Raw genomic sequence first — 53,629 nt, 5'->3', positions numbered from 1 at the left:
CGGCCCGCTCAGGCAGCGGGCCACGAATGGGTCCTTGCCGGGCCGGTTGCCGACAACGAGCACCTCGTTGAGGTAACCTGATTTCGCGTTGAAACCGTAAATCGTCGTGCCGCCCGGACCTGCCGTGCCGGGCTGCACGATCAGCGCGCTGTAGATCGGCCCGAAACGTCCGCTCATGTCGCGAGACATCATTTGCGGTTCGAAGGACAGGAAGACGATGCTTTTGGCTGGCCCCGTGTGGTTGAAATCGCCGCGGGCGGCCTCGCTGTAGCCATCCATCTGGGGATAGCGCAGGTAGAGGTCGAGCCGCGAAGCGATGCCGTCGCGCCGCGCCTGTTCGAAACGGATAAAATTGGCAGGCACGGCGATGACATTGTTGCCGACCACCACCTTGCGCATCGTCGCATCATCCGTGTAGCCGGCCATGGCGATCGAATGGCCGAACCATTTGCCGCCCAGGCTGATTGCGACCGACAGCAGGGCGAGTGCTGCGAAGGCGTAGAATACCCGCTTCATCAACGTGGAATCGACCACGGTGAATTCGGGGTCGTCGGCGATCGCTGCCTGCTTCATCTCTGTCCCCGGATTCCTGTCCCGTGACGGCACGCATCGCACGGCACGGCTCTTGCAGTCCTTCCAGCGACTGTGCGATTTCATGGTAAACGGAAGGTAAAGATGGGCCCGGTTGAGCTAACTGCGTTCGCTTTTCTTGTCGGGTTGACGGCTTGCGGGCTGGTCGGATCGGCGATGGAGTTGGTTGCCGGGCGCAAGGTCGCGTTCACCGAGCCTTATGTGTCCTCCGCGCACGTACTGCGTTCGCTCGCCGCCACCGCGTGCGCCGGGCCGTTCATGCTGGTCAACGATGCCTTGGACGCCCGCCGCGACGGTCGCATTTCGTCGGTGGCGCTGATTTCCTGTGGCTGCACGGCGGTCGCCTGGACGCTGGCGCTCGGCATCGTTCTTGTGGCCGTTGCGTGTTGGGAGGTGCCAACCTAGGGTCGTTCGACTTCTAGGCTTGAGACGAATCGGAGACCAGAAATGCCGCTTTATGCGATCGATGGCACCGAACCGAACTTCGCGGATGCGGGCTCAAACTGGATCGCGCCCGATGCGACGCTGATCGGCGACATCAGCATCGGCCGCAATGCCGGCTTCTGGTTCGGCGTCGTCATTCGCGGCGACAATGAGCCTGTCGTGATCGGCGCCGACACCAACGTGCAGGAGCACACGGTCATGCACACCGATCCCGGCTTCCCGCTGACCATTGGCGAAGGCTGCACGATCGGCCACCGCGCCATGCTGCATGGCTGCACCATCGGCGATAACAGCCTGATCGGCATGGGCGCAATCGTGCTCAACGGCGCCAGGATCGGCAAGAATTCGCTGGTCGGCGCCGGCGCGCTGGTCACCGAAGGCAAGGAATTCCCGGACAATTCGCTGATCGTCGGCTCGCCGGCCAAGGCGATCAGGGTTCTGGACGAGGCTGCGATTGCAAGGTTGCGGGCCTCGGCCGCGCACTATGTCGCCAACGGCAGGCGCTTCAAAGCGGGTTTGGAGAAGGTCTAAGCCAGAAATGGCGGAGCCGGCCCGGGGACGGGGCCGGCTCCTTAGACCCGGTCGTTGGGACGGGGAGGGTGGGGACTCGACCGGGTTTCTCCTTAGGCGCATCGCCTTGATGCGTAGCGCCTGGTCTCTGGTTCACGCGTGCCGGTCCCCTAACGCTGCGCGTTGATCGCCATGGATCGACGCCTTCAGCGGACGCTGGCGACCGCGTCGGCGCGGCCGTCGTTGATCGTCACCCAGACGCCGGAATTGGTATCCGACTGTCGCTTGAGGTAGGTGTAGTCGGTGTCCGTCCAGGACAGGACCTTGGTTTCCAGATTGTCGAGGATGAACTCGCCGAGGCTGGTGCGCACGGTCAGCACCGCGTGGCCGTCACCGTTCGGCTGGCGCGCGACCGTCATCAACAGGTTGCCGGCCGGAACGCCGGCGTCCATCAGCTCGCGGCGCTTTTCCAGCGCGTAGTCCTCGCAATCGCCATAGCCGTTGTCGGGATAGGCCCAATATTCCTCGACGCCGTTGTTTTCCATGTCGGTGCGCGGCTTGACGCGGGTATTGACCGAATTGTTGATGCTGAGGATCGTCGCCCACAGCTTGCGGGTCAGTTCGACCGGCGCCCCCTTGGGTGTCCGCTCGCTGCATTCGCCCGGCATGCGCTGGCAGAATTCATAGTGGCCGACAGGCTGTGTGGTGCGGCCGCCGGTGTGCATATAGGCCGGTCCCGCGGCATATGCTGATCCCCAAGCGGAAAGCTGCATCGCCATCGCCATCAGCAACAGCTTGCCCCTCGTTTTCTTCATTGTTTTTGTCTCCCCGTTCGAGGGAGACATTGCCACAGGTGGATTTATTCGACGCAAAAGCGCGCAGTAGACATTGAGTAAAACGCCCCTAGAATAAGTATCAAATTTGAAACTTTTGAATGGTCAATCGTTTAACGTTTCGGGGACTGAAGTGACTCGAATTGCGCTGTCGTGAAATACAAAAAACCGGCCGCGAAGGCCGGTTTTGATCTGGACGCTGTTCGGCCTTCAGGCGCGCGGCGTGTTGAATTCCGAATCGAGCGTCTCAGGCCGCTGGATGACGGCGAATTCGATGGCGACGCCATCCTCGAAATGACGCACGATCTGTCCGCGCATGGTGCCGAGCATGACCTGGACGCCGATCGCCGGCTTGACATCGATCTCGATCGCGGCGCCGGAGAGCGACAGGTCGATGATGCGGCACTGGTACTGACGCCCGTCGGTGAGCTGCAGGATGCTGGTCGGGTTGCGGGGGGCGACGCGCTCGTGGCGGCGGTCTTCCGGCAGATCGAGCTCGTGCTTGTTGGCGAGCCACGTCAATTGCGCGGCGAGCTTGTCCTTCTTGCGGTCCGACGCAATCACCGTCATTGCGAAACCGTCCTGCAAGGTGCGGGTGACGACGCCTTCTATGCGGCCGATATGGTCGACATAGGCGATGACCTTTTCACCGGGCATGCCGATGCGGTCCGTGCGAAACGCGACGTTACCCGGCGACATATCGACGACCTGGCAAGGATGTTCGGTGCGGTCTTCCAGCATGAAGCGCCCGTATATCTTGACCCGGACGCGCTGAAAGTTACGTCTCTCAGCTTGGGACGGCGCGTAGTCGACCGCCGCTGACCTCATGACTGCCTACACCCCGTTTGGCATCCCCGCGCGCCGATGCCAGGGACTTCATCCCAGAACTACAGCAAAGCGGGTTAACAAAGGGGAAAAACGGGCAGGCGGGGCTGTAGGATCGTCAACTATTCCTCGCGCCCGCCATCGAAGACGACGAGGTGGCGGATGCGGCGCGCTCGGCCGAGCGCGGAGATGGTTTCGGGCGCCTCCAGTTCGGCGGGAACAAGCGAGGGAACGTCGATCGCCGGCCGGCTCGCCAGCAACTCTTTTTCGGGATCGATGACACGGATCGAATCGATCAACGCGTCCGTGAGCGGGTCGGCGCCCAGCCAGAACGGCTTCTCCACAGCGCTGATCACGCCAAGGCAACGCGGGTTTTCGACGCCGCCATCCAGCGGCAAGGCAAGCAGTTCGAACTTGTTGGAACGGCCGTTGCGGCTGAAGCCCTCGAACATGATCAGCACGACGGATTTCTGGTCGAACACGCCATGGATCAGCTTCGAGACCAGCCGCTGGTCCTTCTCGCGCCACAGCGAGGGAAAGGAGAACCCCTTGAGTTCGCGGCCATAGGAGGCGCAGAGCCTTGTGCCGGCCAGCCGGAACACCGCTTGCCCACGCGTGTCCCTTTCCAGGATGAAGGTGTCGGCCAGCAGCGACTTGATATCGGCCGGCTCCACTTCCGAGCGCTTCGGGGCAGGGCGTCCATCACGCAAGCGGTTCCAATACTGGAACAGCGTGATCGATCCGTTCTGGTTCATGCTAAGCAGCTCCGCGCATTCTGTCGTCTGATGTCCCATCGGTGAACAGAAGGGCGCCCTCCGATGACCTACATGCGTTGCGGAGCAGGAAGCGTGCCAGCGTCGTTAACACTTGTTCACGGGTCGGGGCCGTTAAGGTTAACAAGTGGTTTACGTTGCGCCCGGTCGAGCCGCGTGGCACACAAAAACCACTCCAGAAGCGGTCGTTTCGCGACGATCGGCAGCACTTCAGTCAAGAGTTCGGGGGGACAGGGGACTCGACAGCCGTTCAAGGGAAACCTTGGACGGCTTTCTTTTGATTCGGCACTTTTGATTCGCGCTCGGCGATTCGCCCTTTGTGGTCCGGCGGGCAGTGGTCTAGATGCTCGCAACAACGAATCCTGGACCGAGTGCTAGTGCACATGAGTGAACCTGTAAGCCCACCGGAAATAGAACAGGCGGATCGCGAGCCCGAGCCGCGTCGCGAGCCGATCTTCAACCTGCCGCCGATCGTGCTGGCGGTGATCGCCATTTGCGTGGCCATCTACCTGTTGCAGCAATACGTGCTGAGTGATGCTCAGCAAATGACACTGCTTTACGACGGAGCCTTCATCCCTGTCCTCTACACCGGCCAATACGGCTTCGACTGGTTCCTGTTCACGCGGCCCTTCACCTATGCCTTCATGCATGGTGGATTTGCGCATATCGCCATCAATATGGTCTGGCTCGCTGCCTTTGGCTCGCCGTTGGCCAATCGGCTCGGAGCGTTCTGGTTCGCGTTGTTCTTCGCCGCGACGGGACTGGCTTCAGTGGCGCTTTTCTGGGCCATGCATCCATATGGCGAAGCGCCGCTGGTCGGGGCTTCCGGTGCGATATCGGGCATGATGGGAGCGGCGGCACGCTTTGGCTTCCGTACGGATCGTTCGGCGGGCAAAGCCGCTTTCGCCGGCCCCGTGCTGCCGATCGCAATGGTGCTGCGCTCGCGTGGCGTGATGATCTTCCTTGCCGTTTGGATGGTGATCAACCTTGTCACCGGCCTTGTCGGCTTCGCCCCCGGCGTCGACAGCCAGATCGCCTGGGAGGCTCACATTGGCGGCTTTATCGCCGGCTTCTTCGGCTTGCGCTGGTTCGATAGGCGTTGGCAGCCGCTCGACTGGGAGACGACCGACCACCGCACTTGAAATGCAACCGATCGCGGCGCACGATGTTCACTCTTACGTGAAAGCCGGTCAGGGCAGGAACCGGTTGGCAAAGTAGAGGAGGACGCCATGACGGTTAAGGCCATTCTCGAGCAAAAAGGCCACGACGTGTTGACGCTCGGGCCGAACGAAAAACTAAGCGAGGCCATCCGCATCCTTGCCGAACACAGGATCGGGGCGTTGGTCATCACCAATGGAGACCGCAAGATCGTCGGCATCCTGTCCGAGCGCGACATCGTGCGCGTCGTCGCAAGGGAAGGCGCTGCCGCGCTCGACATAGCCGTTCGTTCCGCGATGACGCCGAAAGTGAAGATCTGCAACGAGAATCACACCGTCAACGAGGTGATGGAGATCATGACCCGGGGCCGCTTCCGCCATCTTCCGGTGGAAAAGGACGGCATGCTCGACGGCATCGTTTCGATCGGCGACGTGGTCAAGCGTCGTATCGAGGATGTCGAGCGCGAGGCTGAGGAAATCCGCGCCTATATCGCTACCGCCTGAGCGGTAAGCAACCGCCGGCCGCGCAAACGGCCGGCGGGCGATAGGCTACCTGTTGTCGAGTTCGGAGCGGACGAGTTGGAGCCCGCGCCGCGTGATGCGGTAGGGGCCGCCGTCCGACGACGAAACCGCCTTCTTGCGCTTCAGCTTCCGAAACAGGTCGAGATCGACGCCGGGGTAGTGCCAGCCGTCGCGGGTCAGGCATTTGACGGAGGCGATCCGTTTCTTCTCACTTTTTTCGATCTCAATGCGTCCGCCCTGCGCGAGCAGGTGCAGAACGCGTTGTTCAATACGCGAAATATCCATGGGAGAGTTTCCGGGAAAACAACAAAAGCCGCCGCCGCGAAGCTTCGCGGCGCGGGGTTTCAGGTTTTCTGCCCTGCCTCGCTATGAGGTCAGGGTCTTACCGGGACTGAGCGTAAGTGGACATCCACTCTCCATTGGGATGGATGGCCTATAGGCGAAAGCGGCGGAAAAGGCCAGCGGGCGGCTTTACGCTTGTCTCGCGAGGCGGTTTGCACTAGCGAAGTTGCAAATCAGGATGTGCAAAACGCACGTTTCCATCGTTCTACTACGCAGGCTACCATGAGCATCATCGACACCCGCACGCCCGACGCGAAACGCCTTATCCCCGGCGCCACCGGCGACTGGGAAATCATCATCGGGCTCGAGGTCCACGCGCAGGTGACATCGGAAGCAAAACTCTTTTCCGGCGCTTCGACGTCGTTCGGCGCTGCCCCCAACGCCAATGTCAGCCTGGTCGATGCGGCAATGCCCGGCATGCTCCCCGTCATCAATGAGGAATGCGTCAAGCAGGCGATCCGTACCGGCCTCGGCTTGAAGGCGCAGATCAACCACAAGTCCGTCTTCGACCGGAAGAACTATTTCTACCCGGACCTGCCGCAGGGCTACCAGATCTCGCAGTTCAAGCAGCCGATCGTCGGCGAGGGCACGGTGATCGTCTCCGTCGGGCCGGACCGCCAGGGCGAGTTCGAGGACATCGAGGTCGGCATCGAGCGCCTGCATCTGGAGCAGGACGCCGGCAAGTCGATGCACGACCAGCATCCGACCATGTCCTATGTCGATCTCAACCGCTCCGGCGTGGCGCTGATGGAAATCGTGTCGAAACCGGACATGCGTTCGGCCGACGAAGCCAAGGCCTATGTCACCAAGCTGCGCACCATCGTGCGCTATCTCGGCACCTGCGACGGCAACATGGACGAAGGCTCCATGCGCGCGGACGTCAACGTTTCGGTGCGCCGGCCGGGCGGCGAATTCGGCACGCGCTGCGAGATCAAGAACGTCAATTCGATCCGCTTCATAGGCCAGGCGATCGATTTCGAGGCGCGCCGGCAGATCGCTATCATCGAGGATGGCGGCACGATTGACCAGGAAACGCGGCTGTTCGACGCCGTCAAGGGCGAAACCCGTTCGATGCGCACCAAGGAAGAGGCGCACGACTACCGCTATTTTCCAGATCCCGACCTGTTGCCGCTGGAATTCGACCAGGCCTATGTCGAAGCGCTGGCCAAGGAACTGCCGGAACTGCCCGACGACAAGAAGGCGCGATTGATCTCCTCGCTCGGCCTCTCGACTTACGATGCCTCGATCCTGGTGTCGGAAAAGCCGATCGCCGACTATTTCGAGAAGGTGGCCGCCGGCCGCGACGGCAAGCTCGCCGCCAACTGGGTTATCAACGACCTGCTTGGGCAATTGAACAAAGCTGGAAAGGACATTGAAAATGCTCCGGTTTCGCCGGATCAGCTCGGTGCCATCATCGATCTGATCAAGGACGGCACCATCTCCGGCAAGATCGCCAAGGACCTGTTCGAGATCGTCTGGAACGAGGGCGGCGACCCGCGCCAACTGGTCGAGAGCCGCGGCATGAAACAGGTTACCGACACCGGCGCTATCGAAAAGGCGGTGGACGAGGTGATCGCAGCCAACCCGGACAAGGTCGAGCAGGCGCGCGCCAAGCCGACCATGGCCGGCTGGTTCGTCGGCCAGGTGATGAAGGCGACCGGTGGCAAGGCCAACCCGCAGGCCGTCAATGACCTGGTCAAGGCCAAGCTGGGCATCGAGTAGACTATGTTCGTGCGCACCGCCGGGGATCGCGACCTCGCCGCCATCCGGGCGCTGCTGGTCGAGACTTGGCATGCGACTTACGACGCCATCTATGGCGCCGAACGGGTGACAGAGATCACCGATGCGTGGCATTCGATCGCCTCGCTCACGGCGCGGCTGGCGAAGCCAAACAGCGAGTTCCTCGTCGCCGACGATGGCCAGCGCATTGGCGGCATGGCATTTGCCGAAGCGCTCGATGGCGGCGGCGTGGTCATGCTGAAGCAGCTTTACGTGCAGCCCGGCCTGCAGGGCCGGGGCATCGGCGGCATGCTTCTCGACGAGATCATCGAAAGCTTCCCTGAGGCCCGCGCCATCCGGCTGGAAGTGGAAGAGAAGAACACGCGCGCAATTGCCTTCTACCAGGCGAACGGCTTCGTCCAGACCGGCCGCACCGACAATTGCGGTTCGGCCCAATCCGCTATCCCGGCCCTCGTCTATGAAAGGCCGCTTGCCGCATAGCGGCGGACCTTTCGGGTGCGCAATCCGGCGGTCGAATTCAGCGATCGAGCCGCAGCCTAACTGGTGGAGACGTCCACATTGTCGATCAGCCTGGTCTTGCCCAGCCAGGCGGCGGCGAGCAGGCGGCCCTCGTGCCCGCGGCGCCACGGCGCCAACGTCCGGCTCTCGCGAGCTTCGACATAATCGATCTTGTGGAAGCCGGCCGCGAGCAGGGCGCGGCTGGCTTCGCCTGTCGCGCCGTTCTGGTCGGCGCCGGCCGCCAGCGCCGCGGCTGCCTTGCGCAGGATCACGTTGAGCCGGCGGGCGATCTGGAGTTCGGCCTCGCCGAGATAGGCGTTACGCGATGACATGGCGAGGCCGTACGCGTCGCGGATCGTCGGCGCGCCGATGATTTCGACGGGCAGGTCGAGGTCGCGGCAGAGCTGCCTGACGACGCACAATTGCTGATAATCCTTTTCGCCAAAGACCGCGACGTCGGGCGACGCCTGCAGGAACAGCTTCGCCACGACGGTGGCGACGCCTTCGAAAAAAGTCGGTCGAAAATCCGATTCGAGCCCGGCGGAGGGACCGCCGACCGAGATTTTGGTGGCAAAGCCGGCAGGATACATCTCACCAACCCCAGGCGTGTAGGCAAGATCGGCTCCGGCCAAAGCCAGCTGGTCGAGATCGCGGGCGAGCTGACGTGGATATTTGTCGAGATCCTCGCTCGGCGCGAACTGCGTCGGGTTGACAAAGATCGAGACGATGCAGCGCTCGGCTCTTTCAAGCGCGATCCTGACCAGCGATAGGTGCCCTTCGTGCAAGGCGCCCATTGTCGGCGCCATGGCGACGCGAAGGCCGTCGCGCCGCCAGTCGCGGATCCGCGCGCGAAGGCCGGCGACCGTGTCGACGACGAGGGGCCGGCTCATCGGTTGTCCTTGCCCAAGGTGGCCGAAAACACATTTTCAGGGCCGGGGAATGTCCGGTCTCGTACCTCGCTGGCGTAACGTGCGGCCGCATACGAGACCACGCTGCGCAAATCGGCATACTCCTTGACGAATTTCGGCACGCGGTCGACGGTGAGCCCGACCATGTCGTCTATGACCAGGATCTGGCCGTCGCAAACGCCGCTGGCGCCGATGCCGATAGTCGGAATGGCGATGCGGCGGGTGATTTCGGCCGCGACCGCTTCGACCGTGCCCTCGATGACCATCGAAAAGGCGCCGGCTTCTTCGACGGCGCGCGCATCGGCAAACAGCGCTGCCGCATTCTCGTCGGTCCGGCCCTTGATCCTGTAGCCGCCATCCTTCTCGACGGACTGCGGCAGCAGGCCGATATGGCCCATGACCGCGATGCCGGCATCGACGACTGCGGCGATCTGCCGGGCCATACCGACGCCGCCCTCGAGTTTCACAGCCTGGCAGCCGGTTTCGCCAACGATACGCCGCGCCGAGGCAACGGCTTGGGCCGCCGAATCCTCATAGCTGCCGGCCGGCATGTCGACGACGACGCAAGCCCTGGCCGAGCCGCGCATCACCGCTTGCCCATGCGCGATCATCATCTCCAGCGAGGCGCCCAGCGTCGTTTTGTGGCCATGCAGGACCATTGCGACGCTGTCGCCGACGAGGAGCAGATCGACATGCTCGTCGAGCAGCCGGGCGATGGGGTAGGTATAGGCGGTGAGACAGACGATCGGCACGCCACGCTTGCGGCGGCGAATGGCATCGGCGCCGATGCGAATGTCGGCGGTCGGCGATTCCCTGGCCAATCGTCACCTCCCTCGGCCAAGGGTCGGCCGGATACCCGCACGGCGCGCGCGCGCAGAGCTTTAGAAAGGCTGAGGGTGGTTGGCAAGCACCATACGGCGCCGGCAATGCATCACCGGCTTGTGTCGCCTTACCGGCGCGCCATTTGCGCCCTCTTGGCGGCAAGCCCCTTGCCTTCACGAAGGGCTGACGCCATAAGCAGGAAACGGACGCCATCGGCGCGAGGGTTTGAAGATGAAGACTTTCCTTACGCAGTTTTTCACCTGGTGGAACGGCCAGACGCTTGGCACGCGCCTGCACACCTGGCGGCACGGCAGGAAGGTCGGGCAGGACGAGGTGGGCAACGTCTACTACGAAGGCGGTGTCGATTCCGAAGGACGCACGCGCCGCTGGGTCATCTATCGCGATTATTCCGAGGCTTCTTCTATCCCGCCCGGCTGGCACGGCTGGATTCATCACCGCGTCGACGTCGCGCCGCCGAGCGACGATTACAAGCCGCGCGACTGGCAGAAACCGCATCAACCGAACCTGACCGGCTCGCCCTCAGCCTATCGTCCGAAGGGCTCGGTGCTGACCAACCAGCACCGCCCGCAGGTCACCGGCGACTACGACGCCTGGACGCCCGGATCATAAGGGGGCGTCGGTCCTTTATCGCCACAATTGGTGTCTAGCAGCTTGCTCATCAGAAAACGGCGACTAGCCTTTGTGATAGAGAGAATCACCCGGGCGCTAACCACCGGTATCCCTGCATGAGCATTTTCAGCCTGACATCGATGGGCGCACTGATAGTAGCCGCCGGGCTCACCGTTAGCACCGCGGCACTTGCCGCTTCGCCAACGCCGGCCGCACCCGCGCCGGCGCCGGGATCGGACCGAATCACCAACCCGGTCGCCGAATTCGCCGGCATCGACAAGATCACCGGCCGCATCATCACCTTCGACGTCTATATCGACGAGACGGTGCAGTTCGGTGCTTTGCAGGTGACGCCGCGCGTCTGCTACTCCCGGCCGCAGAACGAGGAGCCGAAGACCGATTCTTTTGTCGAAGTCGACGAGATCACGCTCGACCGCAAGATCCGCCGCATCTTCACTGGCTGGATGTTTGCCGAAAGCCCTGGTCTCAATGCCGTCGAGCATGCCGTCTATGACGTCTGGCTGAAGGCCTGCAAGCAGAAGTCGGATGTGCCAGCGCCCGATTCGGCCAAGACCGATGCGGCCAAGCCCGATACGGCCCAGCCGAATGCCACGGCCGCTCCGGCTGCGGCCGAACCGGAAGCCACGGAACCGCCTACGACCAACGCCAACTGATCCTTCGGAACCGCCCTGAGGGCAACGCGTTGGGCCCTGACGGCCACACGATGCGCGCCGGGAGGATTTTCCGATGTCTGCCAGAAAGCGGATCACCGCCAGCATCAAGGAACTGCTTGAGCTCGAAAAGGGCTTCTGGACAGGCGATTCGGCATTTTTCGCGGCCAATGCCGACACCGAGTGCCTCGTGGCATTTCCGCAGATGGCCCAGACCATGAGCAATGCCGATCTCGCCGAAACCGCCGCCGATCCCAAGCGATGGCGTGATCTCGAGATCGATCTCAAGGGCGTGGTCGAACCAGGCAGCGACATCGTCATCCTGGCCTATGAGGCGCATGCCGTGAAGGGCAATGGCGAAGCCTACGCGGCGCTGGTCAGCACCGGCTATGTCCATCGCGTCAACGGCTGGAAGATGATGTTCCATTCGCAGGCTCCGCTGGAAACGAAGGTCCGCTGACGGGCTGGATCATCAGGGGAAAAACACCGCTTCACCCTTCAGCGCGTCGGCCAGCATCTTCTCGTATTTGCCGCGCGGCACGTCGATTGCGCCGAAGCGCTTGAGGTGTTCGGTGGTGAACTGCGTGTCGAGCAGTGCGAAACCGCGCGCCTGCAGGCGTTCGACGAGATGCACAAGGCAGATCTTCGAAGCATCCGTTTCCCGGGAAAACATGCTTTCGCCGAAGAACACCCTCCCCAGGGAGACACCGTAGAGGCCGCCGACCAGCCGCTCCTCGCGCCAGGCCTCGACAGAATGGCAATGGCCGATGCGATGCAACTGCACATAGGCCTCGCGGATCGGCGCGTTGATCCAGGTGGAACGGCGTTCCTCGCGCCTTTCGGCGCAGCCACCGATCGTCGCCTCGAAATCGAAGTCGAAACGGATGTCGAAGAGGTTTCGCCGAAGCGCCTTCTTCAGACTTTTCGGCGTGTGGAAGCGGTCGAGCGGAATGATGCCGCGCGTCTCCGGCCGCACCCAGAACACTTCCGGATCGGCGGCGCTTTCGGCCATCGGGAAGACGCCCGAGGCGTAGGCCTTGAGCAGAAGGTCGGTCGGGATACGATAGCCTGGCGCGTAGGGGCGAGTCATCGCTTCATTATAGCGGCAAGTCCGGGGCTATTCGCCTTTGGCCAGATATTTTTCCAGCCAGTGGATGTCATAGTCGCCATTGGCGATGTCGGCGTTGCCGACGAGGTCGCGAAACAGCGGCAACGTCGTCTTGATTCCGTCGACGACGAATTCGTCCAGCGCCCGGCGCAGCCGCATCATGCATTCGACGCGGTTGCGCCCGTGCACGATCAGCTTGCCGATCAGGCTGTCGTAGTAAGGCGGGATCTTGTACCCTGAATAGACGCCGGAATCGACACGGATGCCAAGGCCGCCTGGCGTGTGGAAATGGGTGATCGTGCCGGGCGAGGGCGTGAAGGTGCGCGGATCCTCTGCATTGATGCGGCACTCGATGGCATGGCCCTGGAAGCGGATGTCTTCCTGCTTGACCGAAAGACCGCCGCCCGAGGCGACACGGATCTGCTCATGCACCAGATCGATGCCAGTGATAGCCTCCGTCACCGGATGCTCGACCTGCAGGCGCGTGTTCATCTCGATGAAATAGAACTCGCCATTCTCGTAGAGGAACTCGATCGTGCCGGCGCCGGAATAGCCGAGGTCGGCGATGGCGTTGGCGCAGATATCGCCGATGCGCGAGCGTTCCTCGGCGTTGAGGGCGGGTGAGTTGGCCTCTTCCCAGACTTTCTGGTGGCGGCGCTGCAAGGAGCAGTCGCGCTCGCCGAAATGCACGCCCCGGCCAAAGCCGTCGCCGAACACCTGAACCTCGATATGACGCGGTTTTTGCAGGTACTTTTCAATATAGACGGCGTCATCGCCGAAGGCCGCGCCCGCTTCCGAGCGGGCCGTCTGCAAGGCGACTTCGAGGTCGGCCTCGGTATGCGCCACTTTCATGCCGCGTCCGCCGCCGCCGGCCGACGCCTTGATGATCACGGGATAGCCGATCTCTGCGGCGATGCGCTTGGCCTCCTTTTCCTCGGTCACCGCACCATCGGAGCCGGGAACCACCGGAATGCCGAGTCGCTTGGCGGTGCGCTTGGCTTCGATCTTGTCGCCCATGATGCGGATATGGTCGCCGGTCGGACCGATAAAGGTAATGTTATGCGCGGCCAATATGTCGGAAAACTTGGCGTTCTCCGACAGGAAACCGTAGCCGGGATGCACGGCGTCGGCGCCGGTGATCTCGCAGGCGGCGACGATCTGGTGGATATTGAGGTAGCTGTCGCGCGATGGCGGTGGCCCGATGCATACGCTCTCGTCGGCGAGCCGAACATGCATGGCGTCGGCGTCGGCGGTCGAGTGCACCACCACCGTCTGGATGCCAAGCTCCTTGCAGGCACGCAGCACCCGAAGCGCGATTTCGCCGCGATTGGCGATGAGAATCTTCTGGAACATTAGGGCCGCTCTACTCGATCACGACGAGCGGCATGCCGTATTCGACCGGCTGTGCGTCCTCGAACAGGATCGCCGTCACCGTGCCGGCGCGCGGCGAGGGGATCTGGTTCATCGTCTTCATCGCTTCGATGATCAGCAGCGTCTGCCCTTCCTTGACGTTCTGGCCGATCTCTATGAACGGCTTGGCATCCGGCGAGGGCGCCAGGTAGGCAGTGCCGACCATGGGGGAGGCCACGGCGTTTTTCGACACGTCGGCCGCGGCCGGAACGGCTGCTGTGGCAGGTTGGGCCGCCGGCGCCGGCGCAAAGGCCGGCTGCGGCGCGGCTATCGCGTGAACCGCCGGCGCCTGCCGCGATACGCGCACCTTCAGGTCACCCAGCTCGACTTCGATCTCGGTGAGATTGGTGTCGTTCAGTATGCCCGCCAGATCGCGGATCAGCTGCTGGTCAACACCGGTCTTCTTTATCGACATTTTCGAGCCTTCTGTTTGTTGGCCGGTCATAGGCGTGCGGCCAGCGCCTGCAGCGCCAGCGTGTAGCCGAGCGGCCCAAAGCCACAGATCATGCCGACAGCGACCGGCGCGACCATGGAGACGTGGCGGAATGATTCCCGCGCATGGATATTGGAAAGATGGACCTCGGCGACCGGCAGCGGCGCCACGGAACGAATGGCGTCGTGAATCGCGATCGAGGTGTGGCTATAGGCGCCGGGATTGATGACGATGCCGGCGGCCTTGTCGCCGGCTTCCTGGATCCAGTCGACGAGGTCGCCCTCGTGGTTCGACTGGCGGAAATCGATTTCGAGCCCGAGCGCCGCGCCGGCCTCTCTGCAGTCGTCCGCGATGGTGGCAAGCGTCTTGCCGCCATAGATGCCAGGCTCGCGCTTGCCGAGCGCGTTGAGATTGGGACCGTTCAGGACGAAAACCGTTTTCAAAAAATGCCGACCTTTTCCGGCACCGGCGTCAAACCGGCGCTGGGCCCTCTATAATGGGCATAGACGCCCGCGGAAAGAGCGCAAGTGCGTTCTTTCACTGTCCACAACAGGCAGAAATGCGCCCGTGAAGAAAACCCGCGGCCGATCAAAGCGCGGCTTTCGCCGCCTCGATCTTCTCCGCCAGGACTTCCTGTCCGAGCGCCCCGAACACGACCTCGTTGCCGACGACATAGGACGGCGTTCCGGTGATCGCCAGCTTGTTGGCGAGATCGTAGGTCTTGGAGAAGGCTTCGGTGATGGACGGGTCCTTCATCTTTTCACGCAGCGTCGCTTCGTCGGCGCCGAGCGAAAGCGCGACCTTGATCGCCGCCGCCTCGGTGGCGCGTCCCTGGCCGCCGAGCAGCGCATTGTGGAACTCGCCGTACTTCTGCGGCATCATCAGGTGGAAGGCCATCGAGACGACGCTGGCCTTCTGCGAATCCGGGCCGAGGATCGGGAACTCCTTGAGCACGAAACGCAGGTCCGGATCGGCCTTGGTCAGCGCCTGCATGTCTTCGATGGCGCGTTTGCAGAAGCCGCAATTGTAGTCGTAGAACTCGACGATCGTGACCTTGCCTTTCGGGTTTCCGACCACGCCGTCGAAGGAGGAGTTGAAGATCTGCTCCTTGGCGCCCTTGATGACGCCGAGATGGGCAATGCGCTGCTCTTCTTTCTGCTTGGCCTCGAGCGCATCCTGGACTTCCAGCAGCACTTCCGGATTCTTCAGGAGATAATCGCGGATGATGCCTTCGACCTCGGTGCGGTCGATCTTGGTATCGGCCGCTGCCGTCTGAAGCGGTTGCGCCGCACCGGCTTCCGCGATTTGCGGGCTGCCGGCCACGAAACCGAACGCCAGCATGGCAAGGGCTATCGCAACTCCCGTGGTGCCCAGCAGCAGTGCCTTTTTCATCGTTCCGTTCCTTTGCCTGTTTTCCGATCTGGCTGCGTCGCAGCGCACGGCCGGAAGGTTCACTATACCTTGCCCGACGGCTTGTAGTTTATGATGTCCTGGGCGCGTATCCATCGCGGCTCGCCGCGTTTGAGTTGCTGCTGCGCTCGCATGGCGAAGATCTTCGCATCCTTGTAGTTACCGGAATAGAAATGACCCTCGGCCGTGGCGAGCTCGGCGCCCGGTATGTCTCCCAATTCGCCATAGGCCTGCGCCAGATAGCGGTATCCCACGGAATTTTCCTTGTCGCGTCGCAAGCCGTTGTTGATCTGCACCACGGCCTTTTTCAGAGCGTCTGGGGTGCCCGTCGCCATCAACGCCTGGCCGAGCGAAACCGGCAGCAATCCAGATCGCGCCTTGTCGAGGCTGACTGCCTTGGCGTAGGCATCGGCAGCTTCCTTGGGCTTGTTCGCCTTCATCAATATATCGCCGCGCAATTCCTGGAAATAGGCGTTGCCGGGCTGGGCTTTGATCAAGGCGTTGGTCTTGGCGAGTGCGGTGGCGATGTTGCCGAAAAGATAGGCCGATTGGGCCTCGCCATACTGCGCGGCAAGGCTGCCCTGCATCTTTCGCATCAGCCGCGACGCGGCGGCCTGGCCTTCCATGTAGACAGCGATCTTCACCCGCATCATGTCGTGGCGCAATTGCAGTGCCGGCGCATCGACCTTGTCGAGATAGGGGCTCTGCTTGACCAGCACTTCGAGGTTGGAGATTCGATCGCGCGGCATTGGATGGCTGATCCGGTAGGGATCGACCTGCGCGCCCGACAGCGACAAGGCCGTCTGGAAACGCTGAAACGTCTTCAGCATGCCCATGCCGGACTGGCCGGTGGCGTTGAGATAGGTGATCGCCGAGCGGTCGGCCGTCATTTCCTCGGTGCGCTGATAGGCGAGAATGCTGCGCTGCGCCATCTCGCCGCCGCCAGCCGCCACGCCCACGCCGGCGCCGGCAAGTCCGCGGCTGTTGGTGGTCGCCCCGGCGACCATGGCGCCGGCGCCCAGCAAGGTTGCGATGATGGCCATCGTCTTGGCGCGCTCGAGCTGGTCACGCAGTTTCTGCTGGTGGCCGCCGGCGATATGGCCGGCCTCGTGGGCGATGACGCCGATGATCTCGTTGGGCGTTTCGGCTTCCATCAAGGCGCCCGTGTTGATGAACAGCCTGCGTCCGGTGACGAAGGCATTGAAGCTCTGGTCGTTGACCAGGACGATGTCGATGCCGTCATTCGCCAGACCGGCGGCCTTGAAGATCGGGCGGGCGTAGTCGCGCACCAGCGCCTCGATCTCGGCATCGCGCACCACCGGCACGTTCTGGGCCAAGGCGCTGATGGAACCAGACACCGCGACGGCGACGCCAAGCGAAAGCGTCGCAACGACGCGCGCTACCCGGGCAACCATCGATTTGGGTCGGCTCAACATGACGTGTCCACTGGTAGACGAGCGGGCGAAAGATGAAAAGTCGGCACCGGAAAAACTTCCTCAACTTGTGATCCTCACACCAATCGGGCATTTGTGCGGCGCATGCGCCAGGACGTGGTGCGCTCAATCGTCGGATCGAGGTCAAAATGGTCGTTTCGCTCTCACGCCGTGGCAATGTCGAACCCTTCCACGCCATGGATGTGCTGGCCGAGGCGAACCGGCTGAGAGCGACGGGCGCGCCGGTCATTTCCATGGCCGTCGGCCAGCCGTCCGATCCGGCTCCGGCCCGCGTTCGTGCCGCGGCGGCCAGGGCTTTGCAGGACGGGCGTATTGGCTATACCGATGCGCTGGGCCTGGCTGGATTGCGCAAGGCGATCGCGGAACATTATGGGGATCACTACGGGCTTGATGTCGCGCCCGACCGGATCGCGGTCACGACGGGATCCTCGGCCGCCTTCAATCTCGCCTTCCTGGCAATGTTCGATCCCGGTGACCGCGTCGCCATCGCAGCGCCGGGCTACCCCGCCTATCGCAACATCATGGCGGCGCTGGGCATCGAAGTGATCGAGATAGAGCTCGGCGATGCGGCCTATCTTCATGCCGCTCACCTGGAGACCGCGCATCGCGAAAAACCGCTGAAGGGCGTGCTGTTCGCAAGTCCGGCCAACCCGACCGGCGCGGTCATTCCGGCCGATGATCTCGCGGACCTGGTCCGGACGGCGGAGGCGCTCGGCATTGCCGTCATCTCCGACGAGATCTATCATCGGCTGGCCTATGCGGCGTCCGACACCACCGCACTCGCCTTTGGCACCGGTGTCACGGCGATCAACTCCTTCTCGAAATACTATTGCATGACCGGCTGGCGCATCGGCTGGATGGTGCTGCCGGAAGCGGTGGTGCGGCCCATCGAGCGCATTGCGCAGAGCCTCTACATCTCGCCGCCGGAACTGTCGCAGGTCGCCGCAATCGAGGCCTTTGCCGCTACCGAGGAGCTGGAAGCGGTCAAGGGTCGCTATGCCTGGAACCGCGAGCTCCTGATGACGCGTCTGCCGGAGCTCGGCTTTCCGCTGGCCGCACCGATGGATGGCGCCTTCTATGCCTTTTGCGACGTCACCCGGCACAGCAATGACAGCATGGCTTTCGCCCGCAAGATGCTGGCCGAGGCGCATGTCGCGGCCACGCCCGGCCGTGATTTCGACACCCAGGCCGGGCACCGCACCATGCGGTTCTCCTATGCCGGCAGCCATGACGACATGGTCGAGGCATTGGCGCGCATCGAACGCTGGCTGAGGTAGATCCATGCCGGAACTCGAGCAGGCCCTGGCCGAAGTCGCGGCCGAAATGGCCGAACGCAACGATCGCGGCGAGGTCGCCACCTATATCCCGCAGCTCGGCAAGGTTGATCCGAAGAAATTCGGCATCGCAGCCGTCACCAATGACGGCCGTGTGCTGATGGCGGGCGACGCCGACCAGCCCTTTTCGATCCAGAGCATCTCGAAAGTGTTCACCTTGACGCTCGCGCTGGGCAATGTCGGCGACGCGCTGTGGAAGCGGGTAGGGCGCGAGCCTTCGGGCAATCCGTTCAACTCGATCGTGCAGCTCGAGCATGAGAACGGCATTCCGCGCAATCCCTTCATCAATGCCGGCGCCATTGTCATTTCCGACATCCTGCTTGCCGGCCACCAGCCGCGCGAGGCGATCGGCGAGATCCTGCGCTTCATCCAGTTCCTCGCCGACGACGATACCATCATCATCGACCGCGAGGTGGCGGCGTCGGAGCGCGCCACCGGCTATCGCAATTTCGCGCTCGCCAACTACATGAAATCCTTCGGGAATCTTCATCATGCGCCGGAGCTGGCGCTCGGCGTCTATTTCCATCATTGCGCCGTCGCCATGAGCTGCCGGCAGCTGGCGATGGCCGGTCGGTTCCTCGCCAATGGCGGCAAGAATCCGGCGACCGGACATTCCGTGGTGTCGGCCGAGCGGGCACGCCGCATCGGCGCCATGATGCTGACCTGCGGCCACTATGACGGCTCCGGTGATTTTGCCTTCCGCGTCGGCATTCCGGGCAAGAGCGGCGTCGGCGGCGGCATATTGGGCATCGTGCCCGGCGTCGCCTCGCTCGCCGTCTGGTCGCCCGGCCTCAACGCCAACGGCAATTCCAAGCTGGGCTCGATCGCCCTGGAAAAGCTTGCCAGGATGATGAACTGGTCGATCTTCGCGCCGTAACGTTCCGGCAAACCGGATATGAAAATCCCGCGCCGTCTTTCGACCGGCGCGGGATTTTTTTATTCAGGAAGTCAGTTCAAAGGGCTGAAATCTCAGAAGAAACCTTTCCGCTGCCACCAGCCGGCGCGCTTCGGCTTCTCTTCGGTCTTGGTTTCCGGCTCTTCGGCGACGGTCGAGGAAACCACCGGCACGATCGGCGCATCGATGGCCGCCGGCTTGCGTCGTGACGGACGGGCCTTCGGTGTTTCCTCGGCGGTCGCTGCCGCTGCCTCGTCCGATGCCGTGGCTGGCGTCTCGGCGGGTGCCGGAACGGCCAGTTCAGCGATCGGCTCCTCGGCGGCTGCCTTCTTCGGCTTGGCTGCGCGCCGCGGCTTCTTGGGCTTCTCGGCGGTCGTCGCCTCGTCGCTCACTGGAGCCACCGGCTCTTCCGCAGCCACGACGGTTACCGGCTCGATCGCAGGCTCGCTTTCGGAAGCATCGACCCCGGAAGGTTCGGTCGCTTCATCGGCGCTTGCCTCGGCCTCGCCTTCGCCGTCCTCGCGCCGGTTGCGCTTGCCGCCGCGCTTGCCGCGGCGACGCTTCTTGCCCTGGCCCTCGTCGGATGCTTCCGCCGTTTCGGCAGTTCCGGCCGCGGGGACCGGAGCCTCGTCGCCGGCTTCCGCCTCGTCACGGCTCAACAGGTTTTCCGATGTGGACAACTCGTCGGCCTGCGCCAACACGGAAGCACCGTCGGTGTGGCCATGTTCTCGATCGCGATCCTTGCCGCCGCGGCGTCTGCGACGCTTGCGGCGCTTGCGGTCGCGGCCTTCGCCCTCTTCGCCGGGCCTCTGCTGGTGCTGACCTTGCTGCGGCTGACGCGGCTGTTCGGCCTGGGCCGGTGCTTCGTCTTCCTCCTCGACGATGGTCTCATCCTCGAGCTCTTCCGGTTCGACATAGGCCGGCAGGGTGCGTGCCTCGACGAAGCCTTCCGGCTTTTCGGCCAGCGCGCCGCGGAAGATCGCATAATGCTGCGAACCGACCGTGTCGTCGGCCTCGAGCGTGATGGTCAGGCCGAAGCGGCTTTCCAGTTCCACCAGCGTGCCGCGCTTGTGGTTGAGCACATAGAGCGCGGTCGCCGCGGGCGTACGAACCGTGATGTGGCTGCGCGAATCCTTGAGCAGGAACTCCTCGATCGCCCTGACCACCATCAGCGCGACAGACGAATCGGAGCGCACATGGCCGGTGCCGCCGCAATGCGGGCAAGGCTTCATGGTCGATTCCAGCACGCTGGCGCGGATGCGCTGGCGCGACATCTCCATCAGGCCGAAATGCGAGATGCGGCCGACCTGGATGCGCGCGCGGTCGTTCTTGAGGTGATCCTTCAACCGCTTCTCGACGGCACGGTTGTTGCGGTTCTCCTCCATGTCGATGAAGTCGATGACGATCAGGCCGGCAAGGTCGCGCAGCCTGAGCTGGCGGGCGACTTCCTCCGCCGCTTCCAGATTGGTGTGGAGCGCGGTGTCCTCGATCGAGTGCTCCTTGGTCGAGCGGCCCGAATTGACGTCGATGGCGACCAGCGCCTCGGTCTGGTTGATGATGATGTAGCCGCCGCTCTTGAGCGTCACTTGCGGCTGCAGCATGCGGTCAAGCTGCGCCTCGATACCGTTGCGCACGAAGATCGGCGTCGTATCGCGGAACGGCTGAACCACCTTGGCGTGGCTCGGCATCAGCATGCGCATGAAGTCCTTGGCCTCGCGGTAGCCCTCTTCGCCGGAGACGAGGATCTCGTCGATGTCCTTGTTGTAGAGGTCGCGCACCGAACGCTTGATCAGGCTGCCTTCCTCGTAGACGAGGGCAGGGGCCGTGGACTGGAGCGTGAGATTGCGCACGTTCTCCCAAAGCCGCATCAGATATTCGTAATCGCGCTTGATCTCGGCCTTGGTGCGGCTCTCGCCGGCGGTGCGCAGGATGACGCCCATGCCTTGCGGCACTTCGAGATCGGCGACCACTTCCTTGAGGCGCTTGCGGTCGACAGCACTGGTGATCTTGCGCGAAATTCCGCCGCCGCGCGCCGTGTTCGGCATCAGCACGGAATAGCGGCCGGCAAGCGACAGATAGGTGGTGAGCGCCGCGCCCTTGTTGCCGCGCTCTTCCTTGACGACCTGCACCAGCAGGATCTGGCGGCGCTTGATCACTTCCTGGATCTTGTACTGGCGGCGCATCGGCTTGCGGCGGTTGCGCGCTTCCTCCAGGGCATCCTCGGCACCGACCGATTCGACCTCGTGATCGTCCGGATGCGAAGACTGAACCTCTTCCAGCATGCCGCGATCATCGTCGCTGGATTCGCTGCCCTGTTCCGTCAGCGGGACGGGTTCGGAAATCACATCGGCGTCGACGGAGGCGGCGATCGACGTCGGGCCGCCCTCGCGGGTCTCGCCTTCGTTCTGCCCAGAAGATTCGTCGCCCTGCTCGGGGGAGGCTTCGCCACGATTGGATGCATCCGCGGCCTGTTCCGGGATATCGGCCGCATGTTCGATGGTTTCCGAACCGTGGGAAGTGTTCTCCGAGACGGCGTCATTGCCATTGTCGGCGTCGCCTGCCTCGCCGGCCGTTTCGGTTGCCTCGTCGGCATCGGCCCCGCTCGCATCGCGCTTGTGTTCTGCGCGGTCGCGGCCCTTGCCGCCGCGCCGGCGCCCGCGCCGGCCGCGATCGCGGCTCTGGCGGTCGTCGCCTTCGCCGTCCTCATCGTCCTCGTCCTCGGCTTCCTGCGCTTCGGCGCGCAGCAGCGCCTGACGGTCGGCGACGGGGATCTGGTAGTAGTCGGGGTGTATTTCACTGAAGGCGAGGAAACCGTGACGGTTGCCGCCATATTCGACAAAGGCTGCCTGAAGGGAGGGTTCGACGCGCGTTACGCGGGCGAGATAGATGTTTCCTTTGAGCTGCTTCTTGTCCTGTGATTCAAAGTCGAATTCTTCGATACGATTACCGCGTACGACGACAACGCGTGTTTCCTCCGGGTGGGAGGCGTCTATCAGCATTTTGTTGGGCATTATTTCGTTTCCCCCCGGCAGCCGTCAGCCGCAGCTTGCGGCGCAAGGGCCGCTGCTGTGTGTCTGGATGAATGTGGGTGCCGGATGTCTGAATGTCCGCCGGACGGTGCCTGCGCGCCATGGCGGTGCCGCCCGCAGCCATATTGGCGCGGTTTGATGCGGACCTTTCCATGATTGCGCTTGAAGCCATCGTCACCAGCAGAACCTTTTGAACCAAAGCCCGGAAACCGGACCAGCTTGTTTGCTCATACAGAGCCGGCGCGGGACAAACCCGGCCGTTTTCCTCACGCAGGCGATTCCCCCGCCACGGGCGCACACCTGCGAAATTCGTCGCGATCACCTGAACCCTTCTCGCATGGAGCGAAAGGAGCCGCCTTTCGTCTCACCTGTAGCGGGAAGCTGCGGAGGAGGGCGGTTCCAGGATTGCAGTGATCCACTATCGCTTTTATGATTTGGCGGGTTGGAAGGCAACCCCGATTTCCGACGCCGGCAAAAGCGGTTCCGCCACGTAAGCACGGGTCCGGGCCTCGCGTGAAAAGGCTTGGTTAACCTTCTCTGGATACCAATCGTTAATCGAGTTCGCGGCCTAACCGGCACTTCGACTACATGACCGGGCGCCTTGGCGCCAAACCGGGAGCGACTGCAAAGAGATGGGACTGGCAGGCTTCACAGACAAGGGCAGTCGTGCCGGCGGCCGTTTGCTCGCGATCTTCTGCCTCCTGCTGTCGATGACCATCTCGTTGGTCGCCAACGCCGCCGATGCCCCGCTCACGGCAACCGGTTACAAGATGGCGGGCGATGCCACCAAGATGCGCATCGTCATGGATTTCGACCGTGAGCCCGACGTCAAATGGTTCCTTTTGCGCGGGCCCAATCGTCTGGTCATCGATCTGGCGAATACGAAGTTAGCCATCGATGCCAAGGATTTGAAGCCTCGCGGGCTGGTCAAGGGCGTGCGCCTGGGTGAGTTGGAGGCAGGCGTGTCGCGGCTGGTTCTCACCGGCAAGGGGCCGTTCGCGGTCGACAAGCTCGATGTTCTCAAGAACGAGGACGGCGCGGGCTACCGCATCGCCATCGACATGTCGGCGGCCTCCGAACGCGAGTTCGACACTGCCCTTGCCAATCAGGCGCTGACCACCGGTTCCACGGTTTCGACCGACAAGGGCGGGCGGGTCGGCACCGGGCCGGTCTCCAATCCGGGCCATCGCTTCACCGTCGTCATCGATCCGGGCCATGGCGGCGTCGATGGCGGTGCCGAGGGCCTGAACGGCACCGTCGAAAAGAACGTCACGCTGGCTTTCGCCACGGAACTGCGCGACAAGCTCGCCGCCGTCGGCAGATACGATGTCTTCATGACGCGCGACACCGACGAATATTTGCGGCTGGACGACCGCGTGCGCATCGCTCGCCAGCATGAGGCCGACCTGCTCATCTCCATTCATGCCGACACTATCAGCCTCAAGGGCATCCGTGGCGCGACCGTCTATACCGTTTCCGACAAGGCTTCGGATCCGGAAGCGCAGGCGCTTGCCGACCGTGAAAATCTCTCGGACCAGTTCGCCGGCATGGTGATCAAGGACGACAACAAGGAAGTCACCGATATCCTGATCGACCTGATCCGCCGCGAGACCCACACCTTTTCGATGAGTTTCGCCCACACGCTGGTCGGCCAGTTGTCGACCAGCGTCGGCCTCATCAACAATCCGCAGCGTTCCGCTGGGTTCAAGGTGCTGAAAGCGCCTGACGTCCCCTCCGTGCTGGTCGAACTAGGCTATCTCTCGAATGCCAAGGACGAGGCGCAACTGCTCGACGCCGACTGGCGCGGCAAGGCGGCGCAAAGCATCACCAACGCCGTCGCGCTGTTCGCTTCCGCGCGTGCCGGAACGGGAACCGGGGGCTGAAATGCCTGACGACGCCTGCAACCACAGGCAGCGTTGCGCGGCGACAACACCCGACGCTTTTATTTCCGACTCACGGCCGCGAAATCCGGCCTTGCCGTATTTTGCCCACATGGTAGCGACATGGGTTTTCCATTACGGGTTGGGACCGGCTCGAATGCTTGCGCGGAAGGCGGCTTCGTTTAGGAAATTCCCGAACCAAGGACTGGAGCGGGCATGATTCGTCTCATTGGCTATTTCTTCGGTATCGGCACGACGCTGGCCCTGCTGGTCGCGGCGGGGGTTGCCATCTATATCGGGCATTTGTCCAAGGATCTGCCCGACTATGAGGTGCTGGCCAAGTACGAGCCGCCGGTGACCACCCGAATCCATGCCTCGGACGGCGCGCTGATGGCCGAGTACGCGCGCGAACGGCGCCTGTATTTGCCGATCCAGGCCATCCCCGACCGCGTCAAGGCGGCCTTCCTGTCGGCCGAGGACAAGAATTTCTACAACCACCCCGGCATTGACGTGACCGGCCTGGGCCGCGCTATCATCGTCAACCTGCAGAATTTCGGCTCGGGCAGGCGTCAGGTTGGCGCCTCGACGATCACCCAGCAGGTGGCGAAGAATTTTCTGCTGACCTCGGACCAGACCTACGAGCGCAAGATCAAGGAAATGATCCTCGCCTTCCGCATCGAGCAGGCCTATTCCAAGGACCGCATTCTCGAACTCTACCTCAACGAAATCTTCTTCGGTTTCGGCGCCTATGGCGTGGCGGGTGCCGCGCTCACTTATTTCGACAAGTCGGTGAACGAGCTGACCGTGGCCGAGGCCGCCTATCTGGCCTCGCTGCCCAAGGGGCCGAACAATTATCACCCCTTCAAGCATGCCGACCGCGCGCTTGAGCGCCGCAACTGGGTCATCGACCAGATGGTCGAGAACGGCTACGTTACGCGCGAGGAAGGCGACAAGGCCAAGGCGGAGCCCCTCGGCGTCACACCGCGCCGCAACGGCACCTATCTGTTCGCCGGCGAATACTTCACCGAGGAGGTGCGCCGCCAGATCATCGCCCGCTACGGCGAGAACGCGCTCTATGAAGGCGGCCTGTCCGTCCGCACCACGCTCGACCCGAAGATCCAGCTCATCGCCCGCAAGGCGATGCAGAACGGCTTGATCAAATACGACACGCTGCGCGGCTACCGCGGGCCGCTGAAGACGATCGACGTGTCCGGCGACTGGGGTGTGCCGCTGGGCAATGTGAAGGGACTGGAAGACGTTCCCGAATGGAAGCTCGCAGTCGTGCTCGACAGTTCGGCATCCGGCCTGTCGATTGGCTTGCAGCCGGCACGCCAGGCGTCCGGCGACATCGTCAAGGAGCGCGTCGAAGGCACCGTCAGCAAGGAAGACATGGGCTTTGCCATGCGCCATGTGGTCGGCGGCAAGACGGTCAGGGCCAAGTCGCCGGCCGATGTGCTCAAGCCGGGCGACGTCGTCTTCGTCCAGAAGAACGAAGGCTCCGACGACGCCTACAGCCTGCGCCAGGTCCCCGAAGTGGAAGGCGGCCTGATCGCCATGGATCCACACACCGGCCGCGTGCTGGCCATGGTCGGCGGCTTCTCCTACGCGCAGTCGGAGTTCAACCGCGCCACCCAGGCCATGCGCCAGCCCGGCTCTTCGTTCAAGCCGATCGTCTATTCCGCGGCGCTCGACAATGGCTATACGCCGGCATCGGTGATCATGGACGGGCCGATCACCATCCAGAGCGGCAACACGACCTGGACGCCGAAGAACTACGACGGCACGGTCGCCGGTCCGGCAACCCTGCGCTCCGGCATCGAAAAGTCGCGCAACCTGATGACTGTGCGCCTCGCCAACGACATGGGCATGAAGCTGGTCGTCGAATATGCCGAGCGCTTCGGCGTCTATGACCATCTGGCGCCGTATTTGCCGATGGCGCTGGGTTCCGGCGAGACGACGGTGATGCGCATGGTTTCGGCCTATTCGATCATGGCCAATGGCGGCAAGTCGATCAAGCCGACCTTGATCGACCGTATCCAGGACCGCTACGGCAAGACCGTCTTCAAGCAGGACGAACGCGGCTGCGAAGGCTGCAACGCGGCCGAATGGCAGAACCAGCCCGAACCTGAGCTTGTCGATAATTCCGAACAGGTTCTCGATCCGATGACCGCCTACCAGATCACCTCGATGATGGAAGGCGTCGTCCAGCGCGGCACCGGCGCCACCATCGCCGAGCTCGGACGCCACATCGCCGGCAAGACCGGCACCACCAACGACGAAAAGGACGCCTGGTTCATCGGTTACACGCCAAACCTCGTCGTCGGCCTCTATATGGGCTACGACACGCCGCGCGGCCTTGGCCATGGCGCCACCGGCGGCGGCCTCGCCGCTCCTATCTTCAAGGATTTCATGCGCGTGGCGCTGGATGGCACGCCCAATGTCGACTTCAAGGTTCCCGAAGGCATGAATCTGGTCGCCATCAACCGCAAGACCGGCATGCGGGCCAATTCGGGCGATCCCGGCACCATCATCGAGGCCTTCAAGCCGGGCACCGGGCCAGCCGACAGCTATTGGGTGATCGGCATGGGCGCTGACGGGTCCAATGCCTCCGGCGGCGCGCTGTCGCCTCAGGCCAACCAGGCCATCCAGTCGGGCGGCGGCGGCCTCTACTGACGGGTATGCATGCAGGATTGGGCCGGCCCTGGGCCGGTCCAATTTGCTTTACAGGCGGCGGCGCCGTCCCTATGTATCGCGCCGACCAGGCGTCACTTTCAGCAACAGGATAAAACATCAGGCCATGCGCGCGGAAACGCAGAATATTGTCGACGAGATCAGGCAGGCAATTACCCTGCTGAGGAGGCATCTTTGACTGGGATCAGGCCATAAAGCGGCTTGAATATCTCAACGTCCGCGCCGAGGACGCCAGCCTCTGGAACGAACCGCTGGAAGCGCAGAAGCTGATGCGCGAGCGCCAGGGCCTCGAGGAAGGCATCGCGGCGGTCAGGGGCCTGACCCAGGCGCTGGAAGACAATATCGGCCTGATCGAACTCGGCGAGGAAGAGGGCGACGAGAGCGTCGTTGCCGAGGCTGAGGCAGCGATCCGCTCGATGCAAGGCGAGGCGAAGGCCCGCCAGGTCGAGACGCTGCTGTCGGGCGAAGCCGACGCCAACGACACCTATCTCGAAATCCACGCAGGCGCCGGCGGCACCGAAAGCCAGGACTGGGCCTCGATGTTGCTGCGCATGTACACGCGCTGGGCCGAGCGCCGCCGCTTCAAGGTCGAGGTGCTGGAAGTGCATGACGGCGAAGAGGCCGGCATCAAGTCTGCGACGCTGCTGATCAAGGGCCACAATGCCTATGGTTGGCTGAAGACGGAATCCGGCGTCCATCGCCTGGTGCGCATTTCACCCTATGACAGCAACGCGCGCCGGCACACATCCTTCGCCAGCGTCTGGGTCTATCCCGTCATCGACGATACGATCGAGATCGACGTTTCCGAATCCGACGTGCGCATCGACACCTATCGTTCGTCCGGTTCAGGCGGCCAGCACGTCAACACCACCGATTCGGCGGTGCGCATTACCCATCTCGCAACCGGCATCGCGGTCGCCTGCCAGGCCGAACGCTCGCAGCACAAAAATCGGGCAAAGGCCTGGGAGATGCTGCGCTCGCGTCTTTACGAGGAAGAGCTGAAGAAGCGCGAAGCCGTCGCCAACGCCACCGAAGCATCGAAGAGCGACATTGGCTGGGGTCACCAGATCCGCTCCTACGTGCTGCAGCCCTATCAGCTGGTGAAGGATCTGCGTACTGGCGTCGAAAGCACCAGCCCGTCGAGCGTGCTCGATGGCGACCTCGATGACTTCATGGAAGCCTCGCTGTCGCAACGCATCGAGGGTGGTGCTGGGGAAGCGGTGGCGGACCTGGATTAGGGCCGGCGCCTACAGTGCCACACATTTGGATTGGATGATGGCTCGCAAGCTTGTTGGAAATTGCTTCTGCGGCGCGGTGCACTATGAGGTCGCTGACGAGTTCCTGTACGCGGCGAATTGCCATTGCTCGAACTGCCGGCGCACGACAGGTTCGGCTTTCAAGCCCTTCGCGGGCATCGAACGCGCCAAGTTTGTCCTGACCAAGGGCCACGACATGTTGCTGGTCTTCGGCGACGACAACGGCCATGACGCGCACTGCAAGCGGTGCGGTTCGCTGCTCTATTCGGTCGTGCGCCAGGGCGCCTTCGTCCATGTCGCGATGGGAACGCTCGTCGACAACCCGAGCATCCGCCCGACCGAGCATATCTTCGTCGGTTCCAAGGCGCCATGGTACACGATCAGCGACGGCCTGCCGCAGTATGACGAACACGTGATCACAGGACCTGCTGGCGAATAGGCCGGAACTTCTCTCGCTGAATCTCGTTATCTGCGATCCCGTCTGCTGGGCATGGTTGTGCCTGCCTATCCAATCAAGAGACGGCGCCTGTTTTCTGTTGCCGATGCGCGGCATTCAGCCTGCGACATCGGCATGCAGTGGTTTCTTGCGCCGACTCACAAATCGGCCCACCATCCATGGTCGAGGGGAGACAAAAGCATCTATGGCCGGGCGCGGCAGAAATGCCTGCTGACGATCCGGCCGCTGGGAAGACACGTTTCAGGAACGGGCAAGCGAAACGCTTGATGCTCGTCGAAAGGAGCGCTTCCATGTCTGCTGCCCCATCAAAATCGGCTCGGGCCGCGGTGGGCCGACTCATGCTCTGCCTGCTTGCAATCGCAGCGATTGCGTTGCCGATGGCGCCTGCCTTCGCCCACGACGCCAAGCCTACAGCGGCGAAGCCGCTGGGTTGGAGCTATCCATTCGCATGCTGCGCTAACTACGATTGCCGCACGGCCCATACGGGCGAGGTTTTGGAAAAACCCGAGGGTTATGTGATCGCCGGCACGGGGGAAGTTGTCCCCATGACCGATAAGCGTGTGAAGGACAGCCCGGACGGCGAATTCCACTGGTGCGCGCATCAAGCGGGTCTCGACGCGGGTAAGACGATCTGCCTGTTCGTGCCGCCGCGCTCCTACTAGGCCCGAAAGGCGCAGCGGCGACCGGCCCGGACCGCGATGGGCGGGGGCCTGCTGACGGACGGTTGCCAGGACCGCTCCTTTGTGTTGCGTTGCCTGCGGGCGGCGGACAAGGGAGAGGTGACGTCCATGACCATCAAGGGAAGCTGCCACTGCAAGGCGACGATATTCGAGGTTTCGCAAGCGCCGCAGACGCTGACGCAGTGCACTTGTTCGTTCTGCTCGAAACGCGGCTCGCTTTGGGCCTACTACACTCCTGCGCAGTTCAAACTCCTCACGCCGCAGAAGAATGTTTCCTTCTATCAGTGGGGATCGAAGACCGTTAAGCACGGTTTTTGCGACACCTGCGGCTGCGGGACCTTCACCGAAACACCGGACTGGTCGAGCGGAGAGCCGGATTTCGACAATCCCAAGATCAGCGTCAACTCGCGGTTGTTCGACGATTTCGACCTGGACAAGGTCGAAGTGGTGGCCATCGACGGCAAGAATCTCTGGTAGATTCCTGGACGCCCAATCGGGAAAATCGTGCCCCGGGGAAAAGCCGTTGCCGGTGTTTTCCCGTTCCGCTTTTCGCCGCATTTCATGGTACAAGTCGCGCGAAGGGCTGATTTGGCGCCATCGCAAGGCGTGACTTGGAGAGGGACAATCCTATGAAGAAGACCGTGCTCGTCGTCGTGGCGACGGCTGTGCTGGTGAGCGCCTGCACCACCACCGATCCGTATACCGGCGACCAGAAAATTTCCAACACGGCGGCCGGTGCCGGCCTCGGCGCCTTGGCCGGCGCCAGCCTTGGCCTGCTTGCGGGCGGCAATGATCGTCGCAACGCGCTGATCGGCGCCGGCATCGGGGCGCTGGCCGGCGGCGCCATCGGCGCCACCATGGACCAGAACGAAGCCGAACTGCGCCGGCAGTTGGAGGGCACAGGCGTCAGCGTCACCCGCTCCGGCGACCAGATCATCCTCAATATGCCGTCCGATATCACCTTCAACGTCGATCAGGATGCGGTGAAGCCCGGCTTCTACCAGGTGCTGAATTCGGTCGCGCTGGTGCTGAAGAAGTTCAAGCAGACCACGGTCGACGTGTTCGGCCATACCGATTCGACCGGCGGCGACCAGCATAATTTCGATCTGTCGCAGCGCCGCGCGCTGGCGGTCGCCAACTACCTGGCTGGCCAGGGCGTCGATTCGCGCCGCTTCGCCGTCACGGGATTCGGCAAGACCCGTCCGGTAGCGTCCAATGCCACCGCCGAGGGTCGCGCTCAAAACCGTCGCGTCGAGATCCAGCTTTCGCCGCTCACCTGAGCAGCATCGATCAGAATGCAAAAACGGCCTCGCAAGGGGCCGTTTTTGTTTGCAAAATGCGACCGACGGCCAAGCCTGCGGCCCCCGGGTTCTTCCATGATCTTACGGTGAGGTCGGCTTATCGACCGTCGCTCGTTGGGTCAGGCGCTGCCGCCGGACGACATGGGCAACGATCAGTCCATGAATGAGCAGCCCGACCGCAAGTCCAAGGATATGGAAGCCCGTTCCCGAACCGGAAAGCGTCAGGATCGACCAGATGGATGCGGGTACGAACAAGACAATTGCGGTGATGAGCCCGGGGTTGTAGCTGCGCATCCTGATGGCCTGCGCGACGTGAACCAAAGCGTTGATCAGGGTGGTGTAGGCGGCGATCAGCCCTATCCCGGCATTGACCGTGACAGCGAGGGTGAAAACCAGGGAGTAGATGCCCCATACACCCGGTACGTTGATCACAAAGACATCGAAGCGGGTAAGCAGCGGCGCCCCGCCGCCGAGCATCTTGTTGACGAAAAGCCGGAACCGGTCCTCGGCGTGCTCCTCGTATTGGTGGAGCATGTAAATCGGGATCAGCAGGAAGACGGCGAGCTCGGCTGTCTCCAATCGAGCAGCCAGCCCGATCGCCACCACGCACAGGGTGAGGCCGGCGAGCACGCCACCATAGACCCAATCTTCCACCAGACGCTTCATCACGCCACCTTCGGCGAGGCCGCGCGTCCTTGCAACACACGACGATATCAGACCTTGGCAACGATGCGCATGAAGGCCGGCGTGTCGTCGCCGAAGCCAACGGTGGTGTCGCTCGGCGATGACGGCAACAGCTTCACCGGCCGCGACCGCCGCGCTCAGATTGAGATTGGCGTGCCAGAGAATTAGCCAGTCCTAAATAACCGCTTTCCCGCAGCCATGGAAAGGAATAGCATCGTCGCTGTTCCGGAGGGGATGAGGCGGTACACTTGGCCGCGCAATAAGCATTTTCTTTTTCAGCCTCGGTCTTGCACGGCCAGATCAAAAAAATCTGGGAGGAATGCATGACAAGAACAGCCAGCCTTGGGCGCTGCGGCGTCTTCGCTTTAACAGGTCTTGTAAGCGCATGGTTGGGCGTCGCGGCGGCTCGAGCCGAGGATGCCAACAAAGCTGACATCGAGGCCTTGAAAAAGTCGCTCGCCAAATATGAGGACTACACCGCGGCTGTCCGCGACCTTTATCTGTCGACGGTCGGCTGCGTCTACTATAGCGGAGAAAAGATATCCGGAGCGATGTACTACCCGAAAGGCGCCATGGGCATCCATTTCGTCAACGTCCCAAGTGTCGGCCAAAAACTCGACCCGATGCGCCCCAATGTGCTGATCTACGAGCCGACGAAAAACGGTCTGCGCCTGGTCGGGGCGGAATGGCTTGTGCCGCTGACGCCGGACGTCAAAGAGCCACCGAAGCTGTTTGGCCAAACCTTCATGGGTCCGATGGAGGGACACTATCCGCTCATCCCGAGGGAGTTCGTCCACTACGATCTTCACGCCTGGCTGGGTGATAATCCGAACGGCATGTTCAGTCCGACGAACCCGAACGTGAAATGCAACAAGGCCGAGTTTCCGATGTTGGAGAAACCGACCAAGATGATGCCTGGGCCGATGTAACGGCCAGCCCAGCCAGGAGCTTGCCGGGAGGGCAAGCCGGATGGCCGTCTTGTCTTGGAACCACTCGTCGGTCAGCCCTTGGCGACGATGCGCATGAAGGCCGGCATGTCGTCGCCGAAGCCAACGGTGGCGTCGTTTTCGTCTTCTCGGTTGCGGGCAGGGCGACGGTCATCGCGCTGCGGCCTGGTGTCGCCGCGCTCCGGTGCACGTCGCTCGCTGCGCGCCGCGGAGCTCTTGCGCTCGGAATTTTCCGAGCGGATAGCGTCCTTGCGCGTGCGCCGCTCACCAGTGCCGGCGACCGTTTCCTCGGTCGCGACCGGCTGTTCCTCGCGCACGGTTTCCGGTGCCGCGTCTTCGCCGTGCTTGGCCTGGCGTCCGCCTCTCTTGCGCTCGCCCCTGTCCTTGCGGTCGTCGTCCTTGCGGCCGGCGCGCCGCGGCGCACCGCGGCCACGGCGCGGTGCTTCGTCCTCGCCTTCGCTGGCCACCACCGTCGACAGGTCACCGTCATGCCACTCGATCTTGGTGCCGATCAGCCGTTCGATGGCGTCGATGTACTTGGTGTCGGACTTGGTCGCGATGGTGAAGGATTTTCCGGAGCGCCCGGCGCGGCCGGTACGGCCGATTCGGTGGACGTAATCCTCGGCATGGATCGGGACGTCATAGTTGAAGACGTGGCTGACATCGGGAATGTCGAGGCCGCGCGCGGCCACGTCGGAGGCGACCAGATACCGCAGCTTGCCGTCGCGGAAATTGGCCAGCATCTGCATGCGCGCGCGCTGGTCCATGTCGCCATGCAGCGCGCCGGCGTCGAAGTCATATTTCAGCAGCGAGCGGAACAGCTCCGACACCTCGATCTTGCGGTTGCAGAAGATGATGGCGTTCTTCAGCTCCGCATCCTCGGCCTTGATCAGGTTGCGCAGCGTCTCGCGCTTGTCCCAGGGTTTGGAACCGGACTTCACCAGCCGCTGGATGATGTTGGTCGCGGCGGAGGCGGCCTTTGAAACCTCGACGCGCACCGGCGCGTGCAGGAACTTTTCGGTCAGCTTGGTGATCTCGGGCGGCATCGTCGCCGAGAAGAACAGCGTCTGCCGGGTGAAGGGGATCATCTCGCAGATACGCTCGATATCGGGAATGAAGCCCATGTCGAGCATGCGATCGGCTTCGTCGATGACGAGGATCTCGACGCCGTTGAGCAAGAGCTTGCCGCGCTCGCGGTGGTCGAGCATGCGGCCGGGCGTCGCGATGAGCACGTCGGCGCCACGCTCCAGTTTCTTGTCCTGTTCGTCGAACGACACGCCGCCGATCAGCAGTGCGATGTTGAGCTTGTGGTTCTTGCCGTATTTGATGAAGTTTTCCTCGACCTGCGCCGCAAGCTCGCGGGTCGGCTCCAGGATCAGCGTGCGGGGCATGCGGGCGCGGGCGCGGCCCTTTTCCAGTCGTGTCAGCATCGGCAGCACGAAGGAGGCCGTCTTGCCGGTACCGGTCTGTGCTATGCCAAGCACATCCTTGCCCAGAAGCGCGTGCGGAATGGCGCCGGCCTGGATCGGCGTCGGCTTGAGGTAGCCGGCGTCGGTGACTGCGGAAAGGACCTTCGGCGATAGGCCGAGGTCCGCGAAAGTCAACGCTTCTTGAGCGGTCTGGGTGTCTGAGGACAAGTTCTGGCTGTCTTTGGCTGTTCGGGGAAGCGCAACGGCATCCGTCGCGGCAGGCGCCGCGCGCCCGCAAGATCATCACTGCAACTAGGCGCAAGCCCGCGATTTGTCAACACAAACGGCCGGCAATGGCTCGATTGTGAAGTCGTAACCTTAATTACTATGTCTGATCCGGCCGCTTATCCGCGCGCCGGCTCAATATCGGCTCAATAACGGAACTGTTCCGCCAGTATGCGTTCGTTCCAGGAGTGATTGGGATCGAACAGCAAAGTTGCGGTCGCCGTCGCAGATTCCCTCACCGTCACGGAAGCTACGGCCTTGACCTCCGTATGGTCGGCGGCGGCGTTCACCGGCCGCTTTTCCGCCTCTAGTATATCGAAGCGCACGGTTGCCTTGTTGGAAAGCAAAGCGCCGCGCCAGCGGCGCGGGCGAAACGGGCTGACGGGGGTAAGCGCCAGCAGCGGCGCGTCGAGCGGCAGGATGGGCCCATGCGCCGAAAGATTGTAGGCGGTGGAGCCAGCCGGCGTGGCGATCATCACGCCGTCGCAATTCAGTTCCTCGAGCCGTACCTGGTCATCTATGGTGATGCGGATCTTGGCCGTCTGATAGGACTGGCGCCATAACGCCACTTCGTTGATGGCCAGCGCCGAGACGGTTTCGCCATCCGAGGTAACGGCCTGCATCTCCAGCGGACGGATCGTTTCGGCGACCGCGGCGGCGATGCGCTCGGCGAGACCTCCGGAACGATATTCGTTCATCAGGAAGCCGATGGTGCCACGGTTCATGCCGTAGACCTTTTTGCCGGTTCCCATTGTATCGCGCAAAGTTTGCAGCAGGAAACCGTCGCCGCCCAGGGCCACGACGACATCGGCTTCCGCGACCGAATGCTGGCCATAGCGCGCCGACAGGCTTTCCAGCGCCGCTTTGGCGTCAGGCGTGCCGGACGAGACGAAGGCGATGCTGTTGGCGGCTTTGCTCATGGCTCCCCGACGGTGACCGGTTGGCGGCTGGGCCGGGGTAGCATGGGCGGGCCTGTGTGCAAAGAGAGCCCGCAGACGTGCGGTTCGAACCGGCAGTCGCGAATCATATCAGGGAACGAGCCAATGTGATGGTTAAGGCCGGGCTTAAACTCTCGTAAAGCCCCATGGATCATGTTAGCCGGCATGGGTGGCGTGGGGGCGCCCACAGCGATCTTATGCCTTTCAGGATACGAAAGACGCTGTGGCACTTTTGATCGTGCGTGAATCCTTCGAGAGTCGAGCCCGATTCCGGGGACACGCGCCAGCCGGGACCAACATATTGCTGGTAACACGCCTGATCATCATCTCCGTCGTGCTGGGAAGCTTCGCGCTTGTCTTCGCCGAACTGGTGCGCCGCTCGGAAGAAACAAGCCTCAGGCCCTTGCCCACTGCCTCGCGCTGCGGCGACGCCGCCGGTATGCCTTGTCCGCAAAGGGCGCTGTAGATCAAAACAAGCTGATTGCTAGGAGCGTGGTTGCAGATGGCAGCCGGCCTGGCGTTTCTGTGCCAGATACTCGTCGATCAGCTGCCGATAGCGCACCTTGCCGAAACTCGGGAAATGGCCGCCATGCACGACCGAGACGTCGAGGTCGCGCATGGCAAGCAGCGTCTGCAAATAATCATCGATATCGGAATGGTAGACGTCGTCGATCAGCGGGCCGTCATAGATGATGTCGCCGGAAAGCAGGATGCGGGTCTTCTTCTCGTACAGAGCGATACCGCCTGGCGAATGGCCGGGCGTGTGGATCACCTCGAAGGCGCGATCGCCGAGGTCGACGATATCGCCATGTTCGAGCAGGCGGTCCGCCGGGGCGGGCATGATGCGATAGCGCGCCGTATCCCAACCTTGTGGCTGGCGATCGAACATCTCTTCATTGGCGTAGCGGTCAGCCACCGTCCATTCGTTGCGCGGATCGGTCAGAATCTCCGCCTCGGCGCGGTGCACGCAGCGGTCGGGAAATTCATGGTGGCAGCCTATATGATCGAAATGCGTGTGGCTGGCGACGCAGGTGAGCTTGCGCTCGCTAACCAGCGGCACATGGCGCCTGAGGCTGAAATGGCCAAGCCCGGTATCGAACAGCAGGTCGCGGTCGCGACCGCGCACATGCCACATATTACAGCGGAAGAACGGTTTGATCCATGGCTCGTGGATCAGCGTGACACCGTCGCCCATGCGGATGGTTTCGTACCAGTCAGGTGCGTCGACGACCGCAAGCATGCCCATGTTCAATCCGTCAGCAGGATGATCTTGTCTGTATCGCAGGAAACCGAGACCGTGTCGCCCGGCTGCACGACGGACGTCGCGGGCAGTTTGGCGATGAATTGCAGCGTGGCGTCTTCAGTGGAGACCGCGAGCACGCGCTTGAAGCTGCCCTGGAAAACGACATCGCTGACCTGCGCCTTGCCCAGCTTTGTGGCGCCTGAGGTCGCGCCCAGGGCAAGGTGCTCCGGCCGGATGGCCAAGGCAACCGCCGATCCCACCGGCAACGCTCCGGACGCCGAGACCGGCCCGACCTGTGTCGCGACAGTGCTTGTCCTGTCCATCATCTCCGCCACCGTTCCGCGAAGAATGGTGCTCTCGCCCATGAAGGTCGCCGAAAAGCGTGTCTTTGGGCGCGCATAGACGCGTTCGGGCGGCCCTTCGTCCTCGATGCGGCCGTCACTCATCACCACGCAGTGGTCGGCCAGCGCCATCGCTTCTTCCTGGTCGTGGGTGACATGGATGAAGGCGGTGCCGACGCGCTTTTGGATCGCTTTCAATTCGTCCTGCATCTGCCGGCGCAGTTTGAGGTCGAGCGCGCCGAGCGGCTCGTCGAGCAGCAGCACGGCGGGCTCGATCACCAGTGCGCGCGCCAGCGCTACGCGCTGCCGCTGGCCGCCGGAGAGCTGGTGCGGCTTCTTGTCGAAGGCGGCATCCAGCCCGACTAGCGCCAGCGTCTCACGCGCCCGCGCGGCGCGTGTCGCGCCATCGACGCCTTGCATGCGCAGGCCAAAACCGACATTGCCGCCGACGCTCATATGCGGAAACAGCGCATAATCCTGGAACACCGTCGTTGTCGGGCGCTTTGCCGGCGGAACGGCGGTGCAGTCCTCGCCTCGGATGAACACCTTGCCTTCGCTCGGTGTGACGAAGCCGCCCAAAATCGACAAAAGCGTCGTCTTGCCGGAGCCCGACGGTCCGAGCAGGATGGTGTAGCTACCGGGCTCGATCCGCAGCGATACGTCTTTCAGCACCGCCAGCTGGCCGAAACGGTGCGAGACCCCGCGGATGTCGACCAGGGGCGCGCTCATGCCGGCTTCCTCCGCAGCAATGTCAATTCGAACAGCACCACCAGCACGATGGAAACGGCGAACACCAGCGAGCCGACTGCGTTGGTCTTGGGGTTGAGGCCAGAGCGCAGCAGATTCCAGATTTCGACCGGCAGCGTGGTTTCGAAGCGTGTCAGCAGGAAGGAGATCACGAATTCGTCCCAGGAAAAGGTCATCGACAGGAAGAAGCCGGCGAAGATGGCCGGCGCCATGACAGGCACAGTAATCAAGAGCAGCACTTTCCATTCCGGCGCGCCGAGATCGCGCGCGGCGCGCTCGATGTTGATCTGGTGGTCGCCCATCTGGCTGTAGACGATGGCGAAGCAGAGCGGCAGGTTGATCACGACATGGCCGATGCCGGCGGCCATCAGCGATTTCGGCACGCCGGCCCAGTTGAACAGCACCAGCAGCCCCATGCCGATGATGAGATAGCTGACGGTAAGCGGTAGCGTGATCAACCCTCGCAGCAGGGCCGAACCCGGCAGCACGAAACGCGCGAACGCCCAGGCGCTGAGGAAGCCGAGCGTGACGGCCGCGAGCGACGAAAGCACGGCCACCAGCAGCGAGTTCACCAGCGCCGAGGTCAGCCGCGTATCGGACAGGACGGCCTGGTACCAGCGCAGCGACGGGCCGGTGAAGGGCGGGATGGGGAAGGAGGTTGCCTGCAGCGAGAACAGCACGAGCACGACCACCGGCAGGAAAATGAAGGAATAGATGGCGATCGCGTAGAGACAGGAAGCGGTTCGGACGATCAGGCGCATCTCAGGCCCGCTCGATCTTCAGCCAGCGGGCGCAGGCGAGATAGGCGATGGTCACGACCGCCATCAGGATAATCGACAGGGCGGAGGCCAGCGGAAAATCGCCGCGCCGGCCGATCTGCATCATCACCAGTTGCGGCATGACCAGCTCGTTGTTGCCGCCCAGGATTTGCGGCGTGATGTAGTCGCCGATGCACAGCACGAAGGTCAGGAAGGCGCCGACCATGATGCCGGGCAAGGTCAGCGGCAGGATGACATGCAGGAAGGTGCGCACCGGCCCGGCGCCGAGATCAGCGGCGGCCTTGCGGTAGCTCGGACTGAGCTGCTTCAAATTGGCGAAGATCGTCAGCGTCAAAAGCATGACGAAGAAATGCACGAAGCCGGTCACGGTGGCGAAGCGCGTATTGGCGAGCTGCAGCGGTTCGCTGGTCAAGCCGATGCCGGTCAGCGTCCGGTTGATGACGCCGTTCTGCGCCAGCACCAGAAGCCAGGAATAGGAGCGCACGACATAGGACGTCCAGAACGGCAGCACGGCCAGCATCAGCGCCAGCCGCTGCCAGCGTTCCGGCACCTGTTCGGCCAGGATCCACGCGAAAGGATAGGCGAGCAGCACCGAGACCACGGTGACGATCGCCGTCACCTCCAGCGAATTCACCATCGCTTGCCAATAGGCAGGATTGGTGAAGAACTGGCTGTAATTGGCTGATGTGAAGCCGCCGCCCTCATGCGACGTCAGGCTGGAAAGCCCCATGGCAATGAAAGGCAACACGAAGAACAGCAAGGTCCAGCCGAGCGCCGGCGTAACCAGCGCCCAGGGCAGGGCCTTGTTTGCGGTGCTCACGACGCCCGTCTACTGCGCCTGCAGCATCTCGGTCCACATGTCCTGCATCTTCTTGTCGAGGTCGGCGTTCGGCGCCGGATAGGCCTGGGCGCGGGCAAGGAATTCGGGCTGCTCGTCGAAGCGCAGGATCTTCTTCTGGTCGTCGGTGAGTGCCGCCTTGCTGTTCGCCGGCATGCCCCAATAGCAGGAGGATGTGGCAAGACGCGCCTGGCCTTCCGGGCTCATGATGTACTGGATGAATTTCAGCGCCACGTCCTTGTTCTTGGAGTCCTTGAACATGGCGAGCGACTGCGACCACAGCACCGCTCCCTCCTTGGGGATCGAGAAGTCCAGCGGCGGGTTCTCCTTGGCCAGGCCCGCCGTCACCCATTCGCCGCCGCCGACCAGAATATCGACTTCACCGGTGGCGAGCGCTGTCTGGCTGGCGGTCACCTCGCCGACCAGCTTGGCGTTGGCCTTCATCTTGAGCAGTTCGGCCTTGAGGGCGGGAAGATCGGCCTCGGTGAGTTCAGCCGTTTTCTTGCCGATGGCGAGTGCCGCCATGCCGATGACCGGCAGGTAATAATCGTAGATGGCGACCTTGCGCTTGTACTTGTCGCTTGTCAGCGACGCCAAGGATTGCATGTCGGCCGGGTCGACCTTGGTCTTGTTGAAGCCGATCGTGTTGTAGCCGAACTTTTCGGTGATGCCGTAGCGCTTGCCGCCGACCACGGTAGAGTTGTCCATCTTCACCTGCGGAAAGAGGTCGCCCAACGGCAGCTTGTCCTCCGGCAGCGGCTCGAACAGGCCTTTTTCCACGCCGCGCGGCACGTCGATGCTGTCGATCACCATCACGTCCCAGTCGCCGGGTTGCGACTGTTCGACGATGGCGAGCCCCGCGCCGGTGCCCTCGAATTCCTTGACGTTGACCTTGATGTTGTTGGCCTCTTCGAAGGGCTGCAGCAGCGCCGGGTCGGCATGATCGCACCAGATCAGGGCGTTGAGATCGGCGGCCTGGCTGGCGCTGGCTGCTGAGAGCACCAGCGCCGTGGCGCCGCAAGCGGCGCCCAGATGTCTCTTCAGGATTGAAAGCGGATTGTTGGCTGCGGATCGTGCGGACATCGAGTGTTCTCCCTTGCCTTTGTGGCTTCTTGCAAAAAGTTGAACCAATTCTAAAATTGAGTCAATTCTGTTTTTGTGGCAGACCAGCCGGCATGAGTGGATTGAGGGCAAGGCAAAAGGCCGACCGGCACCGCCGCATCATCGAGGCGGCGGCCGAGCTTTTCCGCGAGGCCGGTTATGAAGGTGCCAAGATCGAGACGATCGCCGCCCAGGCCGAAGTGTCGATCGGGACGATTTACAATTACTACCAGAATAAGGGCGACATCCTCGGCGCCATCGTCTCCATGGAGGTCAACGAGGTGCTGAATGCCGGGCGAGGCGTGGTCGACAGCCCACCGGCCAATGTCGGCGATGCGCTGGACACGCTGATCGGCATCTATATCGAGCACTCCTTGCACTATCTCAGCAAGGAGATGTGGCGCCAGGCGATGGCGATCTCGACGCAACTGCCCGACAGCCCGTTCGGCCAAGCCTACACGGCGCTCGACCGCGCTCTGACGCAACAGATCCGTGCCCTGATCGCAAGGCTGCAGGAGATCGGCCTGGTGCGGCGCGACATCGACGGGCAGGCGGTGGGTGAGCTGGTCTTCAACAACATGAACATGATGTTCATCGAGTTCGTGAAGCGCGACGAGGCAAGGATAGCGGAACTGCGCGCGGCGATCCGACGGCAGAACCGGATCCTGGTGGCGGCGATCGGGATGTGAGGATGGAAGCGACCGCGGCATGAACCAGCTTCCGCTGCCAGTGTGACTGACGATGAGTGCCAACGGCGGCGCCCGTCTACACCGCCGGGCCCCGCGCACAGGGCAGCGTAGCCGCTGGGCCTAATCAGCGATTCCTTCGAAGCATCGACCGAAAGGAAAGACGCGGCCGCAGTGTCGCAGGTAAAAATCAGTGATCGGTCGGATCGATCTTCGTCAGGCGCTCTCGCGCTTCGGTGACGCGCCGCTGCGCGGACCTTATCCTGCTGCAAAGCGCGAGATTGATGCCGACGCCACAGTCTCCGTCCAGCATTTCTTCCGCTCGTTTGAGGGCGAGTACCGCTCGGCCAATCCGCTGCCTGGCTCTGGCCAGTTCCATGTCCAAGAGTTCGATCATTGTTCCGCTACAGAGTTTGCGGTCCCTTCGATCGTTAACCGTCTCCGGCCGGGTTTGGTTCCGGGTTGCGGCTCGAGACTCAGGACAGCAGGAGAAAGTCGCCGCTTCGGCACCGACCACATTGCACGCGAAGTCGCCTCTTGAGTTGAATTTGAAATCTGATACAACTTATAGGAGTGCGAAGGGGAGAGGTTAATGGGGACGTTTTCAATCTGGCATTGGACGATCGTACTGCTGATCATCGGCGTGCCTGTTTTCTTTGCGGTTCGCTCAGCCGTGAAGCCGTCACAGGGCCCGGCGGCTCTTGTAGGATTCGGTGGCTGGCTTATGCTGCTTGCGATCGGTCAGGTTTTGTCGCCGCTGCGCACGCTCGCCGACTTGGCCAATTCGGCCGAGGGTTACCGGCAACTCATGCCCCTGCCAAATGGACTGGTTGCGGTGTATAGCGAGGTTGCCCTCAATCTGGCATTTCTGGCGCTTCAACTGGTTGTGCTCATTTCGATGCTGCGGCGAAGCCGACGCTTTCCACAATTGTTTCTGGTTCAGTGGATTGCGATACCGGTTGTGTTCGTCCTGGACACGATCTTGATCTCATCAACTCTGGGCGTCCCGGTGAGCCAGATCCTTGCTGGAGATGCGCTGGCGACACCCGTCCTGTCGTTCATCCTCACCGGGGCTTGGGTCGCCTACGTCTACAAGTCCGTCAGGGTGAAGAACACGTTCGGCGGCGAAGTGGCAGCCGGCCAGGTCGCGACAGCCTCCTAGCGAAAGTCCGCTGGGTTTCGCCTCTTCGCATGAGCAGTCCTCCTGCGACAGGCTTCGGAGGACACTCCTTCGTTTTGCGAGATCTGGTGTTCTTATAACGGGCTGGGTGGCCTGCCACCCGAAGCTTGAAGAGTGAGCGACCCGAGACATAGGTGACGTTTTGTACCGGACACATGGGTAACACTTTTGGCTTTTGGCCGGAGGTGTTGATGCCGTGGAGAGAGTGTTCGGTGATGGAGGAACGTCTACGCTTCGTGGCCCGTCTTCTGGACGGGGAAGGCATGAGCGATGTGTGCCGGGAGTTCGGCATCTCGCGCAAGACGGGCTACAAGATCTTCAATCGCTACAAGGATGAGGGCCTTGAGGCACTGACGGACCGCTCTCGGCGGCCGGTGCGCTATGCCAACCAACTGCCGGTCCAGATCGAGCGGATGATTGTGGAAAACAAGCAAGAGAAGCCGCACTGGGGCGCCAGGAAGATCAGGGAGTTGCTGATCAGGAAACTGGCCGGCGACGTGCGCATTCCGGCCAAGAGCACAGTTCATGCCGTGCTCGACCGCCACGGCCTTGTGAGCCAGGCCCGCAAGAGGAACCGGGCGAACAAGGCCGCGGGCACGCAACTGTCACAGGCGATGCAGCCCAACGATCTCTGGTGCGCCGATTTCAAGGGCGAGTTCAAGCTCGGCAACGGCCGCTACTGTTACCCCCTGACCGTCACCGACCAGGCTTCACGCTATCTGCTGGCCTGCGAAGCCCTTGACTCGACAAAGGAGATTCCCGTCCTTGAGGCTTTCGTCCGGCTCTTCAAGGAACGTGGCCTGCCGGAAGCGATTAGAAGCGACAATGGCCTTCCTTTCGCAAGCCCCAACGGCCTCTACAATCTATCGAGGCTGTCGGTGTTCTGGCTGAGGCTCGGCATCGCCATCGAGCGCATCCGGCCTGGCAACCCGCACGAGAACGCTCGCCATGGGCGCATGCACCGCACGCTCAAGGCCGAAACGACCCGGCCGCCGGGCATGAACGTCCTGCAGCAGCAGGCCAGGTTCGATGCTTTCATGAGCGAATTCAATGACGAGAGGCCCCACGAGGCCATCGGCATGAAGGTGCCAGCCGAGCTCTACAGAGGCTCTTCAAGAGCCTATCAAGGCCTCCCCGGGCTGGAATATCCCTTCCATGACAAGGACATCCTCGTCACCGCCTGCGGCCGCATCTGCATGCACAGGAAGAAAATCAACATCTCCACCGTGCTCGCCGGCCAGAGGCTCGGAATCAGCGAAGTCGACGACGGCATTTGGCTCGTCTCCTTCATGCACTATGATCTGGGGTATATCGACTTGGAACAGAGGACCTTGCAGACCATCGACAACCCGTTCGGCACGAGGTTGTCACCCATGTCTTAGGTACATTCTGTTACCTATGTCTCCGGGCCGTACAGAGCGAAGGGTGGTGCCCCCGGCAGGAATCGAACCCGCGACCTTCGGTTTACAAAACCGCTGCTCTACCAGCTGAGCTACAAGGGCATGCGGCACCGGTTAGCCATATTTGCGGCGCCAGTAAAGACAAATGTCGGTTTTGAGGCGCTCATGAACGCTGCCGGGCAACAGGCACGGCATCCTGAAAACGGCCAATTCGCTTCCTATATCTACGGCAGGTGCAATCGCTTGGGCGAGGCTGTCGCATGATCAGATTTGTCATCATCCTGCCGATCGTCGTCATAGCCTGGATGCTTCTGGTGAAGCTTATCAGGAGCGTCAAGAACGCCAATATCGACTGGACCGGCGTCACCACCATCATCGGCTTCATCGCGCTCGCCTTCTGGCTGCGCCATGTCACGGGCATGGGGTGGTGAATAGTAGTCAGTAGTCAGTAGTCAGTAGTCAGTAGTCAGCCTGCTGCTCATAGCCTACTACTCACTACTCACTACTCACGATTCATCCCGTCTCCGGCCTTGCCGAAAAAAATCTCCTCCACCTTTCGAACCTTTTCCCGCGCCGCGCCGACTGATGGTCAGAGGCGAATGGGTCGCCTCGATCAAAAGATCCAGGAGATCATCATGTTCCAGCGCACTCTCGTTTCAGGCCTCGTTGCCATTTTCGTCGCCACCGGCGCGCTCGCCGGCACCGTCGGCACGTCGTCGGCCCACGGCATGCACGGCCACCATCATCACCACAACCATCACAAGAAGCACTTCAAGAAGTTTTGGTGGAAGCACCATAACCATCATTACCACAAGCACGGCAAGGTGATCATCTTTCTTTGATGGAGGGACCCAATTCTCCCGAAAGGGCGGCTTCGGCCGTCCTTTTTCGTTGGGCGAAATGGGACCGGTCATCAATGTCTAGCCAGGCCCTTGCAGGCCGCCGTCAGCACGACCTCCTCGGTTCACGTTCAAAAAAGATTCGAACCTTTTTCTTGTGCCGAACGACAGATGATCAAGAGGCGGATGGGTCGCCTCTCCAAACGAAGCAAGGAGATCATCATGTTCAAGCGCGCACTCGTTTCCAGCCTCATCGCCACCACCGTCGCCGCCACCGCTTTGGTCGGCACCGTTCAGCCTTCGGCGGCTCATTCGCATCACCACCACCATGGCCTCGGCATCGGCATCGCCGCCGGCGTCGGCGGTTTTGTCCTGGGCAGCCTGCTTGCCCAGCCCCGCGCTGTCTATGTGGATGAGGACGGCGGCTCGTGGCACGTCCGCCGCTGCTTCGATCGCTATTCGAGCTACGATCCGGACTCCGACACCTACATCGGTTACGACGGCTATCGCCATTACTGCCGTCTCTGAGAGGAGGAGCACCGTTCAGCACCAGAAGAGGGGCTCAGGCGAGCCTCTTTTCTATTGCTTGGACAGCGGCACGCCTGTTGGATAGCCGACTTTCAATGAGATGCCTGAAAGTCCTCGGTTTTGTCGATGCGATCGGCAATGTACAGGCATTTCCCGAAGGCCTAATCTGCTTTGGCGATGATCTGCGGGCGATATGGGGGAGGGTGATCCTTGGACGAGCAGGACCCGAAAGAGGAACAGGTCGAAATCATTTTCCGCAACGGCACGGTCACGGCCGTCGGCATCCTGCTGGCGTTTTCGCTGGGATTCATCACGCATTGGGCCGCCAATCCGATCCCGTGGCAGACCTATCATCTCGTCGCCGTGCTGCCCATCCTGGCCGGCATCGCCTTGCAGATGCGGGCATTGTCGCTTCTGCTCGACACAAAGTGCCTGCGGCTGAGCGCCTATGAACGCGCCAACCGCATCTTCATCACCGGCCTCGTCTTCACCGCCTGCGGTGTCGGCATGGCGATCCTGCTCGATTTCTTCGATCTTGCGAGCAGAAGCGCGCTGCCCGGAGCAGGTTGATCATCCGGTTTGCACGCCGCCGATCATCTTGGTCACCTCGGCCGCGGCGCTGTGCACCAGCGGGCCGATCTCGGCCAGCCGTTCAGGCGTCACCCGAACCGTCGGGCCCGACACCGAGACTCCGCCGATCGGCTCGCCGAATTCGTTGAAGATGGCTGATGCCACGCAGCGCATGCCTGGGTGCCGTTCCTCGTCGTCGACCGACCAGCCGCGCAGCTTGATCGTCGCGAGATCATGCGCGAGGGCAGGGATGTCGGACAGCGTCCTGTCGGTGAAGCGCTGCAGGCCGGCCTTGCGCAGGATGGCTCCGACGCGCTCCGGCTCGAGATGGGCCAGCACCGCCTTGCCGATGCCGGATGCGTGAAAAGGGCTCCGCGTGCCCGGTCGGAAGAAGGCGCGGATCGCCTGGTGGGTCTCGACCTGGCTGACGAACACCACGCAATCGTCCTCGGCGACGCCGAGATTGGCGGTCTCGCCGGTTTTCTCCATCAGCTCCTGCATGACGATGCGCGCGCGGTCGACCAGCTTGCGGCGGCGCAGGAACGCCGCGCCCATCCGGTAGGTCTCGACGCCGATCGACCAAAGCTGGTCCGAGCTGTCGAACTCGACCATGCCGTGGTTTTCGAGCGTCGTCAGCATGCGGTAGGCGGTGGAGGCAGCCAGACCGCTGTGAGCCGATATCTCGCTCAGCGACAGGCCGCTGCCTTCGGCAACGATGGCCAGGATGCGCAAGGCCCGGTCCAACGACTGCACCGAAGCCGCCTCCGACGGGCCGTTGAAGGCGCGCGGCCGGCCGCGCTGGCGTTTTTCAGCGGTTTCCATGGCGCCATCATGCACGATTTTCCCGAACGGACAATGAAAAAGTTTTTCACGCGTTCTGCATTGCCACTTTTTGGAAAACAAAAAGAGAAAGGAAATCAATTGGCAACGGCAGCTTCCTAGAAATGAAAAAATATTTTGAAAAAATTGAAAAATAGGCCGCTTGCTGACATTCTCGGTTATCCAACAATGACAACCCTGTGGAGGGCTGGAACAATGGCCAGGATGCGCGCTGTCGATGCGGCGGTTCTCGTTCTCGAAAAGGAAGGCATCGCCTGCGCCTTCGGCGTGCCGGGCGCGGCGATCAATCCGCTCTACTCGGCCCTGAAGGCGAGGGGCACCATCCGTCATGTGCTGGCCCGCCATGTGGAGGGCGCCTCGCACATGGCCGAAGGTTTTACCAGGGCCAAGGCAGGTAATATCGGGCTCTGCATCGGCACGTCGGGCCCGGCCGGCACCGACATGATCACCGGGCTCTATTCGGCATCAGCCGATTCCATCCCGATCCTCTGCATCACCGGCCAGGCGCCGCGGGCGCGGCTGAACAAGGAGGATTTCCAGGCCGTCGACATCGCCGCCATCGCGTCGCCCGTCGCCAAATGGGCGGTCACCGTCATGGAGCCTTATCTCGTGCCGATGGCGCTTCAGAAGGCATTCCACCTGATGAGGTCTTCGCGCCCGGGACCGGTGCTGATCGACCTGCCGGTCGACGTCCAATTGGCCGAGATCGAGTTCGACATCGACGCCTATGAGCCGCTGGCGCCGTTCAAGCCGGCGATGACGCGCGCCCAGGCCGAGAAGGCGCTGGCGATGCTCAACGCCGCCGAAAAGCCGCTGATCGTCGCCGGCGGCGGCATCATCAATGCCGATGCGTCGGACCTGCTGATAGAATTCGCCGAGATTACCGGCGTGCCCGTCATCCCGACGCTGATGGGCTGGGGCGCGATCCCCGACGACCATCGGCTGATGGCCGGCATGTGCGGCCTGCAGACCTCGCACCGCTATGGCAACGCGACGATGCTGGAAGCCGACTTCGTCTTCGGCATCGGCAACCGCTGGGCCAACCGCCACACCGGTTCGGTCGATGTCTACACCAAGGGAAAAAAGTTCATCCATGTCGACATCGAGCCGACGCAGATCGGCCGTGTGTTTGCCCCGGATCTCGGCGTCGTCTCGGATGCGGGCGCTGCGCTGAAGATGCTGCTCGACGTCGCCACCGAATGGAAAACGGCCGGAAGACTGCGCGACTGGTCGGGCTGGGCGAAGGAATGCCAGGGCCGCAAGAAGACCATGAAGCGCAAGACGCATTTCGACCAGGTGCCGCTGAAGCCGCAGCGCGTCTATGAGGAGATGAACAAGGCGTTCGGGCGCGACGTCACCTACGTCACCACGATCGGTCTGTCGCAGATCGCCGGCGCGCAGTTCCTGCATGTCTACAAGCCGCGCAACTGGATCAATTGCGGCCAGGCCGGCCCGCTCGGCTGGACACTGCCGGCAGCCCTTGGCGTGCGCGCCGCCGATCCCGACCGCACCATCGTGGCGCTGTCGGGCGACTATGACTTCCAGTTCATGATCGAGGAACTGGCGGTCGGCGCGCAGCACAGGCTGCCCTACATCCACGTCGTCGTGAACAATGCCTATCTCGGCCTGATCCGCCAGGCGCAGCGCGGCTTCTCGATGGATTACGAGGTTAGCCTTGCTTTTGAGAACATCAACCGATCGGACGATCCCGAGGCCGGCTACGGCGTCGACCACGTCGCTGTTGCCGAGGCGATGGGCTGCAAGGCGGTCAGGGTGCGCAAACCGGAAGAATTCGCCGGTGCCTTCAAGGAGGCGCAGCGGCTGATGAAGGAGCATCAGGTTCCCGTAATGCTCGAATTCATCCTCGAACGCGTCACCAATATCTCGATGGGCACCGAGATCGACAAGATCACCGAATTCGAAGACCTTGCCGAACATCAAGAGGATGCCCCGACAGCGATCGTGATGCTCGACTAGGACGGAAGAAGGACAAAAAGAATGCCGCGTTTTTCAGCCAATCTTTCGATGCTCTTTGGCGAGCATGACTTCCTCGAACGTTTTGACGCAGCTGCCCGCGCGGGCTTCAAAGGCGTTGAATATATAGGCCCCTACGACCATGCGCCCGAGGTGGTGGCCGCGCGGCTGAAGAAGAACGGTCTGACGCAGGTGCTGTTCAACCTGCCGGCCGGCGACTGGGGCAAGGGCGAGCGCGGTATCGCAGTGCTGCCGGACCGAGTGCCGGAATTCCGCCAGGGCATCGCCAAGGCGATCGCCTACGCGCAGGCGCTCGGCTGCTCACAGGTCAATTGCCTGGCAGGCATCGCGCCCGCCGGCGTCGACCGCAAGGTGCTCGAGGATGTCTTTGCCGAGAACCTCGCCTTCGCGGCGGAGAAACTGGAGCAGGCCGGTATCAAATTGCTGATCGAGCCGATCAACACGCGCGACATTCCAGGCTTCTTCCTCAATTATTCCGACCAGGCGCTGGCGCTGATCGACCGCGTCGGCTCGAAGAACCTGTTCCTGCAATACGACATCTACCACATGCAGATCATGGAGGGGGATCTCGCCCGTACCATCGAGGCAAACCTCGGCCGCATCGCGCATATCCAGCTTGCGGACAATCCCGGCCGTCACGAGCCGGGGACGGGCGAGATCAACTATCCCTTCCTGTACGAGCATATCGACCGCATTGGTTATTCCGGCTGGGTCGGCGCGGAATACAAGCCGAAGGCCGGAACTGAGCAAGGGTTGGGTTGGTTAAGGGAGCTGGCCGGGCAGGGAAGTGCCGCGGCTTAGCTGTCGAAATCGAACTCGCGTTCCTTCACGCCCTCCTCTGGCCTGTCGGCCATCTCCCCCACCAAGGGCGGAGGTTGGATGTCACCGGCGGCTTCGCTAAATTTTGAACCGGGAAAGTTGGGGCCAGCGCCGAAACTGCCAATCTCCCCACCTGTGGGGGAGATGGCCGGCAGGCCAGAGGGGGGCGTGAAGGAACGCAACCTCAACAAGACGGAGAACCACAATGGAAACCATCGGCTTCATCGGCCTTGGCATCATGGGCGCGCCGATGGCGGGACATTTGCTGGACGCCGGCTACACGGTGATCGCCAGCGACCACCGCTCCAGGCCACAGGCCGAACTGGTGGCCAAGGGACTGAAAACTGTCACCGGCCATGCCGCCGTGGCGAAGGCCGCCGATATCATCATCACCATGGTGCCCGACACACCGCACGTGGCCGAGGTGCTGTTCGGCGACAACGGCGTCGCATCAGGTCTTTCCAAAGGCAAATTGGCCATCGACATGAGCTCGATCTCACCGATCGAGACCAAGGTCTTCGCCAAAAAAATCAACGAACTGGGCTGCGACTATCTCGATGCGCCGGTCTCGGGCGGCGAGGTGGGAGCCAAGGCCGCATCGCTCACCATCATGGTCGGCGGCGAGGAGAGGGCGTTCGAGCGCGCCAGGCCCGTTTTCGAGAAGATGGGCAAGAACATCACCCTGGTCGGACCGAACGGCGTCGGCCAGACCACCAAGGTCGCCAACCAGATCGTCGTCGCGCTGACCATTGAAGCCGTCGCCGAAGCGCTTGTTTTTGCTTCAAAAGCCGGCGCCGACCCCGCCAAGGTCAGGCAGGCGCTGATGGGCGGGTTGGCCGCCTCGCGCATCCTCGAAGTGCATGGCGAACGCATGGTCAGGCGCACCTTCGCGCCGGGTTTCCGCATCGAACTGCACCAGAAGGATCTCAACCTCGCCCTGGAAGGCGCAAGGGCGCTCGGCGTCTCCCTGCCCAACACGTCGACCACCCAGCAACTGTTCAATTCCTGCACCGCCAATGGCGGCGCCAGGGAGGATCACTCGGCCCTGGTCAGGGCGCTGGAGCGGATGGCCGGGCATGAGGTAGGGCAGTAGGAGCCGCCCGTTCCGGCCGATTTGGAAACCCTACTGCCGTACTGCCCTACTGCCTCAAGAATTTCCGTGCCGCATAAAGGCTTACCGCCGCCGCGTTCGACACGTTGAGCGAGCGGATGGCGCCGGGCATGTCGAGGCGAGCCAGTGTCGTCACCGTCTCGCGCGTCTTATGGCGCAGGCCCTTGCCTTCCGCGCCCAGCACCAGGGCAAGCTTGTCGCCGGCAAAGCTCGTTTCGAGTTCGGCCGGGCCGTCCGAATCGAGACCGATTGTCTGGAAGCCGGCCTCGTGCAGTTGCGCGAGCGCGTCGGCCAGGTTCTTGACCTCGATCTGGTCGATATGTTCGAGCGCGCCGGAGGCTGATTTCGCCAGCACGCCCGATTCCTGCGGGCTGTGGCGCGCCGTGGTGATCAGCGCGCCGGCATCGAAGGCGACCGCCGAGCGCAGGATGGCGCCGACATTGTGCGGATCGGTGATCTGGTCGAGCACCAGCACCAGCTTTGTGTCGCCAAGAGCGTCGAGTCGCTTGGGCTTCAGCGGCTCGGCCTCGATCAGCACGCCTTGATGCACGGCATCCGAACCCGTGATCTTGTCGATGTCCCTGGGTTCGACCAGCTCCGCCTTGAAGGGCAGGGCCGCGAAGTCGGCCAGTCCCAGCCGCTCGGCGGCATTGCGCGTCACCAGCATTTTCCGGATCTTGCGGCGCGGATTGTCGAGTGCCGCGCGCACCGTATGCAGGCCATAGAGCCGCACCAGCCCGTCGGCTGCGTTCTCGCCCGGCGGCATGGGCTGGCGCGGCCGGAATGCCGGCGCGCCGCCGCTCTTTTCGTCGCGGTGTGCACGACGCAGCTTGGCGTAGTGGGTGTCTTTCGGGGTGCCGGTCTTGTTGCTCATGGCCGGCTTCTATAGCGGTCTCCGGCGGCCAGGGATATGGCCCGTCGCCGCAGCCGGCGAACAACATCGAAAAACCCTTGCCACGCGGTTGACACCCACTGGCCTTGCCGCCATAAGGCGCTTCGCTGATTTCGGAGAAGTGATACTCGGGTCCGGATCGGCAAGAATGCCTCGTTGCATGGCTCCGGCGGCAGACTGGAGAGGTGCCCGAGTGGTTAAAGGGGACGGACTGTAAATCCGTTGGCTTAGCCTACGTTGGTTCGAATCCAACCCTCTCCACCACTGCCGGCCCGGAAGCCCTGAAACGTGAAAGCGTCGGAGGCGAAAAGCGCATGGCGCTTTTCCGTGGAATCCGGTACTTCAGTGCACGGCGCGGGTATAGCTCAGTGGTAGAGCAGCAGCCTTCCAAGCTGAATATGCGGGTTCGATTCCCGCTACCCGCTCCAGATCTCCAACCCACGCCATCGGCAAGCTGAAACACTGCGCGGCCAGGTCGCGCAGCGCTCCAGAGGATGGCTGTCCGCTCGCTTCAGCTGTTGAAGGCCGACGCGACCTGGTGTTGCTGCGGCACCTGGCCGTTCGGCGTCAGCTTGTCGACGATGCCAGGCAAGGCCGTGCTCAATTGCTTGAGCAGTTCCTGCTCGTCGAGTCCCGTCCGTTGCGCGATCTCGCGGATGACCTGCGGTCCGATCGCGTTGCCCAGGTCGTTGGCGTTGATCGGCTGGTTCTGGCCGGTGCCGACCCAGGAATCAGCGACGTTGCCGTGGCCGGAGTTCTTCAATTTGTCGAGCAGGCCGCCCAGTCCGCCAAGCAGGCCGCCATCGCCGGCCGTGGTTTCACTGGGCTCGGCCGGTACGGGAGCTTGGGGTTGCTCCGGCTGTTCGGCACTCCTGCCGCTCAGCATCTTTCCGACCAGCAGCGCGCCGAGCGCGATCATCAGGGGTTTGGTGATGTTGCCGCCCGGAACGGCATTGTCAAACAGTCCCATCGTGGATCTCCTTGTCAACCAAGCCCGTCCCATCGTCACAATGACGCAATCGGGCGGAATTTCAAGCTGGCTTGAGCTTTTGACAATCATATGAAAATGATGGACGCGGCAGGGGATTGGAGAGGAAAAATGTCAATCATCAGCTGGATTATTCTGGGAGTCATCGCCGGCTTTCTTGGCAGCAAGATCGTCAACAAGAGCGGCCAGGGCATGATCATGGATATCGTGCTCGGCATTGTCGGCGCCATTGTCGGCGGCCTGATCTTCAGCGCTTTCGGCGCGTCGGGCGTGACCGGTCTCAACATCTACAGCCTGATCGTCGCGGTGGTGGGCGCCGTGGTCGTGTTGTGGGCTTACCACCAGTTCGCCGGCAAGCGGACTATTTAGCACCAGTCCCATTCCGAAGGTTCGGGATGGGATTTTATCCGTTCGCTTGTCCATGACCTTTCCCGAAACCGGATCCCGCCTTTCGGGTCATGCGCCGTCGTCTGTCCATCATCGGCGGTGTTTGCCACCGCGGAGCGCCGTCTGGCGCGTCCTATCCGACCCTCTTGAGGATCTCGCGGGCAGCGTGTTGAGCTTTGCGGCGAGACCCCGGCGATGATCGGCCGCAACTGGAGCCGACTTAGGCCACGACAGTCAGCCGGCGCCTGCGCTGGTCGAGCGAGACGATGGCCAGTCCGCTGCCCACAACCAGAAGGATGCCGCAGATCGCCAGTGCGTTGGGGAATTGTCCGAACACCAGCAGGCCCGAAATCATCGCCCAGACGGTGAAGCAGTAGTAGAACGGCGCCACCGCGCTGGTCGGCCCGACGCGATAGGCCATGAAGATGAAGAAATGGCCGAAGATCAGGAAGAACCCGGCTCCGGCCATGAGCAGCAAATGATGTGCTCCGGGCATGATCCAGCGCTCTGAAACCAGGTGTGCCGCACCGGCGCCGATAAGCACCACGACGACGGCGGAAATCGCCACGATCATTCCCGGCACCTCGGCCGGAACCCGCCTGCCGGTGAGATCGCGCGCGGCCGACAATGCCGCGTTGCCGAGCGCCAGCAAGGCGTAGACCGAGATGCCCTGCATGGTCGGTTGCGCCACCATCAGCGCGCCGATGAAGCCGAGACCGATCAGCGCCATGCGCTGGCCGCCGATGCGCTCGCCGAACAGGATAGAGGAGCCGACCAGCATCAACAGCGGCGTGACCTGTCCGAGCGCGGTGGAATCGGCAATCTGCATGTTGGCGAGCGCCACGACGTAACAAAGGATGGCGGCCAGTTCGAGCAGGTTGCGGTGCAGCACGCGCTTGTCGAAGATCAGCGGGATCTGTTTGCCATAACCAAGCGCAAACAGCAGCGGAAAGCCCCAGAGCGCTGCCGCCGCGCCGCGCAGGAACAGCACTTCATAGGACGGCAGGCCCGCCGTAGCGAGCTTCATCATCGTATCGTTGACGAGATACGACCCGGTCGAGACGATCATGAACAGGGGGCCGCGAACGGCTGTCGGGATGAAATGCATCGGTGCAGGAAATCAGAGCGGGAACACCGCCGCAATGGGCCATGAAGCGCCGACAAATCCGACAGCGACCGACGAGCGGGGCGCGGGAGGCCGGCGCGATTGCACAGGGGTTTAGGCCATTCCATTTCACGCGACACGTTCCTATATCAGCGCCATATCCCCGCAATCGGATCACGGGTTCGGACCGAGTGAGAAGGCGCCCGGGCAAAAGACGCTTGTGTTTTTTGGCCTTTGTCGCTAATCGCCCCGCATTCGACTGAACTGAAGGTCCAGGCCGTCCAAGGAAAGAGACTATGGCAAAAGGTAAATTCGAGCGCACCAAGCCGCATGTGAACATCGGCACGATTGGCCACGTTGATCATGGCAAGAC

General features: G+C 62.5%; 59 protein-coding genes, 3 tRNA genes and 1 pseudogene (1 of these 63 cut by a window edge). 35 read left to right on the top strand and 28 right to left on the bottom strand.

Annotation, left to right across the window (positions count from 1 at the left end):
* Positions 1 to 573: the 5' portion of a hypothetical protein gene (locus FJ949_RS04810; protein WP_140493697.1), read on the bottom strand. The gene continues 159 nt to the left of window position 1, outside the view; the window shows 573 of its 732 coding nt (coding positions 1-573); the start codon lies at positions 571 to 573; the stop codon falls past the left edge of the window.
* Positions 574 to 675: 102 nt separating this feature from the next.
* On the opposite strand from FJ949_RS04810, the gene FJ949_RS04805 reads away from it, so the two are divergent.
* Both FJ949_RS04805 and FJ949_RS04800 read left to right on the top strand, forming a co-directional pair.
* Positions 676 to 996: a hypothetical protein gene (locus FJ949_RS04805; protein WP_140493695.1), complete on the top strand. Its 321-nt coding sequence runs from the start codon at positions 676 to 678 to the stop codon at positions 994 to 996.
* Between the two features lie 42 nt (positions 997 to 1,038).
* Entirely contained in the window at positions 1,039 to 1,566 is a 528-nt protein-coding gene (locus FJ949_RS04800; RefSeq protein ID WP_140493693.1) for a gamma carbonic anhydrase family protein, read from the top strand.
* Between the two features lie 185 nt (positions 1,567 to 1,751).
* Here FJ949_RS04800 and FJ949_RS04795 read toward each other — a convergent pair whose 3' ends face one another.
* From FJ949_RS04795 to FJ949_RS04785, 3 genes are all read right to left on the bottom strand, one after another.
* Positions 1,752 to 2,360 (bottom strand): transglutaminase-like cysteine peptidase, encoded by a 609-nt coding sequence (locus FJ949_RS04795; protein ID WP_140493691.1) that lies wholly within the window; start codon positions 2,358 to 2,360, stop codon positions 1,752 to 1,754.
* A gap of 228 nt (positions 2,361 to 2,588) precedes the next feature.
* Positions 2,589 to 3,206 (bottom strand): PilZ domain-containing protein, encoded by a 618-nt coding sequence (locus FJ949_RS04790; protein WP_140493689.1) that lies wholly within the window; start codon positions 3,204 to 3,206, stop codon positions 2,589 to 2,591.
* A 119-nt stretch (positions 3,207 to 3,325) separates the two neighbouring features.
* Positions 3,326 to 3,958 (bottom strand): PAS domain-containing protein, encoded by a 633-nt coding sequence (locus FJ949_RS04785; RefSeq protein ID WP_140493687.1) that lies wholly within the window; start codon positions 3,956 to 3,958, stop codon positions 3,326 to 3,328.
* Between the two features lie 401 nt (positions 3,959 to 4,359).
* Here FJ949_RS04785 and FJ949_RS04780 point away from each other — a divergent pair, with 401 nt between their 5' ends.
* Both FJ949_RS04780 and FJ949_RS04775 read left to right on the top strand, forming a co-directional pair.
* A complete protein-coding gene (locus FJ949_RS04780) occupies positions 4,360 to 5,118 on the top strand; it encodes a rhomboid family intramembrane serine protease (RefSeq protein ID WP_140493684.1) in 759 nt (252 codons plus the stop codon).
* An 87-nt stretch (positions 5,119 to 5,205) separates the two neighbouring features.
* On the top strand, positions 5,206 to 5,637 hold the full coding sequence (locus FJ949_RS04775; RefSeq protein ID WP_140493682.1) for a CBS domain-containing protein: 432 nt from the start codon (positions 5,206 to 5,208) through the stop codon (positions 5,635 to 5,637).
* A gap of 45 nt (positions 5,638 to 5,682) precedes the next feature.
* On the opposite strand, the gene FJ949_RS04770 is transcribed toward FJ949_RS04775, so the two are convergent.
* Positions 5,683 to 5,940, bottom strand: a complete 258-nt coding sequence (locus FJ949_RS04770) for a YjhX family toxin (protein ID WP_140493680.1) — start codon at positions 5,938 to 5,940, stop codon at positions 5,683 to 5,685.
* Positions 5,941 to 6,219: 279 nt separating this feature from the next.
* Between FJ949_RS04770 and gatB the strand changes: the two genes are divergently transcribed.
* Positions 6,220 to 7,719 (top strand): Asp-tRNA(Asn)/Glu-tRNA(Gln) amidotransferase subunit GatB, encoded by a 1,500-nt coding sequence (gene gatB / locus FJ949_RS04760; RefSeq protein WP_140493678.1) that lies wholly within the window; start codon positions 6,220 to 6,222, stop codon positions 7,717 to 7,719.
* 3 nt (positions 7,720 to 7,722) lie between these two features.
* Positions 7,723 to 8,217 (top strand): GNAT family N-acetyltransferase, encoded by a 495-nt coding sequence (locus tag FJ949_RS04755; protein ID WP_140493676.1) that lies wholly within the window; start codon positions 7,723 to 7,725, stop codon positions 8,215 to 8,217.
* Between the two features lie 56 nt (positions 8,218 to 8,273).
* Here the strand turns inward: FJ949_RS04755 and panC are convergent, their stop codons facing one another.
* Together panC and panB are read right to left on the bottom strand one after the other, a co-directional pair.
* Positions 8,274 to 9,125 (bottom strand): pantoate--beta-alanine ligase, encoded by an 852-nt coding sequence (gene panC, locus FJ949_RS04750; protein ID WP_140493674.1) that lies wholly within the window; start codon positions 9,123 to 9,125, stop codon positions 8,274 to 8,276.
* Positions 9,122 to 9,964, bottom strand: a complete 843-nt coding sequence (panB, locus tag FJ949_RS04745; protein ID WP_140493672.1) for a 3-methyl-2-oxobutanoate hydroxymethyltransferase — start codon at positions 9,962 to 9,964, stop codon at positions 9,122 to 9,124. Before panB ends, panC begins: the two co-directional genes overlap by 4 nt.
* A 232-nt stretch (positions 9,965 to 10,196) precedes the next feature.
* Here panB and FJ949_RS04740 point away from each other — a divergent pair, with 232 nt between their 5' ends.
* The 3 genes from FJ949_RS04740 (at position 10,197) to FJ949_RS04730 (ending at position 11,726) form a co-directional block, all read left to right on the top strand.
* Positions 10,197 to 10,595 (top strand): NADH:ubiquinone oxidoreductase subunit NDUFA12, encoded by a 399-nt coding sequence (locus FJ949_RS04740; protein WP_140493670.1) that lies wholly within the window; start codon positions 10,197 to 10,199, stop codon positions 10,593 to 10,595.
* A 116-nt stretch (positions 10,596 to 10,711) separates the two neighbouring features.
* Positions 10,712 to 11,269, top strand: a complete 558-nt coding sequence (locus FJ949_RS04735; RefSeq protein WP_140493668.1) for a DUF2155 domain-containing protein — start codon at positions 10,712 to 10,714, stop codon at positions 11,267 to 11,269.
* Between the two features lie 73 nt (positions 11,270 to 11,342).
* The gene (locus FJ949_RS04730) at positions 11,343 to 11,726 is read left to right on the top strand and encodes a hypothetical protein (protein ID WP_140493667.1); all 384 of its coding nucleotides are present in this window, start codon (positions 11,343 to 11,345) and stop codon (positions 11,724 to 11,726) included.
* Between the two features lie 12 nt (positions 11,727 to 11,738).
* Here the strand turns inward: FJ949_RS04730 and aat are convergent, their stop codons facing one another.
* The 6 genes from aat to FJ949_RS04700 all read right to left on the bottom strand — a co-directional run bounded on the left by aat (position 11,739) and on the right by FJ949_RS04700 (position 17,063).
* Complete coding sequence (gene aat, locus FJ949_RS04725; RefSeq protein WP_140493665.1) at positions 11,739 to 12,356, bottom strand: leucyl/phenylalanyl-tRNA--protein transferase; 618 nt, start codon at positions 12,354 to 12,356, stop codon at positions 11,739 to 11,741.
* A 27-nt stretch (positions 12,357 to 12,383) separates the two neighbouring features.
* Positions 12,384 to 13,727 (bottom strand): acetyl-CoA carboxylase biotin carboxylase subunit, encoded by a 1,344-nt coding sequence (accC, locus tag FJ949_RS04720; RefSeq protein WP_140493663.1) that lies wholly within the window; start codon positions 13,725 to 13,727, stop codon positions 12,384 to 12,386.
* 10 nt (positions 13,728 to 13,737) lie between these two features.
* Complete coding sequence (accB, locus tag FJ949_RS04715; RefSeq protein WP_140493661.1) at positions 13,738 to 14,199, bottom strand: acetyl-CoA carboxylase biotin carboxyl carrier protein; 462 nt, start codon at positions 14,197 to 14,199, stop codon at positions 13,738 to 13,740.
* 26 nt (positions 14,200 to 14,225) lie between these two features.
* Positions 14,226 to 14,660, bottom strand: a complete 435-nt coding sequence (gene aroQ / locus FJ949_RS04710; RefSeq protein ID WP_140493659.1) for a type II 3-dehydroquinate dehydratase — start codon at positions 14,658 to 14,660, stop codon at positions 14,226 to 14,228.
* A 145-nt stretch (positions 14,661 to 14,805) separates the two neighbouring features.
* Positions 14,806 to 15,609, bottom strand: a complete 804-nt coding sequence (locus tag FJ949_RS04705) for a DsbA family protein (protein WP_140493657.1) — start codon at positions 15,607 to 15,609, stop codon at positions 14,806 to 14,808.
* A 62-nt stretch (positions 15,610 to 15,671) separates the two neighbouring features.
* Positions 15,672 to 17,063, bottom strand: coding sequence for a M48 family metalloprotease (locus FJ949_RS04700; protein ID WP_140493655.1), 1,392 nt, complete (start codon positions 17,061 to 17,063; stop codon positions 15,672 to 15,674).
* 146 nt (positions 17,064 to 17,209) lie between these two features.
* On the opposite strand from FJ949_RS04700, the gene FJ949_RS04695 reads away from it, so the two are divergent.
* Both FJ949_RS04695 and FJ949_RS04690 read left to right on the top strand, forming a co-directional pair.
* A complete protein-coding gene (locus FJ949_RS04695) occupies positions 17,210 to 18,358 on the top strand; it encodes an aminotransferase class I/II-fold pyridoxal phosphate-dependent enzyme (protein WP_140493653.1) in 1,149 nt (382 codons plus the stop codon).
* Positions 18,359 to 18,362: 4 nt separating this feature from the next.
* Complete coding sequence (locus tag FJ949_RS04690; RefSeq protein WP_140493644.1) at positions 18,363 to 19,292, top strand: glutaminase; 930 nt, start codon at positions 18,363 to 18,365, stop codon at positions 19,290 to 19,292.
* 92 nt (positions 19,293 to 19,384) lie between these two features.
* Here FJ949_RS04690 and FJ949_RS04685 read toward each other — a convergent pair whose 3' ends face one another.
* Entirely contained in the window at positions 19,385 to 22,321 is a 2,937-nt protein-coding gene (locus FJ949_RS04685; RefSeq protein WP_140493642.1) for a ribonuclease E/G, read from the bottom strand.
* 650 nt (positions 22,322 to 22,971) lie between these two features.
* Between FJ949_RS04685 and FJ949_RS04680 the strand changes: the two genes are divergently transcribed.
* The 7 genes from FJ949_RS04680 to FJ949_RS04650 all read left to right on the top strand — a co-directional run bounded on the left by FJ949_RS04680 (position 22,972) and on the right by FJ949_RS04650 (position 30,583).
* Positions 22,972 to 24,222: an N-acetylmuramoyl-L-alanine amidase gene (locus FJ949_RS04680; protein WP_140493640.1), complete on the top strand. Its 1,251-nt coding sequence runs from the start codon at positions 22,972 to 22,974 to the stop codon at positions 24,220 to 24,222.
* Positions 24,223 to 24,435: 213 nt separating this feature from the next.
* Positions 24,436 to 26,892 (top strand): penicillin-binding protein 1A, encoded by a 2,457-nt coding sequence (locus FJ949_RS04675; RefSeq protein WP_140493638.1) that lies wholly within the window; start codon positions 24,436 to 24,438, stop codon positions 26,890 to 26,892.
* 124 nt (positions 26,893 to 27,016) lie between these two features.
* Positions 27,017 to 28,148 (top strand): peptide chain release factor 2 gene (prfB, locus tag FJ949_RS04670; protein ID WP_140493636.1). Its coding sequence is split into 2 segments (ribosomal slippage): positions 27,017 to 27,082 and positions 27,084 to 28,148, totalling 1,131 coding nucleotides; the frame shifts between segments, so codons are not numbered across the junction.
* A gap of 37 nt (positions 28,149 to 28,185) precedes the next feature.
* Positions 28,186 to 28,605, top strand: a complete 420-nt coding sequence (locus tag FJ949_RS04665) for a GFA family protein (protein ID WP_140493633.1) — start codon at positions 28,186 to 28,188, stop codon at positions 28,603 to 28,605.
* Positions 28,606 to 28,913: 308 nt separating this feature from the next.
* Positions 28,914 to 29,285 (top strand): hypothetical protein, encoded by a 372-nt coding sequence (locus FJ949_RS04660; protein WP_140493631.1) that lies wholly within the window; start codon positions 28,914 to 28,916, stop codon positions 29,283 to 29,285.
* A 126-nt stretch (positions 29,286 to 29,411) separates the two neighbouring features.
* A complete protein-coding gene (locus FJ949_RS04655; protein ID WP_140493629.1) occupies positions 29,412 to 29,780 on the top strand; it encodes a GFA family protein in 369 nt (122 codons plus the stop codon).
* 152 nt (positions 29,781 to 29,932) lie between these two features.
* A complete protein-coding gene (locus FJ949_RS04650; RefSeq protein WP_140493627.1) occupies positions 29,933 to 30,583 on the top strand; it encodes an OmpA family protein in 651 nt (216 codons plus the stop codon).
* Positions 30,584 to 30,685: 102 nt separating this feature from the next.
* Here FJ949_RS04650 and FJ949_RS04645 read toward each other — a convergent pair whose 3' ends face one another.
* On the bottom strand, positions 30,686 to 31,270 hold the full coding sequence (locus FJ949_RS04645; protein ID WP_210239750.1) for an HXXEE domain-containing protein: 585 nt from the start codon (positions 31,268 to 31,270) through the stop codon (positions 30,686 to 30,688).
* 54 nt (positions 31,271 to 31,324) lie between these two features.
* Here FJ949_RS04645 and FJ949_RS30975 point away from each other — a divergent pair, with 54 nt between their 5' ends.
* Both FJ949_RS30975 and FJ949_RS04640 read left to right on the top strand, forming a co-directional pair.
* Entirely contained in the window at positions 31,325 to 31,456 is a 132-nt protein-coding gene (locus tag FJ949_RS30975; RefSeq protein ID WP_263483010.1) for a hypothetical protein, read from the top strand.
* Between the two features lie 155 nt (positions 31,457 to 31,611).
* Positions 31,612 to 32,217 (top strand): hypothetical protein, encoded by a 606-nt coding sequence (locus FJ949_RS04640; RefSeq protein ID WP_140494984.1) that lies wholly within the window; start codon positions 31,612 to 31,614, stop codon positions 32,215 to 32,217.
* Positions 32,218 to 32,288: 71 nt separating this feature from the next.
* Here the strand turns inward: FJ949_RS04640 and FJ949_RS04635 are convergent, their stop codons facing one another.
* Together FJ949_RS04635 and FJ949_RS04630 are read right to left on the bottom strand one after the other, a co-directional pair.
* On the bottom strand, positions 32,289 to 33,872 hold the full coding sequence (locus FJ949_RS04635; RefSeq protein WP_181167385.1) for a DEAD/DEAH box helicase: 1,584 nt from the start codon (positions 33,870 to 33,872) through the stop codon (positions 32,289 to 32,291).
* A 203-nt stretch (positions 33,873 to 34,075) separates the two neighbouring features.
* On the bottom strand, positions 34,076 to 34,849 hold the full coding sequence (locus FJ949_RS04630) for an NAD kinase (RefSeq protein WP_140493621.1): 774 nt from the start codon (positions 34,847 to 34,849) through the stop codon (positions 34,076 to 34,078).
* Between the two features lie 319 nt (positions 34,850 to 35,168).
* On the opposite strand from FJ949_RS04630, the gene FJ949_RS30210 reads away from it, so the two are divergent.
* Positions 35,169 to 35,333 (top strand): hypothetical protein, encoded by a 165-nt coding sequence (locus FJ949_RS30210; protein ID WP_181167386.1) that lies wholly within the window; start codon positions 35,169 to 35,171, stop codon positions 35,331 to 35,333.
* An 18-nt stretch (positions 35,334 to 35,351) separates the two neighbouring features.
* Here the strand turns inward: FJ949_RS30210 and FJ949_RS04625 are convergent, their stop codons facing one another.
* From FJ949_RS04625 to FJ949_RS04605, 5 genes are read right to left on the bottom strand one after another with little or no spacing between them, the layout of a single operon-like run.
* Positions 35,352 to 36,113, bottom strand: coding sequence for an MBL fold metallo-hydrolase (locus tag FJ949_RS04625; RefSeq protein WP_140493617.1), 762 nt, complete (start codon positions 36,111 to 36,113; stop codon positions 35,352 to 35,354).
* Positions 36,114 to 36,115: 2 nt separating this feature from the next.
* Positions 36,116 to 37,180: an ABC transporter ATP-binding protein gene (locus tag FJ949_RS04620; protein ID WP_140493613.1), complete on the bottom strand. Its 1,065-nt coding sequence runs from the start codon at positions 37,178 to 37,180 to the stop codon at positions 36,116 to 36,118.
* Positions 37,177 to 37,959: an ABC transporter permease gene (locus tag FJ949_RS04615; protein WP_140493610.1), complete on the bottom strand. Its 783-nt coding sequence runs from the start codon at positions 37,957 to 37,959 to the stop codon at positions 37,177 to 37,179. Before FJ949_RS04615 ends, FJ949_RS04620 begins: the two co-directional genes overlap by 4 nt.
* A gap of 1 nt (position 37,960) precedes the next feature.
* On the bottom strand, positions 37,961 to 38,797 hold the full coding sequence (locus tag FJ949_RS04610; protein ID WP_140493607.1) for an ABC transporter permease: 837 nt from the start codon (positions 38,795 to 38,797) through the stop codon (positions 37,961 to 37,963).
* A gap of 9 nt (positions 38,798 to 38,806) precedes the next feature.
* A complete protein-coding gene (locus tag FJ949_RS04605) occupies positions 38,807 to 39,898 on the bottom strand; it encodes a spermidine/putrescine ABC transporter substrate-binding protein (protein ID WP_140493604.1) in 1,092 nt (363 codons plus the stop codon).
* A gap of 92 nt (positions 39,899 to 39,990) precedes the next feature.
* Between FJ949_RS04605 and FJ949_RS04600 the strand changes: the two genes are divergently transcribed.
* Entirely contained in the window at positions 39,991 to 40,605 is a 615-nt protein-coding gene (locus tag FJ949_RS04600; RefSeq protein WP_140493601.1) for a TetR/AcrR family transcriptional regulator, read from the top strand.
* A gap of 187 nt (positions 40,606 to 40,792) precedes the next feature.
* On the opposite strand, the gene FJ949_RS04595 is transcribed toward FJ949_RS04600, so the two are convergent.
* Entirely contained in the window at positions 40,793 to 40,999 is a 207-nt protein-coding gene (locus tag FJ949_RS04595) for a hypothetical protein (RefSeq protein ID WP_140493598.1), read from the bottom strand.
* 195 nt (positions 41,000 to 41,194) lie between these two features.
* Between FJ949_RS04595 and FJ949_RS04590 the strand changes: the two genes are divergently transcribed.
* Together FJ949_RS04590 and FJ949_RS04585 are read left to right on the top strand one after the other, a co-directional pair.
* Positions 41,195 to 41,764, top strand: a complete 570-nt coding sequence (locus tag FJ949_RS04590) for a DUF2569 family protein (protein WP_140493595.1) — start codon at positions 41,195 to 41,197, stop codon at positions 41,762 to 41,764.
* Between the two features lie 209 nt (positions 41,765 to 41,973).
* Complete coding sequence (locus FJ949_RS04585) at positions 41,974 to 43,164, top strand: helix-turn-helix domain-containing protein (protein WP_140493592.1); 1,191 nt, start codon at positions 41,974 to 41,976, stop codon at positions 43,162 to 43,164.
* Positions 43,165 to 43,208: 44 nt separating this feature from the next.
* Here FJ949_RS04585 and FJ949_RS04580 read toward each other — a convergent pair.
* A tRNA-Thr gene (locus FJ949_RS04580) sits at positions 43,209 to 43,284 on the bottom strand.
* 158 nt (positions 43,285 to 43,442) lie between these two features.
* Here FJ949_RS04580 and FJ949_RS04575 point away from each other — a divergent pair.
* The 4 genes from FJ949_RS04575 to FJ949_RS04560 all read left to right on the top strand — a co-directional run bounded on the left by FJ949_RS04575 (position 43,443) and on the right by FJ949_RS04560 (position 45,119).
* Positions 43,443 to 43,613, top strand: a complete 171-nt coding sequence (locus FJ949_RS04575) for a hypothetical protein (RefSeq protein ID WP_140493589.1) — start codon at positions 43,443 to 43,445, stop codon at positions 43,611 to 43,613.
* Between the two features lie 204 nt (positions 43,614 to 43,817).
* Positions 43,818 to 44,024: a hypothetical protein gene (locus FJ949_RS04570; protein WP_140493585.1), complete on the top strand. Its 207-nt coding sequence runs from the start codon at positions 43,818 to 43,820 to the stop codon at positions 44,022 to 44,024.
* Positions 44,025 to 44,243: 219 nt separating this feature from the next.
* Complete coding sequence (locus tag FJ949_RS04565) at positions 44,244 to 44,549, top strand: BA14K family protein (protein WP_140493582.1); 306 nt, start codon at positions 44,244 to 44,246, stop codon at positions 44,547 to 44,549.
* A 210-nt stretch (positions 44,550 to 44,759) separates the two neighbouring features.
* Positions 44,760 to 45,119, top strand: coding sequence for a hypothetical protein (locus FJ949_RS04560; protein ID WP_140493579.1), 360 nt, complete (start codon positions 44,760 to 44,762; stop codon positions 45,117 to 45,119).
* On the opposite strand, the gene bhcR is transcribed toward FJ949_RS04560, so the two are convergent.
* Positions 45,120 to 45,941, bottom strand: a complete 822-nt coding sequence (gene bhcR, locus FJ949_RS04555) for an HTH-type transcriptional regulator BhcR (RefSeq protein WP_140493574.1) — start codon at positions 45,939 to 45,941, stop codon at positions 45,120 to 45,122.
* Between the two features lie 213 nt (positions 45,942 to 46,154).
* Here bhcR and gcl point away from each other — a divergent pair, with 213 nt between their 5' ends.
* The 3 genes from gcl to FJ949_RS04535 all read left to right on the top strand — a co-directional run bounded on the left by gcl (position 46,155) and on the right by FJ949_RS04535 (position 49,866).
* Positions 46,155 to 47,936 (top strand): glyoxylate carboligase, encoded by a 1,782-nt coding sequence (gene gcl, locus FJ949_RS04550; RefSeq protein ID WP_140493569.1) that lies wholly within the window; start codon positions 46,155 to 46,157, stop codon positions 47,934 to 47,936.
* 21 nt (positions 47,937 to 47,957) lie between these two features.
* Entirely contained in the window at positions 47,958 to 48,755 is a 798-nt protein-coding gene (hyi, locus tag FJ949_RS04545) for a hydroxypyruvate isomerase (protein ID WP_140493566.1), read from the top strand.
* Positions 48,756 to 48,978: 223 nt separating this feature from the next.
* Complete coding sequence (locus tag FJ949_RS04535; RefSeq protein ID WP_140493563.1) at positions 48,979 to 49,866, top strand: 2-hydroxy-3-oxopropionate reductase; 888 nt, start codon at positions 48,979 to 48,981, stop codon at positions 49,864 to 49,866.
* A 46-nt stretch (positions 49,867 to 49,912) separates the two neighbouring features.
* Here the strand turns inward: FJ949_RS04535 and FJ949_RS04530 are convergent, their stop codons facing one another.
* Positions 49,913 to 50,758, bottom strand: a complete 846-nt coding sequence (locus FJ949_RS04530; RefSeq protein ID WP_140493560.1) for an RNA methyltransferase — start codon at positions 50,756 to 50,758, stop codon at positions 49,913 to 49,915.
* Between the two features lie 197 nt (positions 50,759 to 50,955).
* Here FJ949_RS04530 and FJ949_RS04525 point away from each other — a divergent pair.
* Positions 50,956 to 51,040: transfer RNA gene (locus FJ949_RS04525), tRNA-Tyr, on the top strand.
* Between the two features lie 90 nt (positions 51,041 to 51,130).
* A tRNA-Gly gene (locus tag FJ949_RS04520) sits at positions 51,131 to 51,204 on the top strand.
* A gap of 83 nt (positions 51,205 to 51,287) precedes the next feature.
* Here FJ949_RS04520 and FJ949_RS04515 read toward each other — a convergent pair.
* The gene (locus tag FJ949_RS04515) at positions 51,288 to 51,746 is read right to left on the bottom strand and encodes a YidB family protein (protein WP_140493557.1); all 459 of its coding nucleotides are present in this window, start codon (positions 51,744 to 51,746) and stop codon (positions 51,288 to 51,290) included.
* Between the two features lie 129 nt (positions 51,747 to 51,875).
* Here FJ949_RS04515 and FJ949_RS04510 point away from each other — a divergent pair, with 129 nt between their 5' ends.
* Positions 51,876 to 52,133 (top strand): GlsB/YeaQ/YmgE family stress response membrane protein, encoded by a 258-nt coding sequence (locus tag FJ949_RS04510; RefSeq protein ID WP_140493554.1) that lies wholly within the window; start codon positions 51,876 to 51,878, stop codon positions 52,131 to 52,133.
* A gap of 238 nt (positions 52,134 to 52,371) precedes the next feature.
* Here the strand turns inward: FJ949_RS04510 and FJ949_RS04505 are convergent, their stop codons facing one another.
* Positions 52,372 to 53,259, bottom strand: coding sequence for a DMT family transporter (locus tag FJ949_RS04505; RefSeq protein ID WP_140493546.1), 888 nt, complete (start codon positions 53,257 to 53,259; stop codon positions 52,372 to 52,374).
* Positions 53,260 to 53,552: 293 nt separating this feature from the next.
* Between FJ949_RS04505 and FJ949_RS04500 the strand changes: the two are divergent.
* A pseudogene (locus tag FJ949_RS04500) lies at positions 53,553 to 53,629 on the top strand (elongation factor Tu); the annotation flags it as partial.

The organism is Mesorhizobium sp. B2-4-1 (assembly GCF_006442185.1).
Classification (GTDB): domain Bacteria; phylum Pseudomonadota; class Alphaproteobacteria; order Rhizobiales; family Rhizobiaceae; genus Mesorhizobium.
Note: the sequence above shows the minus strand (reverse complement) of the source record. Positions and strands in the feature narration are given on the sequence as shown.

What these genes read in the sequence shown, in the direction of transcription:
- FJ949_RS04805 (WP_140493695.1), top strand. Translation starts at nt 676, where the DNA reads ATGGGCCCGGTTGAGCTAACTGCGTTCGCTTTTCTTGTCGGGTTGACG.
- FJ949_RS04800 (WP_140493693.1), top strand. Translation starts at nt 1,039, where the DNA reads ATGCCGCTTTATGCGATCGATGGCACCGAACCGAACTTCGCGGATGCG.
- FJ949_RS04795 (WP_140493691.1), bottom strand. Translation starts at nt 2,360, where the DNA reads ATGAAGAAAACGAGGGGCAAGCTGTTGCTGATGGCGATGGCGATGCAG.
- FJ949_RS04790 (WP_140493689.1), bottom strand. Translation starts at nt 3,206, where the DNA reads ATGAGGTCAGCGGCGGTCGACTACGCGCCGTCCCAAGCTGAGAGACGT.
- FJ949_RS04785 (WP_140493687.1), bottom strand. Translation starts at nt 3,958, where the DNA reads ATGAACCAGAACGGATCGATCACGCTGTTCCAGTATTGGAACCGCTTG.
- FJ949_RS04780 (WP_140493684.1), top strand. Translation starts at nt 4,360, where the DNA reads ATGAGTGAACCTGTAAGCCCACCGGAAATAGAACAGGCGGATCGCGAG.
- FJ949_RS04775 (WP_140493682.1), top strand. Translation starts at nt 5,206, where the DNA reads ATGACGGTTAAGGCCATTCTCGAGCAAAAAGGCCACGACGTGTTGACG.
- FJ949_RS04770 (WP_140493680.1), bottom strand. Translation starts at nt 5,940, where the DNA reads ATGGATATTTCGCGTATTGAACAACGCGTTCTGCACCTGCTCGCGCAG.
- gatB (WP_140493678.1), top strand. Translation starts at nt 6,220, where the DNA reads ATGAGCATCATCGACACCCGCACGCCCGACGCGAAACGCCTTATCCCC.
- FJ949_RS04755 (WP_140493676.1), top strand. Translation starts at nt 7,723, where the DNA reads ATGTTCGTGCGCACCGCCGGGGATCGCGACCTCGCCGCCATCCGGGCG.
- panC (WP_140493674.1), bottom strand. Translation starts at nt 9,125, where the DNA reads ATGAGCCGGCCCCTCGTCGTCGACACGGTCGCCGGCCTTCGCGCGCGG.
- FJ949_RS04740 (WP_140493670.1), top strand. Translation starts at nt 10,197, where the DNA reads ATGAAGACTTTCCTTACGCAGTTTTTCACCTGGTGGAACGGCCAGACG.
- FJ949_RS04735 (WP_140493668.1), top strand. Translation starts at nt 10,712, where the DNA reads ATGAGCATTTTCAGCCTGACATCGATGGGCGCACTGATAGTAGCCGCC.
- FJ949_RS04730 (WP_140493667.1), top strand. Translation starts at nt 11,343, where the DNA reads ATGTCTGCCAGAAAGCGGATCACCGCCAGCATCAAGGAACTGCTTGAG.
- aat (WP_140493665.1), bottom strand. Translation starts at nt 12,356, where the DNA reads ATGACTCGCCCCTACGCGCCAGGCTATCGTATCCCGACCGACCTTCTG.
- accC (WP_140493663.1), bottom strand. Translation starts at nt 13,727, where the DNA reads ATGTTCCAGAAGATTCTCATCGCCAATCGCGGCGAAATCGCGCTTCGG.
- accB (WP_140493661.1), bottom strand. Translation starts at nt 14,199, where the DNA reads ATGTCGATAAAGAAGACCGGTGTTGACCAGCAGCTGATCCGCGATCTG.
- FJ949_RS04705 (WP_140493657.1), bottom strand. Translation starts at nt 15,609, where the DNA reads ATGAAAAAGGCACTGCTGCTGGGCACCACGGGAGTTGCGATAGCCCTT.
- FJ949_RS04700 (WP_140493655.1), bottom strand. Translation starts at nt 17,063, where the DNA reads ATGTTGAGCCGACCCAAATCGATGGTTGCCCGGGTAGCGCGCGTCGTT.
- FJ949_RS04695 (WP_140493653.1), top strand. Translation starts at nt 17,210, where the DNA reads ATGGTCGTTTCGCTCTCACGCCGTGGCAATGTCGAACCCTTCCACGCC.
- FJ949_RS04690 (WP_140493644.1), top strand. Translation starts at nt 18,363, where the DNA reads ATGCCGGAACTCGAGCAGGCCCTGGCCGAAGTCGCGGCCGAAATGGCC.
- FJ949_RS04685 (WP_140493642.1), bottom strand. Translation starts at nt 22,321, where the DNA reads ATGCCCAACAAAATGCTGATAGACGCCTCCCACCCGGAGGAAACACGC.
- FJ949_RS04680 (WP_140493640.1), top strand. Translation starts at nt 22,972, where the DNA reads ATGGGACTGGCAGGCTTCACAGACAAGGGCAGTCGTGCCGGCGGCCGT.
- FJ949_RS04675 (WP_140493638.1), top strand. Translation starts at nt 24,436, where the DNA reads ATGATTCGTCTCATTGGCTATTTCTTCGGTATCGGCACGACGCTGGCC.
- FJ949_RS04665 (WP_140493633.1), top strand. Translation starts at nt 28,186, where the DNA reads ATGGCTCGCAAGCTTGTTGGAAATTGCTTCTGCGGCGCGGTGCACTAT.
- FJ949_RS04660 (WP_140493631.1), top strand. Translation starts at nt 28,914, where the DNA reads ATGTCTGCTGCCCCATCAAAATCGGCTCGGGCCGCGGTGGGCCGACTC.
- FJ949_RS04655 (WP_140493629.1), top strand. Translation starts at nt 29,412, where the DNA reads ATGACCATCAAGGGAAGCTGCCACTGCAAGGCGACGATATTCGAGGTT.
- FJ949_RS04650 (WP_140493627.1), top strand. Translation starts at nt 29,933, where the DNA reads ATGAAGAAGACCGTGCTCGTCGTCGTGGCGACGGCTGTGCTGGTGAGC.
- FJ949_RS04645 (WP_210239750.1), bottom strand. Translation starts at nt 31,270, where the DNA reads ATGAAGCGTCTGGTGGAAGATTGGGTCTATGGTGGCGTGCTCGCCGGC.
- FJ949_RS04640 (WP_140494984.1), top strand. Translation starts at nt 31,612, where the DNA reads ATGACAAGAACAGCCAGCCTTGGGCGCTGCGGCGTCTTCGCTTTAACA.
- FJ949_RS04630 (WP_140493621.1), bottom strand. Translation starts at nt 34,849, where the DNA reads ATGAGCAAAGCCGCCAACAGCATCGCCTTCGTCTCGTCCGGCACGCCT.
- FJ949_RS04625 (WP_140493617.1), bottom strand. Translation starts at nt 36,113, where the DNA reads ATGGGCATGCTTGCGGTCGTCGACGCACCTGACTGGTACGAAACCATC.
- FJ949_RS04620 (WP_140493613.1), bottom strand. Translation starts at nt 37,180, where the DNA reads ATGAGCGCGCCCCTGGTCGACATCCGCGGGGTCTCGCACCGTTTCGGC.
- FJ949_RS04615 (WP_140493610.1), bottom strand. Translation starts at nt 37,959, where the DNA reads ATGCGCCTGATCGTCCGAACCGCTTCCTGTCTCTACGCGATCGCCATC.
- FJ949_RS04605 (WP_140493604.1), bottom strand. Translation starts at nt 39,898, where the DNA reads ATGTCCGCACGATCCGCAGCCAACAATCCGCTTTCAATCCTGAAGAGA.
- FJ949_RS04600 (WP_140493601.1), top strand. Translation starts at nt 39,991, where the DNA reads ATGAGTGGATTGAGGGCAAGGCAAAAGGCCGACCGGCACCGCCGCATC.
- FJ949_RS04595 (WP_140493598.1), bottom strand. Translation starts at nt 40,999, where the DNA reads ATGATCGAACTCTTGGACATGGAACTGGCCAGAGCCAGGCAGCGGATT.
- FJ949_RS04590 (WP_140493595.1), top strand. Translation starts at nt 41,195, where the DNA reads ATGGGGACGTTTTCAATCTGGCATTGGACGATCGTACTGCTGATCATC.
- FJ949_RS04585 (WP_140493592.1), top strand. Translation starts at nt 41,974, where the DNA reads ATGCCGTGGAGAGAGTGTTCGGTGATGGAGGAACGTCTACGCTTCGTG.
- FJ949_RS04575 (WP_140493589.1), top strand. Translation starts at nt 43,443, where the DNA reads ATGATCAGATTTGTCATCATCCTGCCGATCGTCGTCATAGCCTGGATG.
- FJ949_RS04570 (WP_140493585.1), top strand. Translation starts at nt 43,818, where the DNA reads ATGTTCCAGCGCACTCTCGTTTCAGGCCTCGTTGCCATTTTCGTCGCC.
- FJ949_RS04565 (WP_140493582.1), top strand. Translation starts at nt 44,244, where the DNA reads ATGTTCAAGCGCGCACTCGTTTCCAGCCTCATCGCCACCACCGTCGCC.
- bhcR (WP_140493574.1), bottom strand. Translation starts at nt 45,941, where the DNA reads ATGGAAACCGCTGAAAAACGCCAGCGCGGCCGGCCGCGCGCCTTCAAC.
- gcl (WP_140493569.1), top strand. Translation starts at nt 46,155, where the DNA reads ATGGCCAGGATGCGCGCTGTCGATGCGGCGGTTCTCGTTCTCGAAAAG.
- hyi (WP_140493566.1), top strand. Translation starts at nt 47,958, where the DNA reads ATGCCGCGTTTTTCAGCCAATCTTTCGATGCTCTTTGGCGAGCATGAC.
- FJ949_RS04535 (WP_140493563.1), top strand. Translation starts at nt 48,979, where the DNA reads ATGGAAACCATCGGCTTCATCGGCCTTGGCATCATGGGCGCGCCGATG.
- FJ949_RS04530 (WP_140493560.1), bottom strand. Translation starts at nt 50,758, where the DNA reads ATGAGCAACAAGACCGGCACCCCGAAAGACACCCACTACGCCAAGCTG.
- FJ949_RS04515 (WP_140493557.1), bottom strand. Translation starts at nt 51,746, where the DNA reads ATGGGACTGTTTGACAATGCCGTTCCGGGCGGCAACATCACCAAACCC.
- FJ949_RS04510 (WP_140493554.1), top strand. Translation starts at nt 51,876, where the DNA reads ATGTCAATCATCAGCTGGATTATTCTGGGAGTCATCGCCGGCTTTCTT.
- FJ949_RS04505 (WP_140493546.1), bottom strand. Translation starts at nt 53,259, where the DNA reads ATGCATTTCATCCCGACAGCCGTTCGCGGCCCCCTGTTCATGATCGTC.